This window comes from Nonomuraea sp. NPDC001699 (assembly GCF_053596455.1).
The window spans coordinates 1-55727 of sequence record NZ_JBSFGF010000004.1 but is presented as its reverse complement, the minus strand read 5'-3'; the positions used below and the strand labels follow the sequence as shown (position 1 = coordinate 55727).

55 protein-coding genes (1 of these 55 running past the window's edge) are annotated in these 55727 nt (G+C 69.2%); 29 read left to right on the top strand and 26 right to left on the bottom strand.

Features of this window, described 5'->3' with window-relative positions; genetic code table 11:
* On the top strand, positions 1 to 1520 hold the 3' portion of the coding sequence (locus tag ACWCSU_RS13600) for an N-6 DNA methylase (RefSeq protein ID WP_449935149.1). 121 nt of this gene lie to the left of the window's left edge; only the last 1520 of its 1641 coding nucleotides appear in the window; its start codon lies beyond the left edge, outside the window; it ends in the stop codon at positions 1518 to 1520.
* Positions 1514 to 2149, top strand: a complete 636-nt coding sequence (locus ACWCSU_RS13595) for a restriction endonuclease subunit S (RefSeq protein ID WP_449935148.1) — start codon at positions 1514 to 1516, stop codon at positions 2147 to 2149. The genes ACWCSU_RS13600 and ACWCSU_RS13595 overlap by 7 nt, the downstream gene beginning before the upstream one ends.
* Here ACWCSU_RS13595 and ACWCSU_RS13590 read toward each other — a convergent pair.
* Positions 2142 to 2789, bottom strand: a complete 648-nt coding sequence (locus tag ACWCSU_RS13590) for a GNAT family N-acetyltransferase (RefSeq protein WP_449935146.1) — start codon at positions 2787 to 2789, stop codon at positions 2142 to 2144. The two genes, ACWCSU_RS13595 and ACWCSU_RS13590, sit on opposite strands and share 8 nt — an antisense overlap.
* A gap of 157 nt (positions 2790 to 2946) precedes the next feature.
* Here ACWCSU_RS13590 and ACWCSU_RS13585 point away from each other — a divergent pair, with 157 nt between their 5' ends.
* Positions 2947 to 3855 (top strand): glycerophosphodiester phosphodiesterase family protein, encoded by a 909-nt coding sequence (locus ACWCSU_RS13585; protein WP_449935144.1) that lies wholly within the window; start codon positions 2947 to 2949, stop codon positions 3853 to 3855.
* A gap of 66 nt (positions 3856 to 3921) precedes the next feature.
* Here ACWCSU_RS13585 and corA read toward each other — a convergent pair whose 3' ends face one another.
* Positions 3922 to 4938, bottom strand: coding sequence for a magnesium/cobalt transporter CorA (gene corA / locus ACWCSU_RS13580; RefSeq protein WP_357692817.1), 1017 nt, complete (start codon positions 4936 to 4938; stop codon positions 3922 to 3924).
* Between the two features lie 473 nt (positions 4939 to 5411).
* On the opposite strand from corA, the gene purD reads away from it, so the two are divergent.
* The 4 genes from purD to ACWCSU_RS13560 all read left to right on the top strand — a co-directional run bounded on the left by purD (position 5412) and on the right by ACWCSU_RS13560 (position 10296).
* Positions 5412 to 6629: a phosphoribosylamine--glycine ligase gene (purD, locus tag ACWCSU_RS13575; protein WP_449935142.1), complete on the top strand. Its 1218-nt coding sequence runs from the start codon at positions 5412 to 5414 to the stop codon at positions 6627 to 6629.
* A complete protein-coding gene (locus ACWCSU_RS13570; RefSeq protein WP_357692821.1) occupies positions 6626 to 7462 on the top strand; it encodes a phosphoribosylaminoimidazolesuccinocarboxamide synthase in 837 nt (278 codons plus the stop codon). The genes purD and ACWCSU_RS13570 overlap by 4 nt, the downstream gene beginning before the upstream one ends.
* Positions 7463 to 7539: 77 nt before the next feature.
* A complete protein-coding gene (gene murA / locus ACWCSU_RS13565; protein ID WP_357692823.1) occupies positions 7540 to 8805 on the top strand; it encodes a UDP-N-acetylglucosamine 1-carboxyvinyltransferase in 1266 nt (421 codons plus the stop codon).
* A gap of 201 nt (positions 8806 to 9006) precedes the next feature.
* A complete protein-coding gene (locus tag ACWCSU_RS13560; RefSeq protein ID WP_357692825.1) occupies positions 9007 to 10296 on the top strand; it encodes a GTP cyclohydrolase IIa in 1290 nt (429 codons plus the stop codon).
* A 292-nt stretch (positions 10297 to 10588) separates the two neighbouring features.
* On the opposite strand, the gene ACWCSU_RS13555 is transcribed toward ACWCSU_RS13560, so the two are convergent.
* The gene (locus tag ACWCSU_RS13555; protein WP_357692827.1) at positions 10589 to 11047 is read right to left on the bottom strand and encodes a rhodanese-like domain-containing protein; all 459 of its coding nucleotides are present in this window, start codon (positions 11045 to 11047) and stop codon (positions 10589 to 10591) included.
* A gap of 160 nt (positions 11048 to 11207) precedes the next feature.
* Between ACWCSU_RS13555 and ACWCSU_RS13550 the strand changes: the two genes are divergently transcribed.
* Positions 11208 to 12146, top strand: coding sequence for an EamA family transporter (locus ACWCSU_RS13550; protein ID WP_357692829.1), 939 nt, complete (start codon positions 11208 to 11210; stop codon positions 12144 to 12146).
* Here ACWCSU_RS13550 and hisC read toward each other — a convergent pair.
* The 7 genes from hisC to ACWCSU_RS13515 form a co-directional block, all read right to left on the bottom strand.
* A complete protein-coding gene (hisC, locus tag ACWCSU_RS13545; protein ID WP_449935138.1) occupies positions 12143 to 13201 on the bottom strand; it encodes a histidinol-phosphate transaminase in 1059 nt (352 codons plus the stop codon). The genes ACWCSU_RS13550 and hisC overlap by 4 nt on opposite strands.
* Positions 13202 to 13227: 26 nt before the next feature.
* The gene (locus ACWCSU_RS13540) at positions 13228 to 13743 is read right to left on the bottom strand and encodes a GNAT family N-acetyltransferase (RefSeq protein WP_449935137.1); all 516 of its coding nucleotides are present in this window, start codon (positions 13741 to 13743) and stop codon (positions 13228 to 13230) included.
* The gene (locus ACWCSU_RS13535) at positions 13740 to 14396 is read right to left on the bottom strand and encodes an NUDIX hydrolase (RefSeq protein WP_357692835.1); all 657 of its coding nucleotides are present in this window, start codon (positions 14394 to 14396) and stop codon (positions 13740 to 13742) included. The genes ACWCSU_RS13540 and ACWCSU_RS13535 overlap by 4 nt, the downstream gene beginning before the upstream one ends.
* 31 nt (positions 14397 to 14427) lie before the next feature.
* Positions 14428 to 16224 (bottom strand): DUF4434 domain-containing protein, encoded by a 1797-nt coding sequence (locus tag ACWCSU_RS13530; RefSeq protein WP_449935135.1) that lies wholly within the window; start codon positions 16222 to 16224, stop codon positions 14428 to 14430.
* Between the two features lie 42 nt (positions 16225 to 16266).
* The gene (locus ACWCSU_RS13525; protein WP_357692839.1) at positions 16267 to 17355 is read right to left on the bottom strand and encodes a glycosyltransferase; all 1089 of its coding nucleotides are present in this window, start codon (positions 17353 to 17355) and stop codon (positions 16267 to 16269) included.
* A gap of 19 nt (positions 17356 to 17374) precedes the next feature.
* Complete coding sequence (locus tag ACWCSU_RS13520; RefSeq protein ID WP_449935134.1) at positions 17375 to 18637, bottom strand: nucleotide sugar dehydrogenase; 1263 nt, start codon at positions 18635 to 18637, stop codon at positions 17375 to 17377.
* Positions 18638 to 18752: 115 nt separating this feature from the next.
* Positions 18753 to 20306 carry a glycosyltransferase family 4 protein gene (locus ACWCSU_RS13515; RefSeq protein WP_449935133.1) on the bottom strand — a complete coding sequence of 518 codons (1554 nt, stop codon included), beginning with the start codon at positions 20304 to 20306 and terminating at the stop codon, positions 18753 to 18755.
* A gap of 176 nt (positions 20307 to 20482) precedes the next feature.
* Between ACWCSU_RS13515 and wecB the strand changes: the two genes are divergently transcribed.
* Both wecB and ACWCSU_RS13505 read left to right on the top strand, forming a co-directional pair.
* Positions 20483 to 21613: a non-hydrolyzing UDP-N-acetylglucosamine 2-epimerase gene (gene wecB, locus ACWCSU_RS13510; RefSeq protein ID WP_357692845.1), complete on the top strand. Its 1131-nt coding sequence runs from the start codon at positions 20483 to 20485 to the stop codon at positions 21611 to 21613.
* Between the two features lie 54 nt (positions 21614 to 21667).
* Positions 21668 to 23704, top strand: coding sequence for a glycosyltransferase family protein (locus tag ACWCSU_RS13505; protein ID WP_357692847.1), 2037 nt, complete (start codon positions 21668 to 21670; stop codon positions 23702 to 23704).
* A 3-nt stretch (positions 23705 to 23707) separates the two neighbouring features.
* Here the strand turns inward: ACWCSU_RS13505 and ACWCSU_RS13500 are convergent, their stop codons facing one another.
* The 3 genes from ACWCSU_RS13500 to ACWCSU_RS13490 all read right to left on the bottom strand — a co-directional run bounded on the left by ACWCSU_RS13500 (position 23708) and on the right by ACWCSU_RS13490 (position 26190).
* Positions 23708 to 24355: a hypothetical protein gene (locus ACWCSU_RS13500; protein ID WP_364083054.1), complete on the bottom strand. Its 648-nt coding sequence runs from the start codon at positions 24353 to 24355 to the stop codon at positions 23708 to 23710.
* A gap of 107 nt (positions 24356 to 24462) precedes the next feature.
* The gene (locus ACWCSU_RS13495) at positions 24463 to 25962 is read right to left on the bottom strand and encodes an SPFH domain-containing protein (RefSeq protein WP_357692851.1); all 1500 of its coding nucleotides are present in this window, start codon (positions 25960 to 25962) and stop codon (positions 24463 to 24465) included.
* A gap of 9 nt (positions 25963 to 25971) precedes the next feature.
* On the bottom strand, positions 25972 to 26190 hold the full coding sequence (locus ACWCSU_RS13490) for a hypothetical protein (protein ID WP_357692853.1): 219 nt from the start codon (positions 26188 to 26190) through the stop codon (positions 25972 to 25974).
* Between the two features lie 230 nt (positions 26191 to 26420).
* Here ACWCSU_RS13490 and ACWCSU_RS13485 point away from each other — a divergent pair, with 230 nt between their 5' ends.
* From ACWCSU_RS13485 to ACWCSU_RS13460, 6 genes are all read left to right on the top strand, one after another.
* The gene (locus ACWCSU_RS13485; RefSeq protein ID WP_449935132.1) at positions 26421 to 27764 is read left to right on the top strand and encodes an NAD(P)-binding protein; all 1344 of its coding nucleotides are present in this window, start codon (positions 26421 to 26423) and stop codon (positions 27762 to 27764) included.
* Positions 27761 to 28618, top strand: a complete 858-nt coding sequence (locus ACWCSU_RS13480) for a PrsW family intramembrane metalloprotease (protein ID WP_364083061.1) — start codon at positions 27761 to 27763, stop codon at positions 28616 to 28618. The genes ACWCSU_RS13485 and ACWCSU_RS13480 overlap by 4 nt, the downstream gene beginning before the upstream one ends.
* A 164-nt stretch (positions 28619 to 28782) precedes the next feature.
* Positions 28783 to 30894 (top strand): sensor histidine kinase, encoded by a 2112-nt coding sequence (locus ACWCSU_RS13475; RefSeq protein ID WP_449935131.1) that lies wholly within the window; start codon positions 28783 to 28785, stop codon positions 30892 to 30894.
* Entirely contained in the window at positions 30891 to 31298 is a 408-nt protein-coding gene (locus ACWCSU_RS13470; RefSeq protein WP_357692861.1) for a roadblock/LC7 domain-containing protein, read from the top strand. Before ACWCSU_RS13475 ends, ACWCSU_RS13470 begins: the two co-directional genes overlap by 4 nt.
* Positions 31295 to 31657: a DUF742 domain-containing protein gene (locus tag ACWCSU_RS13465; protein ID WP_449935130.1), complete on the top strand. Its 363-nt coding sequence runs from the start codon at positions 31295 to 31297 to the stop codon at positions 31655 to 31657. The genes ACWCSU_RS13470 and ACWCSU_RS13465 overlap by 4 nt, the downstream gene beginning before the upstream one ends.
* A complete protein-coding gene (locus ACWCSU_RS13460) occupies positions 31638 to 32210 on the top strand; it encodes a GTP-binding protein (protein ID WP_357692865.1) in 573 nt (190 codons plus the stop codon). The genes ACWCSU_RS13465 and ACWCSU_RS13460 overlap by 20 nt, the downstream gene beginning before the upstream one ends.
* A gap of 19 nt (positions 32211 to 32229) precedes the next feature.
* Here ACWCSU_RS13460 and ACWCSU_RS13455 read toward each other — a convergent pair whose 3' ends face one another.
* From ACWCSU_RS13455 to ACWCSU_RS13430, 6 genes are all read right to left on the bottom strand, one after another.
* Positions 32230 to 32604: a DUF742 domain-containing protein gene (locus tag ACWCSU_RS13455; RefSeq protein ID WP_357692867.1), complete on the bottom strand. Its 375-nt coding sequence runs from the start codon at positions 32602 to 32604 to the stop codon at positions 32230 to 32232.
* Positions 32601 to 34820, bottom strand: a complete 2220-nt coding sequence (locus ACWCSU_RS13450; protein WP_449935128.1) for a sensor histidine kinase — start codon at positions 34818 to 34820, stop codon at positions 32601 to 32603. The genes ACWCSU_RS13455 and ACWCSU_RS13450 overlap by 4 nt, the downstream gene beginning before the upstream one ends.
* Before the next feature lie 56 nt (positions 34821 to 34876).
* Positions 34877 to 35560, bottom strand: coding sequence for a DUF998 domain-containing protein (locus tag ACWCSU_RS13445; RefSeq protein WP_449935127.1), 684 nt, complete (start codon positions 35558 to 35560; stop codon positions 34877 to 34879).
* Positions 35561 to 35745: 185 nt separating this feature from the next.
* Entirely contained in the window at positions 35746 to 37164 is a 1419-nt protein-coding gene (locus ACWCSU_RS13440; RefSeq protein ID WP_449935126.1) for a xylulokinase, read from the bottom strand.
* 86 nt (positions 37165 to 37250) lie between these two features.
* Complete coding sequence (locus ACWCSU_RS13435; protein ID WP_357692877.1) at positions 37251 to 37439, bottom strand: hypothetical protein; 189 nt, start codon at positions 37437 to 37439, stop codon at positions 37251 to 37253.
* 70 nt (positions 37440 to 37509) lie between these two features.
* Complete coding sequence (locus tag ACWCSU_RS13430; protein ID WP_357692879.1) at positions 37510 to 37959, bottom strand: MarR family winged helix-turn-helix transcriptional regulator; 450 nt, start codon at positions 37957 to 37959, stop codon at positions 37510 to 37512.
* A gap of 63 nt (positions 37960 to 38022) precedes the next feature.
* On the opposite strand from ACWCSU_RS13430, the gene ACWCSU_RS13425 reads away from it, so the two are divergent.
* Positions 38023 to 38532, top strand: coding sequence for a VOC family protein (locus tag ACWCSU_RS13425; RefSeq protein ID WP_357692881.1), 510 nt, complete (start codon positions 38023 to 38025; stop codon positions 38530 to 38532).
* A gap of 43 nt (positions 38533 to 38575) precedes the next feature.
* Positions 38576 to 38806: a hypothetical protein gene (locus ACWCSU_RS13420; RefSeq protein WP_357692883.1), complete on the top strand. Its 231-nt coding sequence runs from the start codon at positions 38576 to 38578 to the stop codon at positions 38804 to 38806.
* 99 nt (positions 38807 to 38905) lie between these two features.
* Here the strand turns inward: ACWCSU_RS13420 and ACWCSU_RS13415 are convergent, their stop codons facing one another.
* Complete coding sequence (locus tag ACWCSU_RS13415; RefSeq protein ID WP_449935125.1) at positions 38906 to 40186, bottom strand: TIGR04013 family B12-binding domain/radical SAM domain-containing protein; 1281 nt, start codon at positions 40184 to 40186, stop codon at positions 38906 to 38908.
* A 15-nt stretch (positions 40187 to 40201) separates the two neighbouring features.
* Positions 40202 to 40780, bottom strand: a complete 579-nt coding sequence (locus tag ACWCSU_RS13410; RefSeq protein ID WP_364083089.1) for an NADPH-dependent FMN reductase — start codon at positions 40778 to 40780, stop codon at positions 40202 to 40204.
* Positions 40781 to 40859: 79 nt separating this feature from the next.
* Between ACWCSU_RS13410 and ACWCSU_RS13405 the strand changes: the two genes are divergently transcribed.
* Together ACWCSU_RS13405 and ACWCSU_RS13400 are read left to right on the top strand one after the other, a co-directional pair.
* A complete protein-coding gene (locus tag ACWCSU_RS13405) occupies positions 40860 to 41198 on the top strand; it encodes a winged helix-turn-helix transcriptional regulator (protein ID WP_449935124.1) in 339 nt (112 codons plus the stop codon).
* 162 nt (positions 41199 to 41360) lie between these two features.
* Positions 41361 to 42530, top strand: a complete 1170-nt coding sequence (locus ACWCSU_RS13400) for an MFS transporter (protein ID WP_449935123.1) — start codon at positions 41361 to 41363, stop codon at positions 42528 to 42530.
* Here the strand turns inward: ACWCSU_RS13400 and ACWCSU_RS13395 are convergent.
* Positions 42487 to 43017: a hypothetical protein gene (locus tag ACWCSU_RS13395; protein ID WP_449935122.1), complete on the bottom strand. Its 531-nt coding sequence runs from the start codon at positions 43015 to 43017 to the stop codon at positions 42487 to 42489. The two genes, ACWCSU_RS13400 and ACWCSU_RS13395, sit on opposite strands and share 44 nt — an antisense overlap.
* Before the next feature lie 185 nt (positions 43018 to 43202).
* On the opposite strand from ACWCSU_RS13395, the gene ACWCSU_RS13390 reads away from it, so the two are divergent.
* From ACWCSU_RS13390 to ACWCSU_RS13380, 3 genes are all read left to right on the top strand, one after another.
* Complete coding sequence (locus tag ACWCSU_RS13390) at positions 43203 to 44318, top strand: S1 family peptidase (protein WP_449935121.1); 1116 nt, start codon at positions 43203 to 43205, stop codon at positions 44316 to 44318.
* Between the two features lie 161 nt (positions 44319 to 44479).
* A complete protein-coding gene (locus ACWCSU_RS13385; RefSeq protein ID WP_364083101.1) occupies positions 44480 to 44857 on the top strand; it encodes a VOC family protein in 378 nt (125 codons plus the stop codon).
* Positions 44858 to 44859: 2 nt separating this feature from the next.
* Positions 44860 to 45228 carry a VOC family protein gene (locus tag ACWCSU_RS13380; RefSeq protein WP_449935120.1) on the top strand — a complete coding sequence of 123 codons (369 nt, stop codon included), beginning with the start codon at positions 44860 to 44862 and terminating at the stop codon, positions 45226 to 45228.
* Between the two features lie 135 nt (positions 45229 to 45363).
* Here the strand turns inward: ACWCSU_RS13380 and ACWCSU_RS13375 are convergent, their stop codons facing one another.
* Both ACWCSU_RS13375 and ACWCSU_RS13370 read right to left on the bottom strand, forming a co-directional pair.
* Positions 45364 to 45969 carry a hypothetical protein gene (locus ACWCSU_RS13375; protein ID WP_449935119.1) on the bottom strand — a complete coding sequence of 202 codons (606 nt, stop codon included), beginning with the start codon at positions 45967 to 45969 and terminating at the stop codon, positions 45364 to 45366.
* Positions 45970 to 46044: 75 nt separating this feature from the next.
* Entirely contained in the window at positions 46045 to 46560 is a 516-nt protein-coding gene (locus tag ACWCSU_RS13370; RefSeq protein ID WP_449935118.1) for a hypothetical protein, read from the bottom strand.
* Positions 46561 to 47016: 456 nt separating this feature from the next.
* Here ACWCSU_RS13370 and ACWCSU_RS13365 point away from each other — a divergent pair, with 456 nt between their 5' ends.
* The 5 genes from ACWCSU_RS13365 (at position 47017) to ACWCSU_RS13345 (ending at position 51584) form a co-directional block, all read left to right on the top strand.
* Entirely contained in the window at positions 47017 to 47592 is a 576-nt protein-coding gene (locus tag ACWCSU_RS13365; RefSeq protein WP_449935117.1) for a DoxX family protein, read from the top strand.
* Positions 47593 to 47885: 293 nt separating this feature from the next.
* On the top strand, positions 47886 to 49253 hold the full coding sequence (locus ACWCSU_RS13360; RefSeq protein ID WP_449935116.1) for a phenylacetate--CoA ligase family protein: 1368 nt from the start codon (positions 47886 to 47888) through the stop codon (positions 49251 to 49253).
* The gene (locus ACWCSU_RS13355) at positions 49250 to 49843 is read left to right on the top strand and encodes a TetR/AcrR family transcriptional regulator (RefSeq protein ID WP_449935115.1); all 594 of its coding nucleotides are present in this window, start codon (positions 49250 to 49252) and stop codon (positions 49841 to 49843) included. The genes ACWCSU_RS13360 and ACWCSU_RS13355 overlap by 4 nt, the downstream gene beginning before the upstream one ends.
* Before the next feature lie 165 nt (positions 49844 to 50008).
* Positions 50009 to 50521, top strand: a complete 513-nt coding sequence (locus ACWCSU_RS13350; RefSeq protein WP_449935114.1) for a hypothetical protein — start codon at positions 50009 to 50011, stop codon at positions 50519 to 50521.
* A 52-nt stretch (positions 50522 to 50573) separates the two neighbouring features.
* The gene (locus ACWCSU_RS13345) at positions 50574 to 51584 is read left to right on the top strand and encodes a CehA/McbA family metallohydrolase (protein ID WP_449935112.1); all 1011 of its coding nucleotides are present in this window, start codon (positions 50574 to 50576) and stop codon (positions 51582 to 51584) included.
* A gap of 308 nt (positions 51585 to 51892) precedes the next feature.
* Here the strand turns inward: ACWCSU_RS13345 and ACWCSU_RS13340 are convergent, their stop codons facing one another.
* Together ACWCSU_RS13340 and ACWCSU_RS13335 are read right to left on the bottom strand one after the other, a co-directional pair.
* Positions 51893 to 52240, bottom strand: a complete 348-nt coding sequence (locus ACWCSU_RS13340; protein ID WP_449935111.1) for an Imm8 family immunity protein — start codon at positions 52238 to 52240, stop codon at positions 51893 to 51895.
* A gap of 97 nt (positions 52241 to 52337) precedes the next feature.
* Positions 52338 to 53459: a hypothetical protein gene (locus ACWCSU_RS13335; RefSeq protein ID WP_449935110.1), complete on the bottom strand. Its 1122-nt coding sequence runs from the start codon at positions 53457 to 53459 to the stop codon at positions 52338 to 52340.
* Positions 53460 to 53881: 422 nt separating this feature from the next.
* Here ACWCSU_RS13335 and ACWCSU_RS13330 point away from each other — a divergent pair, with 422 nt between their 5' ends.
* Positions 53882 to 55390, top strand: a complete 1509-nt coding sequence (locus ACWCSU_RS13330) for an ApeA N-terminal domain 1-containing protein (protein ID WP_449935109.1) — start codon at positions 53882 to 53884, stop codon at positions 55388 to 55390.
* Positions 55391 to 55727 lie beyond the last annotated feature (337 nt).

The following is a 55727-nucleotide window of genomic DNA, read 5'->3' as shown; positions in this document are numbered from 1 at the left end:
TCGGCGGCGAGGACTACTTCCCTGTCGACTCGATCGCGTCCTGGCTCGACCACCGGCCGATCGCGGTCAATCGACTGCTGCCTGACGAACAGTTGGGAACCACCTTCGGCCAGCGCTTCCGGAGAAACCTTGCGGCGCCGAAGCCGGGTGGCACCGTGGATGCCCCACCCGCGCTGTCGGCCGCCGCTTCTCCGGTGACCCCCGAGGAGGACTTGTGGAGGGACCTGGAGCGCTTGCGCGGCGTCCGAGACGTGGGCTCTTACCGCAATCTGGTACTTGGCCTGATTTACGCGCGGGAACGCGACGGGGCCGGCTGGACAGCTGCATCTGGTGACAGAGGACGCGAGTCGGCGTGGGCCACCGACGCCCTGCGAAAGCTGGCATGGGAGATGGACGGCATGCTGCCCGACATCAAGCGCGGGCACAGGATGCTCGCCGAAGTCGCCGGCATCGTTGACAGGGCGGTCCGTACGATAGGCGCCGCCGAGGCCTTTCGCGTCTTCATGGATCGCTTCGCACTATGGGAAGGCAAGCGTAGCGGCGAATTTCACACACCACACTCTGTGGCGCGTGTCTTGGTCGACGTCACCGCAGCCGAGGCGCCGGCACAGGTCTATGACCCGAGCTGTGGATCCGGAGAGCTGCTTCTCGCGGCCGTCGAGCGCGCGCAGGAGACGGATCCCGAACAACAATTGACGATCCGTGGCGACACGCTCCAGCGGGACAGCCTGCCCCTGGCCCGGATGAACATGGAACTGCACGGCGTCGACGCCCGACTCGGCATCCAGACCCTGGAGGCGCTGTGCGACCCGGGGCCTCCTCATGAGCGCTTTTCCCACATCATCACAAACCCTCCCTTCAACGTCAGAAACTGGTGCGAAGACGATCCGGCGTACCGGCGGCCATGGCGCTACGGCCCCCCTCCACGCGGAAACGCGAATTTCGCCTGGTTGCAGTATGTGCTGGAACGCCTGTCGCCCGGCGGGAGAGCCGCGGTTCTCATGGTGCCCGGCACCGCCTTCTCCGAGAACCCACGCGAGCGCGCGATTCGCAAGGCTCTCGTGAACGACGGCATGGTGGAAGCACTCATCGCCCTGCCTCCACGCCTCTTCCCCACAACGGGCATCGGCGCCACCATCTGGGTGCTGGGCCGGGAGGAAAGGCCGCGACGGGAGGTTCTGTTCGTGGACGCGACGGCGATGGGGCGGCTCTCCCGCCGCAACCAACGTGAGCTGTCGAACGAGGATCACGAAGCGATCGCCGGCGTCCTCGCCGACTGGCGCGCGGAGAGGGCGCCGCGGCGCGAGGTGCCGCCCTCTTCGGCAGAGACCATCGAGGAGCTGGGGCGACAGAACTACAACCTCAATCCCAGCAGGTACGTCAGACCAGAGCTTCCAAGCCGTTCGGAGCACGGAGGGCAGGACGTCGAGACACTGCTCCGAGAACTGGACCAGTTGCATGTGGCAGCGGCGAAGGCGGACGCCGAAGCCGACCAGGCGTTGAAGAGACTCACATGGTGAGCGCGTTGATCGGTGAGTTGCCCGCCGGCTGGACCGAGACCAATCTCGCCGAGATCTGCGAACTCACGGCCGGTGCCGCGCTGCAGGAGAGCCCTGACGGGCGCACTACCGTGATCAAACCCAAGAATCTCGTCGGCGGTCGCATCACTGGAACCTTCGATCACGTGAGCGACGAGGAAAGCGGAAGGCTGGCCCGCTACCAGCTCAAGCCCGGAGACATCGCCTGTGTGCGAACCGGCGCGATCGGCCGGCACGCGTCGGCGACCTCGGAGCATGAGGGCTGGGTGTTCGGCACCGGCATCATCAGGATCCGTCCCGGTGGCGACGTGGACGCGCGCTACCTCGACTCCTACCTGAGCCATCCGGCTGTGCTGGACTGGTTGGAACGCAACGCGGTACGCAGCCCCATTCCCAATGTCAGCACCGGCGTCCTCGGCACCCTGCCTGTCGCGCTCGCCCCCTTCGAGGTCCAAAGCTCGATCGGCCGCACCCTCCACGTCCTGAACGAGAAGGTGGCGGCCCACGAACGGATCGCCAGGACCACCGCAGCTCTTCGGGACGCGACGATTCCGCTGTTGTTCTCCGGAACGGTCACGATCGCGGCCGAAGAGGAAAGTCCTCTCAGGTGAGGACGGCGGCGGTCATCGGGGTGTGCAGGGTCCAGCCGAGGGTTTCGTAAAGGGCCTGGCCCGCGGCGGTGGCGACCAGGATGCCGGTGCGGGCGCCACGGGACACGGCGGCGGCGGCGACCGCGTTCATGACGACCGTGCCGAGGCCGCGGCGCCGGTGCTCGGCGGCCGTCTCCACCTGGTCGACCACGGCGGCGCGGCCCGCGACGGCGAACTGGCCGCGCGCCGCCACCTCGCCCGCCGCCGTGAGCAGCCGGGCCACGGTCACCCCGGCCCTGGTGGTGACGGCCAGGGTGTAGCCCGCGGGGGCCTTCGGGGTGATGCGGGGCAGGGAAGCGGTGGTCATCATGTACTCCTGCTCCTGCACGGACCACTCCGGGGGCAGCGAGGGAGTGACCGACTCGGCCGGGGCGCAGAGCTTGAGCCAGGTGCCGGGGACGGTGAGCGTGCCGGTCAGGTGGGCCAGGATCTCCGGGGTCGGGGTGGCGACGATGTGCCGCGCCACGTGGCCGGGGAGGCCGACGTCCACTCTGAGGCCCCACGGTTCGGGGACGGGCCGCGGTGCGCTGCGGGAGATCGCCCAGCCGTCCACCCATGCCCGGACTGTTGCGGAATGGGCGTGTTTGAGAACCTCCGTCATGGGTTCCAGCTTATTGCAAGGTAGTTGCATTTATCGTGTAATAAGCGGCCGGAGGGTCCGCTTGGCGGCCTTCAGCCTTCGACCAGGGCGTAGCAGGATAAAAAGGACACGGCGTGGCACTGCCTCAGCTGGGCTCGCGCCGGGTAGTGTCCCCGGTGTGCGCGTTGAGATTCATGGTCACCGGGGAGCGCGGGGCCTGTGGCCGGAGAACACCCTGCCAGGGCTGAGCCGCACGATGGAGCTCGGCGTCCATGCGCTTGAGCTCGACGTCGCCCTCACCGCCGATCGCCGCCTCGTGCTCACGCACGACCTCACCGTGTCGGCCGTCACCAGTGCCGACCGCCGGCCGCTGCGGCAGGGCGATCCGCTCTTCCCGTACGTGGGCAAGCCGATCAACGCGCTCAGCCTCGCCCAGCTGCGTACGCTCGACGTGGGCGTACGCCTGCCGCGCCACCTCGACGACCCGTTCGCGCTCACCCAGGTCGCCATGCCGGAGACCAGGATGCCCACGCTCGGCGCGGTGCTCGGGCTGGTCAACGCCTACGAGGCCGAGCACGTACGGCTGCACGTCGAGCTCAAGTCCGACCCCACCAGGCCGGAGCTGACGGCCGACCCCGAGATGTTCACCGAGCTGGTGGTGGAGGAGCTCGACCGGCACGGCAGGCTGGGCAACGCCGCCGTCCTCAGCTTCGACTGGCGCGTCATCGGGCACGCGGCCCGGCTCGCCCCGGCGACCAGGCGGTTCGCGCTGATCGAGCTCGACACGCTCCACTGGCACGAGGGCGGGTTGGGCGACGACATCCCCGCCGCCGCCCGCGAGGCCGGCGCCACCACGCTCTCGCCCGAGCACGTGATGGTCGACGAGAAGCTGATGGCCCAGGCGGCCGCGGCGGACCTCGACGTGGCGGTCTGGACGGTCAACGACCAGGCCCTGGCCGGGCGGATGATCGACCTCGGCGTGGCCGGGATCGTGACCGACTATCCCGACCGCATGCGGGAGCTGTGGCGCGAGCGTGGCCTTGAGCTGCCGGAGGGGGTTCGGCCGCTCAAGCCCGTGAGCGTCTGAGCGCGGCTCGGAGCCGACCGTCGCGGCGGAAGCCGCGCGGAGTCGACCGTCGCGGCGAAAGCCGCTTCAGAGCCAGCCGTTGCGGCGGAAGCCGCGGTGCAGCAGCACGCAGGCCGTGATCATGACGGCCAGCACCGCCGGATAGCCCCAGACCTGCTTGGTCTCGGGCATGAAGTCGAAGTTCATGCCGTAGATGCCGGCGATCATCGTCGGTACGGCCAGGATGGCGACCCACGAAGAGATCTTGCGCATGTCCTCGTTGGCCAGGGCGTTCGAGCGGGCCAGCGCGGCCTGAAGGATCGAGCTGCACAGTTCGTTGGAGGCCTCGACCTGCTCGCAGACGCGTGACAGGTGGTCGCCGACGTCACGGAAGTACTCGCGCATCTCCGAGGGGATGACGCGGCGCTGCGGCAGCGCCGACAGCGGCGACTGCAACGGGGTGACGGCCCGCTTCATCTCCAGCATCTCCCGCTTGAGCTGGTAGATCCGGTTGATGTCGCGGGAGCTGACGTCGGCGAAGACGGTCGCCTCGACCTCTTCGAGCTCCAGCTGCATCAGGTCGGCCACCTGGAGGTACTGGTCGACGACGTGGTCGGCGATGGCGTGCAGCACGCCGGCCGGGCCGCGGTTCATCAGCTTGGGCTTGTCCTCAAGGCGCTCGCGGACCAGGGTGAGCGGGCAGTGCTCGCCGTGGCGCACGGTCACCACGAAGTCGACCCCGAGGAACACCATGATCTCGCCGGTCGCGATGATCTCGCTGTTGGCGGTCAGCTCGTCGTGGTCGAGGTAGGCGACCGTCTTCAGGACCATGAACAGCGACTCGCCGTAGCGCTCGACCTTGGGACGCTGGTGGGCCTTGACCGCGTCCTCGACGGCCAGGGGGTGCAGGCCGAAGACCTCCGACAGCCACTCCACCTCGGGCGCCTCGGGCTCGTGCAGGCCGACCCAGACGAACGCGTTCGCGCCGTCGGCCTTGTTGTTGTGCTCGCGTACGAGTTCGAGGGACTCGACGATGCCCGGGGCACAGACCTTCTTGCCCTGGATGTAGGCGCCGAATTCGACGATGGAGTCGACAGGGGGCACGCAGACCTCACGCGCCGGCTTGGCCGACGGACGTGCGACGTGCGGCTGAACAGGGTGACGGTTGATGCGACGGAAAAGCGTGGACGAGCGCATGGCAGTCCCTTTCCGCCCGACCTGGCACGCTCCACGCGCGATGAAAAGTCACCTCAATCGACACAAATGCGTGGAGGCACGATCAGGCTGCCGGATTGGAGTGGTCGGGGGTAACTGGGGCGTACGTGGGAGAGCACGTACTGCTGGGATCACCAGGATTCATCCCGGACCACCTCCAATCACAAGAGACGCCGCAAAGCCGCCTTAACCTACCACAGGCGGGTGAACCCAAACGACGATACTCGCCGGAGGGCTCTGGGATCAGGTAGAACCACACAAAGATGCGGACTTGTTCCGGCATCAGCGGTGCCCGCGAAGTCCCCGGGACGTGCCCGAGACCCGCGCCGGGCGGGGCGGCGGGGCCTGCGACAATGGGGCACGTGCGCGTTCTAGTCATTGGTTCCGGAGGGCGTGAGCACGCCCTGTGCCGTTCGCTCAAACTCGATCCCCAGGTCAGCGAGCTCCACTGTGCTCCCGGTAACGCGGGCATCGAAGGCGTCGCGACCGTTCATCCCGTCGATCCCGTCGATCCCGCGCAGGTGGCCGGGCTGGCCGCGCGGCTGGGGGCCGACCTCGTCGTGGTCGGGCCGGAGGCGCCGCTCGTCGCGGGCGTGGCCGACGCCGTGCGCGAGGCCGGCATCGCCTGTTTCGGGCCGACCCGCGAGGCGGCCATGCTCGAAGGCTCCAAGGCGTTCGCCAAGGAGATCATGAAGGCCGCCGACGTGCCGACCGCCCGGGCGCGCACGTGCGAGACCGAGGCCGAGGCCGCCGCGGCGCTCGACGAGTTCGGCGCCCCCTACGTCGTCAAGGACGACGGTCTGGCGGCGGGCAAGGGCGTGGTCGTCACGCGCGACCGCGACCAGGCGCTGGAGCACGCGCGGGCCTGCGAGCGGGTGGTGATCGAGGAGTTCCTCGACGGGCCCGAGGTGTCGCTGTTCGCGCTCTGCGACGGCAGCACGGCGGTGCCGCTCCAGCTCGCCCAGGACTTCAAGCGGGCCTACGACGGCGACGAGGGGCCCAACACCGGCGGCATGGGCGCGTACACGCCGCTTCCCTGGGCTCCGGAAGGGCTCACCGAGCAGGTCATGCGCGAGGTCGTGCATCCGACGATCGCCGAGCTGGGGCGGCGCGGGCTGCCGTACCAGGGGGTGCTCTACGTGGGGCTGGCCCTGACCTCGAAGGGGCCGAAGGTGGTCGAGTTCAACGCCCGCTTCGGCGACCCCGAGACGCAGGTGCTGCTCGACCGGCTGGAGACGCCGCTCGGCGGGCTGCTGATGGCGTGCGCGACCGGCGAGCTCGGCCTCGACCCGGTGTTCAAGGACGGCTCGGCGGTGACCGTGGTGATCGCGGCGGAGAACTACCCCGACGCGCCGGTGAAGGGCGACGTGATCACCGGCCTGGCCGAGACCGAGCACGCGTACGTCATCCACGCCGGCACCACGCGCGGCCCCGGCGGCGAGGTCGTCTCCAACGGCGGCCGCGTGCTGACCGTCGTCGGCAGCGGCCCCGACCAGGAGAGCGCCCGCCGCAACGCCTACGACCTCGTTGATCGCGTCAAGCTGCGCGGCTCGCACCACAGGACGGACATCGCCCGATGAAGCACCTGCACTCCGGCAAGGTACGCGACCTCTACGAGACCGACGAGGGCCTGCTGCTGATGGTCGCCTCCGACCGGATCTCGGCCTTCGACTACGTGCTGGAGCCGGACATCCCCGACAAGGGCGCCATCCTCACGCAGATGTCGCTGTGGTGGTTCGACCAGCTCAAGGACGTCGTGCCCAACCACATCGTGTCCGGGGGCGAGGAGGCGCGCAGCGTGGTGTGCAAGCCGCTGCGCATGGTCCAGGTGGAGTGCGTGGCCCGGGGCTACCTGACCGGCGGCGGCCTGTCGGAGTACCGCGCGACCGGCACGGTGTCCGGGGTGCCGCTGCCCGCCGGGCTGGAGGACGGTTCCCGGCTGCCGGAGCCGATCTTCACTCCCTCGTCCAAGGCCCCGCAGGGGGAGCACGACGAGCCGATCTCCTTCGAGCAGGTGGTCGCCGAGGTCGGCGCGGAGACCGCCGAGGAGCTGCGGCGCATCACCATCGACGTCTACACGCGCGGCGCGGAGATCGCCCGCGAGCGCGGCATCATCCTGGCCGACACCAAGATCGAGCTGGGCTGGGACGCCGACGGCGTGCTGACGCTGGGCGACGAGGTGCTGACCCCGGACTCGTCACGGTTCTGGCCGGCCGACGAGTGGAAGCCGGGCCGGGCGCAACCTTCTTTCGATAAGCAATATGTACGCGATTGGCTGCTCTCGCCCGAATCTGGATGGGACAAATCCTCCGGAAACCCCCCGCCTCGACTTCCCGACCATGTTGTCGAGCGCACGAGGCAGCGATACCTGGAAGCGTATGAGCGCATCACGGGGGCTTCCTTTAGCGGATGATTCGGCTGGGCCACCTGGTGTTAGCGACTACTGTTGGCCCGATCGAGCCTCACCGTTGATTTCAAGGAGCCGCACGAATGGTCCGTTACCGCGTGCGCGGTGGCAACGCACTGCGTGGAACCGCGTTCATCCAGGGCGCGAAGAACGCCGTGCTTCCCATGATCGGCGCGGCTCTGCTGGCCGCCAAGGGCCGTACGGTGCTGCGGAACGTGCCGATCATCGAGGACGTCCGGCGTGCCATCGAGCTGGCCGAGGCGATCGGCGCGTACGTGGAGCTGCACGAGTCCGAGCGCACGCTGGTCATCGACGCCTCCAGGCTGAGCAGCCCGGTGCTGCCCGCCGAGATCGCGCGCCGGTTCCGCGGCTCCGTGCTGTTCACCCCGGCGCTGCTCCACCGGCTGGGCGAGGCGATCGTCGAGGGCGTCGGCGGCTGCAACCTCGGCAGCCGCAACCTCGACTTCCACTACCTGGGCTACAAGCGGCTCGGCGCGGTCGTCGACGAGGGCGAGACCGTCATCCACGTCAAGGCCAGCGGCCTGACCGGCGCGACGCTCTACCTCGACACCCCCTCCCACACCGGCACCGAGAACCTGATCATGGCCGCCGCCCTGGCCAAGGGCACGACGGTGATCGAGAACGCGGCCCTTGAGCCCGAAGTGCTCGACGTCATCGACATGCTCACCAAGATGGGCGCGCGCATCAGCGGCGGCGGCACCGGGTTCATCACCGTCGAGGGCGTGGAGGAGCTGCACGCCGTCGAGCACACCGTGATGCCCGACCGGCTCGACGCGGGCGTGTTCGCGATGGCCGCGGCGATCACCGGCGGCGAGCTGAGCCTCGTGGGCACCGGCCTCGACCTGGGCGTCGTCCGCTACAAGCTGGAGCAGATGGGCGTCGACTTCGCCCGGCAGGGCGCGGTGCTGCACGTGCGGTGCGACCGCCCGCTGCGGCCCATCAACATCATCACCGACACCTACCCGGGGTTCGCGACCGACCTGCAGTCGCCGATGATGACCGTGGCCGCCCTGGCCGACGGCACCAGCTACATCCACGAGCGCATCTTCGACGGCCGCTTCGCCCTGGCCGGCGAGCTCAACAAGATGGGCGCCGACGTCGAGGTCGACGGCAGCCGGGCCGTCGTACGCGGCCGCACGCCGCTCACCGGCGCGCAAGTCACGGCGCACGATCTGCGCTCCGGTATCGCGCTCGTGCTCGCCGGTCTGGCGGCCGAAGGAGAGACCGTCATCGAGTCGGGATACCTCATCGATCGCGGCCACGCACATCTCGCGTCGCGAATGCGCGCGCTCGGCGCGGACATTACACGAGAGATTTCTGAGCGCTAAAAAAGATGAGAAAAACCGCGTTGAGCTGCTGAGACTTCTTGTCGGGCGGTCAACCAGAACGACTTTCCGGAAAAGTCGGGCGTGACATTACGGCCCCCGCGAGCGATCGTTCCAAAAGAGAGCACTGCAACGGACGGCAGGATGGGACGAACATTGGTCGAGAGGGCCGAAGAAACTCCCCGAGTGTCACGCCCGGGCGCCATGACACCGGACCTCACCATCGGCGTGGTCGGACCCCACGACCTGGTCGAGCGAGTCATGCTGATGGGTCACGCCGCGGCACCGCTGCCGTGTCGCCTGGTCGCGGCCGCGTACCGCGACGAACAGGAGGCGCCCGACAAGGTGACGCGGCTCGGTCCCGGTGTCGACGCATGTCTGTTCGCCAGCCCGGTCCCTTATGACCTGGCCAGGCGATCAGGCGTGCTGACGATGCCCGCGACCTACGTGCAACTTGGTGGAGCGGCATTGGTGGCGGCGCTGGCCAAGGCGGCGCTGGACACCCGGATGGACCCGCAACGGGTCAGCGTGGACGTGGTCAGCAGGGCGGACGTCGAGGAGGCGTACACCGACCTCGGCATACCGGCCACGGACGTGCACAGCCGCGACGAGCCCGGCGCCACGGGCACGATCGCGGCCTACCACGAACGGCTGGCCCGCCAGGGCGCCACCTCGGGAGCACTGACGTGCCTGCCCGCGGTGGCCGAACGCCTGCATGCCGCGGGCGTACCGGTCATCAGGATCAGGCCGACCTCGGCGGCGGTCCGGACGGCGCTGCACACCGCGGCGCTGCTCGGGGCGCATCACCGGCTGGAGGAGTCACAGCTCACCGTGGTGCTGGTGGAGGTGCCGACGCTGCGCGAGCCCGTGCGGCGCGCGGCGCCACGCTACTGGCGCGACGAGCTGCGGCTGTCGCTGCACCGGCTGCTGGTCCAGGAGGCGAACCGGATCAACGCGACCGTCTGGCCGATCGACGATCACAGTTACCTGGTCACCGCGACCAGGGGCTCGATCGCCGCGGCCACCGACGGGTTCAGGGTGTTGCCCTTCGCGGCCAGGATCCGGGACGAGCTGGGGCTGGCGGTCGAGGTGGGCGTCGGGATGGGGCGTACGACACACGACGCGGAGTCGCACGCGCGGGCCGCACTGGCCCGCACCCAGGCGGGCAAGCAGGCCCAGGGGTTCGCGGTGGACCGCGAGGGCCGGGCCCTCATCCCGGCCCCTCGGATGCCACCCACCGGGTCGAACGCGCTCAAACCGAAGGGCGTGGAGGTACTGGCCAGGCTGGCGGCCAAGCTCGAAGGCGGCGACACGGTGGTCGACGCCGAGGGCGCGGGCAAGATGCTCGGGGTGACGCCACGCACGGCTCGGCGGTTGCTGCGCACGCTGGTTGACGAGGGACTCGCGTGGCCGCTACCGCCGAACCGCACCCCGCAGCCGGGGCGTCCGCGTCAGCTCTACCGGCTCATCGTGGAGAAGCTCGGACCGCGGTGACCGTACGGGGCCCGTCGCCCCCTTTCCGGGGCGACGGGTGCCGAATTCTTGACCTCGGGAGTCAAAGGTACAGACAATCCTGTTGACTCTTGGGGACTTATTGGTTGACCCGAGTAGATCCGGGTATGTTCACAACGCCCCCGATCGACGGGATTCGGACGGGGGCGCCAAACTTTCCCCTCCCCTTCACGCGGAATACGTCTGCAAGGGGCTGTGGGCCACCTGACGGGGCTGATCAGCCGACCGACATGTCTGGATATAGCCGGTCGTTTCGGCTGGACTGGGGGCGCTTTCAGCAGGCGCACGCGATCCCGGACACCGGCGCCGTCAGCGCGTCGATCGGCCGCCGCGTGACGCCGGACGCGGTCTCGACCGGAAAACCCTCTCTTGCCCAGTACTCGAAGCCGCCGAGCATCTCCTTGACCGCGTACCCGAGCCTGGCGAACTCCAGGGCGGCCCGTGTGGCGCCGTTGCAGCCGGGGCCCCAGCAGTAGGTGACGACGGTGACACCCGCGGGGATCAGGCCGGCGGCCCCCGTGGCGATCTCCGCCGTGGGCAGGTGCACCGCCCCCTGGACGTGCCCCTGGTCCCAGCTCTCCCGGCTGCGGGAGTCGACGACCACCACGCCCGGCGCGCCGGCGGCCAGGTCGGCGGCCACGTCCGAGACGTCGGTCTCGAAGGACAGGCGGGCGGCGAAGTGGGCGAGGGCGGCGGCGTTGGGGGCGGCCGGGGTGGAGGTGACGGCTGACATCTACGACATATCCCTTCATTGCTGGACAGTCGCGATCGTCTCAGCCGGCCCGCCCTCCGCAACAGTGGCGCGAAAGCCGCCTATCGCTAATATCCCGCCAGGGTCCGAAGTCTGATACTCGCCGGTGTTATGTCCGAGTGGCCCGGTAAGGTCATGACCCATGAGTGCGAACACCACTGACAGCCGGGCTACCCTCCTGGTCTGGAGCGCCCTGGCGATCGTGTACGTGGTGTGGGGCTCGACCTACCTCGGCATCAGGATCGCCATCGAGACCATGCCCCCGATGCTGAGCGGCGCGCTGCGGTTCGTGACGGCCGCGCTGCTGCTGGGCGGCTTCCTGATGATCAGGAAGGGCCTTGAGCCGTTCCGGGTGTCGTGGCGGCAGTTCTGCGGGGCGGGGCTCGTCGGCCTGCTCCTGCTGACCAGCGGGAACGGCATGGTCGCCGTGGCCGAACAGCACATCTCCAGCGGCCTGGCCGCGCTGCTCGTGGCCTCCGTGCCGCTCTGGCTGGTCGTGTTCCGGATCATGGTCAGGGACCGGCCGGCCGTGCTGACGCTGGCGGGCGTGCTCGTCGGGTTCGGCGGCGTCGCCGCGCTGTCGGTGACCGGCGGCCAGTCGGTCGACACCACCGGGATCGTGGTGATCCTGGTCGCCTCGTTCTCGTGGTCGATCGGCTCGTTCCTGTCGGCGCGCATCCCCATGCCCGCCAACCCCTTCGCAGCGAGCACGATCGAGATGCTGGTCGGCGGCGCCGGCCTGGCCGTGACCGGCACCGCGCTCGGCGAACGGCTCGACCTGACGGCGATCTCCGGACGCTCCTGGATGGCGCTGGCCTACCTGGTGCTGGTCGGGTCGCTGGTCGGCTTCACCGCCTATACCTGGCTGCTGGGGAACGCGCCGATCTCGCTGGTGTCCACGTACGCGTACGTCAACCCGGTCGTCGCCGTGCTCCTCGGCGTGCTGATCGTGAACGAGCACGTCACCCCGCAGATCATCGCCGGGGGCGCGGTGATCCTGGTCGGCGTCGCCCTGGTGGTCTCCACCGAGCGACGCGCCAGGACCAGAGCCGCGGCCCTCGCCCAAGAGGTCAGCGCCTAACCGCGGAACTCCTTGGCCGCGGTGAGGAAGGCGTCGTTGGCCTCGGGGTCGCCGATGGAGACCCGGGCGCCCTCCCCCGCGAACGGCCGCACGGCCACGCCCTCCACCGCGCAGGCGGCGGCGAAGTCGAGGGTGCGCTCGCCGAGCCGCAGCCAGACGAAGTTCGCCTCGGTCGGCGGCACCGTCCAGCCCTGCTCGATCAGCGACTCGCGGACGCGGCTGCGCTCCTTGACCACCCGCTCGACCCGCTCCAGCAGCTCGTCCTCGGCCTTGAGGGAGGCGACGGCGGCGATCTGCGCGAGGTGGTTGACGGCGAACGGGATGATCGTCTTGCGGACGGCCGCCGCCACCGGCTCGGGCCCGATCAGGTAGCCGACCCGCAGGCCCGCCAGCCCGTACGCCTTGGAGAACGTGCGCAGGACGCAGACGTTCGGGCGGTCGCGGTAGAGCGTCAGGCCGTCGGGGACGTCCTCGTCGCGGACGTACTCGCGGTAGGCCTCGTCCAGCACCACGAGCACGTTCTCCGGCACGCGGTCGAGGAAGGACAGCAGCGCGTCGCGGCGGATCGCGGTGCCAGTGGGGTTGTTGGGGTTGCACACGAAGACCATGCGGGTACGGTCGTTGATCGCCTCCGCCATGGCGTCCAGGTCGTGGTCCTCGCCCGCGAGCGGCACCTGGACGGACGTCACCCCGGACAGGTCCGCCAGCAGCGGGTACGCCTCGAACGACCGCCACGCGTAGACGACCTCGACGCCGGGCTCGCCGACCGACTCGAACAACTGCTGGGCGACGGTGACCGAGCCCGCGCCGAGCGCGATGTGCTCGAACGGCACGTCGTACCGCTCGGCGATGGCCTCGGTCAGCTTGACCGCGCCGGGGTCGGGATAGCGGTTGATCTGACGGGCACCCTCGGCGACTGCCTCCACCACGGAGGGCAGCGGGTCGTAGGGGGATTCGTTCGAGGACAGCTTGTACGACCGGCCGTCGGCGGAGACCACGGCCTTGCCCGGCTTGTAGGGGGGCATGGTGTCCAGGATGTGGCGGAAACGAGGCATACAACTACCTTAGGCCAGGCGCTTCATCAGCACCGGGACGGGAGCGGGTGGCGGCGTTCCCAGCGGGTCTCGCCGTCGTGGACGAGGTCGGTGGCGTGCAGACCGGCGCGAGCGGCGACGGCGGCGGAGGCTGCGTGGTCGGGGTGGACGTGGGCGACGACCGTGCCGATGCCCTGGGCGTCGCACCAGGCGACCAGGGCGCGGGCGGCCTCGGCGGCCAGACCCCGGCACTGCCACGGCACCCCGATCACCCAGGCGATCTCGGCCGTCCCTTCGTCGACGGTCGCCTGCACGTAGCCGGTCAGGCGGCCGTCGGCGCGCAGGCGCAGCACCCAGTTGTGCCAGCCGGACGGGCCCGCGACCAGGCGTTCGTAGCGGGCGCGCAACTCCTGCTCAGTGGCGGGGACGCCGCCGATGAACTCGTGCAGGCGCTGGTCGGCGAGCACGGCCGCCATCTCCGCGGCGTGCTCCACCCGCAGGGGCACGAGGGTCAGGCGAGGGGTCTCGATGACGTCCGCGGGGCGGTCCGGGTGGGAGGTCATTCCTGCAGCATAGGGGGGTGGAGGAGTTCGGCCGGGCCGCGGCGGTAGAGCTTGGCGGGGCGGCCGCCGTCTCTGGTGGTGGTGGCGCCCGTCTCCACCAGGAAGCCCTCGGCCTTGGTGACCTTCCGGTGGAAGTTGCGGGGATCGAGGGGGCGGCCCCAGACGATCTCGTACACCCGGCGCAGGTCCGCGACGGTGAACTCCGGCGGGCAGAAGGCCGCGCCCAGGGACGTGTACTCCAGCTTGGCCCGGGCCCGCTCGACCCCGTCGAGCATGATGCGGCGGTGGTCGAAGGCCATGACGTTCAGCGCCTCGACCGGCTGCCAGCTCATGTGCGCCTTCTCCGAGGCCGGCAGGTCGGGGGCCAGACCCAGGTAGGCGACGCTCAGGACGCGCTGACGCGGGTCGCGGTCGGGGTATCCGTACGTCTGGAGCTGCTCCAGGTGCACCGGGGCGCCCGGGAGGCCGGCGCGCTCGGCGAGGACGCGGTGGGCGGCGGCCGGCAGGTCCTCGTCGAGCTGGATGAAGCCGCCGGGCAGCGACCAGCGGCGCAGGAACGGCGGGTTGTCGCGCCGCCACACCAGAGCGCTGAGAGCATGGTTGCGTACGGTGAGCACGACCAGGTCGACGCTGACCGGGATGCTCGGGACCATGGACGGCACGTTACACGGAGTCCCGTCTGCCCTATGCGGATATGCGTACGTGGAGCGGCGTCGTGGCCTGCTTACCCGACGCCCCCTTGATCCCTATCTTGACCCATTCCCCGGGCGGCACCTGGGTCCAGTCGAACGGCACCCAGGCCGTCGCCATCCGGGCCGGGTGCTCGTCCAGCGGGTCCTTGTCCAGCCAGCCGACGGCCGAGACCACCAGCTCCTTGGTGCCGCCGGACCATTCGAGCAGGACTGTGCTGCCGTCGAGGTTGTAGCCGCGCACCTCGACGCCGTCCTGGGGGTCGCGGGGCCGCCTGATGGCGTCCACGGCGATCGGGCGCTGCCAGTCGGAGGCGATCTCGTCCTGGAGCGAGGGGTCGCCGCAGGTCATGAAGTCGCTCCACATGTAGGAGACGATCTTCTGGACGTACCGGCCGGCCATCGTGACGGCCTGGTCGAGGCGCTTCTTGTCGGTCTGGCCGCGGGTGCCCTGCGGGGCGCACGGCTGCTTGCCGGACGGCTCGAACGCCTCCACGTTCGCCCACAGCTCCACCTCGTGACCGGCCTGGAGCATCTCGTCGCGCGCCTTGGCCATCTCCCGGTAGTAGTCGCGGGTCGAGCCGTGGTACGCGGTGCCGTACGCGGCCTCGCCCACCACCGGACGCAGCCGGTCGTCCACCTCGGTGTCGCGCTCGTCCGGCCAGAACAGGCCGACCTTGCCCGTCCCGCGGCTGTCCTGCGGGGCGATGATGCCGACACCGGTCCTTGCCAGCGCCTTGAACGCCTCGGCCACCTGCGCCGGCGTCTGACCGAAGCCGACCCGCTTGCGGGCGTCGAGGTACGGGCTGATCAGAATCGGTTTGCCCAGTTCCTGCTCCACGATCCGGTGCTGGTCGGCGTACACCTCAAGGGTGGGATTGGTGGCCAGCGTGGCGCCCATCTGCACCTCGAACGGCTGGTAGACGCCGCCCAGCGCCTGCCGGTCGGCGAAGCGCACGCCGTAGTCCTGGAGGATGCGCCGGGTCAGCGTGGTGAGGGTGCCGATGTGCCGCTTGTTCGCCCTGGTCGGCGTCGCGGGGTCGCGCGGGGCGAGCGGCAGCGCGGGGAACACCCGCATGCCGAACTGGTCGGCCAGGTCGAGCAGCTCCTTCAGGCTGTCCTTGGCCGAGCCGGCCACCAGGATCATGTCGTAGGAGGTGGCCTTCTTGCTGAAGTCGCAGGTGGAGTCGTCGGAGCCGTCGGGCGGGGTGACCATGCGGTAGTAGATCCGGTCGCCGACCTTGACCCGGTGTTCCATCTTGGGGCAGCGGAACAGGTCGTCGCCGAACGCCTCGTCGGTGCGGTAGACGTACGTGCGCCCGACCCGGTTGCCGGGGTTGGCCTTCCTCAGGTCCTGCTCAAGCACGTCGCGGCAGCTCAGGCCGTCTTCCTCGCACGCCTTGTACAGCGGGTCGAGCGAGCCGTCCTTCGCCAGCACCTCGCCGGTGTCGGAGACGCCGCGGAACTGCAGGCCGTACCCGATCCTGATGATCGTGTCGCCGCCGGCGCGGTGGATCTCCTGGAGCTGGTGACGCCAGGTGCAGGGGTTCGACTTCGGCGTGATCCAGTAGCCGGTGACGGCGTAGAAGTTCTTGGTGGTGGTGTCGAACGTTCCACAGGGGTCGGTGAACTCCTTGACCTTCGGCGGCGGCGGCTTCGACACCGTCCTGGACGGCTTCGGCGTGCTCGACGAGGACGCAACCGGCCGCTCGGACGACGACGGGAAAAGGATGATCACCACCGCGACCACGGCCAGGACGGCTGCGCCCACGAGCAGGAAGAGCCATCGCACGTTCAGGAACCTACCGCTTTCGTGATCTGCCGGAGATAACCGCTATCGCGTGATACCGGCCCATGCCTCAAGCTGGGACACGAACCGCTTGGCAGAGTTCGGCCAGTGGTGGTTCGCGCGGGCCGCCGCGTAACCGCGAGCGCCCTGCGCCCGCCGTTCGCGCACGTCGTCCCGCAGCGTCAGCACCGCCTGCGCGACGGCCTTGGGGTCCTCCCAGGGCACCACGACCCCGCTGTCGTACCGCTCCACCAGCTCGACCGCGCGCGGCGACGGCGTCGTGATGACCGGGATGCCGTGCGCCATGTACTCAATGATCTTGGTGGGCATCGAGTGCCGGTAGTTGGGCTCGTCGTGCAGCAGCGACAGCCCGGCCAGCGCACCGTCGAGCCGCTTGAGCGCCTCGTCGTTGGGCATGAAGTCGCGCCACTCCAGCAGGCCGTCGGCGACGGCCTGGTTGAGCATGGGACGGCTCTGCGGATCGGCGTACCCGATCAGCTCCACCGCCACCCGGTACGGCTGGAGCAGCTTGGCCACCTCGACGGCCTCGAACACGCCGCGCGCCCGCGACAGCCACCCGAGGTAGACCACCCGGTCGTCGCCCGGAGGCGTCACCGAGTCCGGCACCCACGTCTCGTTCGGCACGATCAGATGGGCGTGCTTGAACCGGCCCGCGTAGGCGGTCTCGGCCAGCAGCAGGTTCATGTGCCGCTCGGCCGTGCCCTCCAGCATGCGGGCGAAGAAGCGCACCGGCGGGCGCAGGAACGAGGGCAGCCACGGCTTGAGCGAGAGCGTCGCCGGGGTGTCCTCGTGCACGTCCCACACCACCGGCGGCCGGTTGCGCACGCCCCAGACCGCGAACAGCAGCTCGGGGTCGTGGATCAGGACCAGGTCGACCTTGTTCCGCATGCGCTTGAACAGCCGCCGGGCAGCCCAGACGGCCGCCATGCGTTTGCGCTGGGCGGCCCTGGGCAGATCGACCCCGTTGACCCATGGACGCGGTACGACCCCGTGCGCCGTGAAAGAGGCGGCATACGTGACCTCATGACCGGCATCCACGAGGGCACGGATCTGCCGATGCAGAATTCTCGCGTCCTCGGGGTTATGCACCACCGTCATGACGAGCACGTGCACTGCGCGCAGCCCTCCGTCGCTACAGCCGCTCGACGCGTTCACCCTCGGTGAGCACACCGCGGGTGTCCAGCACGAGCTTGGCCTTAGCCTCGACCATGGCCAGATCGAACGCGGCGTGCTGCTGCAACAGCAGCGACACGTCGGCGTTGACCACGGCCTCGGTCAGGTTCTCTTCCCGTGGCACCGGAGTACCGTCGACCGACCACTCCTTGACGTACGGATCGGCGAACGAGAGCTCGGCCCCCAGCTCCAGCAGCGCACGCGCCACAGGCAGAGCCGGAGTTTCCCGTTCGTCGGCGATATCCGGTTTGTACGTGACGCCGAGCATAACCACTCGGGCGCCGTTCACGGGCTTCTTATGTCTGTTCAGCAGTCGCTGGACGCGGGCCACCACGTAGGACGGCATGCGCTCGTTGATCTCCTGGGCCAGCTCCACGAACCTGAACGGGTACCCGAGCTTGCGCACGGTGTACGACAGGTACGAGGGGTCCACGGGGATGCAGTGACCGCCGACGCCCGGCCCCGGCAGGAACTTCTGGAAGCCGAACGGCTTGGTGGCCGCGGCCTCGATCGACTCCCACAGGTTGATGCCGAGCTCGTCGCAGAAGATCGCCATCTCGTTGACGAGGGCGATGTTGACGTGCCGGTAGGTGTTCTCCAGCAGCTTGGCCATCTCGGCCTCGCGGGTGCCGCTGACCGGCACCACCTGCTCGATGAACTGCTTGTAGAACTCCGTCGCCCGGTCGCGGCAGACCGGCGTGTAGCCGCCCACGACCTTCGGGGTGTTCTTGAGCCCGAACTTCGGGTTGCCCGGGTCGATGCGCTCGGGCGAGAAGGCCAGGTGGAAGTCCACGCCGGCGGCCAGGCCCGACTGCTCCAGCAGCGGGCGGGCCACCTCGTCGGTGGTGCCGGGCCAGGTGGTCGACTCAAGGACGACGAGCGTGCCCTTGCTGAGGTTGCGGGCGACGGTCTGGGTCGCGCCCTCGACCGCGGACAGGTCGGGACGGTGGTCCTCGTCCAGCGGGGTGGGAACGCAGATGACGATCGTGTTGCTTCTGGCCAGCACGGACTCGTCCAGCGTCGCGCTGAATCCGTTCGCCAGCATGTGATCGAGGTCAGCGTCGGTCAGGTCATCGATGTAGGACTGCCCGGCGTTGAGCGCGTCGACCTTCCGGGGGTCCACGTCCACGCCGACGACCCGGAGCCCGGCGGCGACCGCTTCCTTCGCGAGCGGCATGCCGACGTAGCCCAGGCCGATGACAGCCAAGTCGATTTCTGTCACAGCAGTGCCTTCGAGAGCCGGAAACAACACTTCATGGTCGCAAAGGTTATCTCAAGTCCACCTAGCTCACGCCTAATGCGACCGAACCCGTCACAACGTACAGGCAACGTGGAGGTCATCTTTCGGCAAGCGATCGGTATAGAGCTTGATAAGTCTCGGCAACGCGACTCCACGTCCGCTTCGCCGCGACTTCGGCCCGTCCGGCCTCGCCCATCTCCGAGCGCCTGGCCGGGTCCTCGCGGAGGCCGGCGATCGCCTTGGCCAGCTCGGCCGGGTCGCCCGCCGGGACCAGCAGGCCGGCCCCGTCGGAGCCGACCAGCTCCGACAGCGCGGGCAGGTCGCTGAGCACCACCGGCTTGCCGAGCGCCATCGCCTCGACGGGCTTCAGGGGCGTGACGAGCCGGCAGACCCGCAGGTCCTCGCGCGGGCAGGCGAAGATGTCGATGGCGTCCTGGGCCTGCAGCGCCTCGTCGGGGCCGACCCGTCCGGGCAGGACGGCGTCGCGCAGCCCGAGATCCTCGACCAGGGCGAGCAGGTTCTCCCGCTCGGCGCCGTCGCCCACGATGAGCACCCGCACCGGCGTGCGCTCGTCGCGCAGCAGCGCGGCGGCGCGCAGCAGGGTCGCGAAGCCCTCGTAGGCCACAATGCTGGACACCGAGCCGACCACGATCTCGCCGGGGGCGATGCCGTACGCGTCGCGGAAGGACGCGCCGTCGTAGTGGGCCGACAGCAGGGTGTCGTCGACGGCGTTGGGCGCCAGGTGGATGCGCTCCCTGGGCACGCCCCGCTCGACGATCTCCGTGGCCATCGTCTCGGCCAGCGTGACGACCGCGTCGGCCTCGCGCATGAGGAACGCCTCGCGCTCGCGCTGGAGCACGTGCCGCTGGCTGCCGACCCGGATCGGGTCGCGCGAGGCCCACGTCTCCTCCAGGAAGCCGCGTACCTCGTAGACGAAGGGGGTGCCGGTCCGGTCGCGGACGGCGTGGGCGACCGAGCCGTTGCGGTGGTCGGTGGCGGCGTGCAGGACCTGCGGCCGCAGCTGCTCGACCAGGCGGGTGACGCCCTCGGCGCCCTTGACCATGCGGCCGCGCATCTCGAACGGCACCTCGCCGTGCCCGTCGGGCAGCAGGCGGTAGTACGGGATGCCGTCGATCTCCTCGTGCGGGGGCGCGTCGGCGTGGCCCTGGAGCATCGGCCAGCCCCAGCTCGTCACCACGTGCGGGTCGAGCCCGGCCGCCTTCTGGGAGGAGACGATCCGGTGGGTGCGCACGGTGTAACCGGCCTGCGTGTACGGCAGCGCGTTGGTGACCAGGTGCAGCACGCGACCCGCGACGCGCTCACCGATGGCGATCTTCGGCGCGGGCGGGATCGGGTCGGGGCTGATGGCGGCCAGCTCGCCGCGGTAGTAGGCGGCCCTGCGCTTGACGAAGGGGTACTTCGTGTACGCGTCGAGCACGTCGGCGGCCTCGGAGACCCGGCCGGCGTCCCAGTGGGCCTTGGCCTCGTTCCACGGCGCCTTGATCATGCGCATGCCGAGCTTGCGGACCATGCGCCGGGCGCCACGGGCGGCGGGCCAGGCCACGCTGCCGACGATCGGGCGGAGCTTGGGCGGGAGCGCGTCGGCGGCTGCCTGCGCCACGCGGACGGGGTCGGACTTGACCTTCGTCACGACGACGCGGGAAACGATGACGGGGTGCTGGACGAAGCCTTTGAGAAGTCCCCCGACGCCGGCCCGGGCGGACTTCGCGGAAACCTTGGAGGAGTCTTGACGACTGGCGTCGGATGCCACGCTGGGACCGTACCATAGGCAGCGTTTTTTCCCTTCCGCTATGAAAGGCGAGGTCAATGAGGGAGAACCCCCTGGTCCTGCACGTTTTGGGTGCTCGTCCCAATTTCGTGAAAGCGGCCCCGGTGGTGCGTGCACTCGGTGAACTCGGCGTACGGCAGGGCATCATCCACACCGGGCAGCACTACGACGCGCTGATGTCGGACGTCTTCTTCGCCGACCTCGGGCTGCCCGAGCCGGTGGCCAACCTGGCGGTGGGCTCCGGCACGCACGCCAGGCAGACCGCGGCCCTGCTCGTGGGCCTGGAGGACGTATTCGTCGCCCAGGAGCCCGACCTCGTCGTGGTCTACGGCGACGTGAACTCGACGCTGGCCGCGATCCTGGTCGCCGCCAAGCTCGGCATCAGGACCGCGCACGTCGAGGCCGGGCTGCGCTCGTTCGACCGGGGCATGCCCGAGGAGGTCAACCGGGTCGTCACCGACGCGCTGGCCGACCTGCTGTTCGTCACCTCGCCCGAGGCCCTGGCCTACCTGGCGTCGGAGGGCGTTCCGCCCGCGAAGGTGCATCTGGTGGGCAACCCGATGATCGACAGCCTGTTCGCCGCGCTGCCCTCGCTGGACCCGGCGCCCGTGGTGGCGCGGCTGGGCCTGCCGGCCCGGTACGCCGTGGCGACCCTGCACCGCCCGGCCAATGTGGACACGGCCGAGGCCGCCAGGGAGCTGGTCGAGGCCGTGCTGGAGGTGTCGCGGCGGACGCCGGTCGTGGTGCCGGTGCACCCGCGCGGCAAGGCGCGGCTGGCCGAGGCGGGCCTGGTGGACGGTGACACGATCAAGGTCATCGAGCCGCTGGGTTATGTGGACTTCCTCTCACTCGTCCGGGGCGCGGCGCTGGTCGTCACCGACTCCGGCGGCGTGCAGGAGGAGACGACCATGCTGGGCGTCCCCTGCCTGACGCTGCGGCCCAACACCGAGCGGCCGATCACGATCACGCACGGCACGAACCGCCTGGTCACGCCCGCGCTGCTGCCCGCCGCGGCGGAGAAGGCGCTCGCCGACGGGGCCGCCACACCGGCCGGCGAGCTGCCGGTGATGTGGGACGGCAAGGCCGGTCCGCGCATCGCGACGGTGATCGCGGCGTGGCTGAAGGGCGACAACCTGGCCCCTGCTTCCCAGGCCAAACGCCCCGAATAGCGGCTGAATCCGCCGTACTATGACATACCTCCGCTGAGCGATAGGCGTATCACCATGGCCGAAAACCCTGAGCCCCCCGCATTCCAGCGACTGGGTCCCGTCAACTGGCTGCCCGAGGAGCGCAAGCTCGTCGAGCGGTACGAGACCGAGGTCAGGGAGCTGCGGCGGCGGCTGGAGATCGCCGAGGCCAAGGCCGCGTACGCCGGCTGGAAGCTGGAGGCCACCCAGGCCAAGCGCACGTTCAAGCTGGGCGAGGCCCTGGGCTCGAAGAGCCCGGGGAAGATCGTCGAGGCGGTCAGGTCGAAGGACAGGGCGCCCAAACCGCCTATGCCGGTCACCGAGGCCGTCGAACTGGCCAACCACCGGCCCCCGCTGGTCGAGGTGCCCACGGCGAAGTGGCCGCTCGGCCCGGTCAACCGCCCCGACCTCAAGGTCGCGGTGATCCTGGACGACTTCTCCAGGATGGCCTTCAGGTACGAGTGGGACCAGATCGAGTTCGGCCTCAAGGACTGGCCGGAGATCTTCGCCGAGAAGCGCCCCGACCTGCTGTTCTGCGAGTCGGCCTGGCACGGCAACCAGGGCCGCTGGCGCTACCAGATGACCGGCACGAACGCCCCCAAGGACCCGCTGCGCGACCTGGTCGCCTGGTGCCGCTCCGAGGGCATCCCGACGGTCTTCTGGAACAAGGAGGACCCGCCGAACTTCGACTTCTTCATCGACACGGCCAAGCTGTTCGACTACGTGTTCACCTGCGACGGCGACATGGTGCCGAAGTACCGCGAGGTGCTGGGCCACGACCGGGTCGACGTGCTGCAGTTCGCCGCCCAGCCGCGGGTGCACAACCCGATCCAGCAGAAGCAGGGCCGCCTGCACGACGTCGTCTTCGCCGGCATGTACTTCCGCGACAAGCACCCCGAGCGCCGCGAGCAGATGGAGACCGTGCTCGACCCGGTGCGCGAGCTGGGCCTGCACATCTTCGCCCGCAACGGCGAGGTGGACGAGAAGTACGCCTGGCCGGAGAAGTACCGGCCGCACATCGTGGGCGAGCTGCCCTACGACCAGATGCTGGCCGCGTACCGGATGTACAAGGTCTTCCTCAACGTCAACTCGGTGCTCGACTCGCCGACCATGTGCGCCCGCCGCGTCTTCGAGCTGTCGGCGTGCGCGACCCCGGTGGTGACGGGGTGGTCGCGGGCGATCGAGGAGACGTTCGGCGGGCTGATCCCGATCGCGCGGGAGCCGGTCGAGTCGTACAACCAGGTGCTGCACCTGATCAACAGCCCCGAGCTGCGGGCCAGGATGGGCCACCTGGCCATGCGGGAGGTCTTCGACAAGCACCTGTTCTCGCACCGGGTGGACCAGATCCTGCAGAACCTCGGCCACGCCACCGCGCCCCGGTCGCGTTCGATCTCGGTCGTGCTGCCGACCAACCGGGCCGCGCAGATCGAGCACGCGATCTCGTCCGTGGCCCGGCAGCTGCACCGGCCGCTACAGCTGATCATGGTCCTGCACGGGCTGGACATCGACCCGGTGGTCGTGGCCGACAAGGCGCGCATGGCCGGCATCACGGACGTCGTGGTCCTGCCCGCCGCCCCGGAGCTCTCACTCGGCGCCTGCATGAACCTGGGCATCGCCGCCGCCGAGGGCGACCTGATCGCCAAGATGGACGACGACAACCTCTACGGCGAGCACTACCTGTCGGACCTCGTGCGCGCGTTCGACTACTCCGACGCCGAGCTGGTCGGCAAGGGGGCGCACTACGCGTACTTCGAGGGGAGCAACACCACCATGCTCCGCCTGCCCGGCCTGGAGCACCGGTACTCCTTCCTCGTCCAGGGCGGCACGTTCCTCGGCAAGGCGGACATGTTCCGCTCGTACGGCTTCGCGGACATCACGCGGGGGGAGGACACGCACCTGGTACGCCGGCTGAAGGAGGACTCCGTCAAGATCTACTCGGCGGACCGCTTCAACTTCGTCTACTGGCGCAGCGCCGACGCCTCCATGCACACCTGGCAGGCCGACCACATCAAGCTGACCCGCAACGCGCAGTTCTCCTTCGTCGGCCGCCCGGACGACCACGTGCTCATCTGAGACTCAGCGGGTGACGCGGGCCAGGTTCTGGTCGGCGAGGCGGGCGAGCTCGTACAGGCCGGCGGCCTTCACCTTCTGGCCGACGACGAGCATGCTCATGATCAGGTGGGCCCGCCTGATCACGACCGACCCGATCTGGGCGCGCTTGTCGCCGCCGGAGGCCGTCGTCAGGTACGCCCGCGACTCGTCGCCCTTGGCCGGCATGGCCAGCTTCTCGGTGCGGTAGGTCACGTCCGCGCCCTCGACGGTCGCCTTGTACAGGGCGCACTGCGGCGGCAGCGGCGCGGGCATCGACGCCTCCGGCATCGACACGACGGCCTGCGTGATCGAGCCGCGCGCGGCGGAGAAGGCGATCACGGCGGCGGGCGCGCGGGCGACCTCCGGCTTGGCCGCGTCGAGCTGGGCGGCCCCGGCGCACTCCGGACGTTCCAGCTTGGCCTGCTGGATGGCGGCCAGCCCCTCCTGGGTGGACTTGAGCGAGCCGAACGCCCCCATCTCCGGCCCGTACGCGATGCGCATGCCCTTGGGCACGGGCAGCAGGGCGGATCGCAACCTGGCGGCCTCCACCGCCGAGGAGGACGCGGAGGGCTGTGCCGACCCGGCGGCCTGGTCACCGGCCTCGCCGGAGGAACATCCGGCGAGGACCATCATGCTCAGACATACCCCCGAAATAGCCTTAAGCACGAATTCTCCCCTTGCTCTAGCGGCTTTTTGGAAAACGCTAGAGGAGGCGGCGAGTAAGGAGCCGAGTAACGTCGCTATTCGCGGGATTCAGCGGGTTCGCGAGGGATTTCGGGTTCGCTGCCGTTCCCGCTTCGTCCGTGAGGTTCGGCGCCGTTCCGAGGTTCGGCGCCGTTCCGGCCTCCGCCGTCGAGCAGCGCCCTGGCCAGGCCGAGCCCGGTGCCGCCGAGCGTGAGCGCCTTGGCCAGAAGCTCCTCCACGCCCTGGGCGCCGTTCAGCACGACCATGTGGTCCACGTTCCCGAACGCCTTCGCGCCCGCCTCGACGACCTCCGGCCAGCGTTCGGCGAGCTGCTGGGCGATGACCGCCTCCTGGTTCTCCTTCAGCGCCTCGGCCCGCGCCCTGATCGCCTCTGCCTCCGCCAGGCCCAGCGCCCTGGCCGCCTGCGCCTCGGCCAGCCCGCGCGCCTGGGCGGCCTGGGCCTCCGCCTCACCGGCGATCTTGGTGGCCGCGCCGGCCGCCTCGCCGCGCAGCCGTACGGACTCGGCCTCGGCCGCGGCGGCCAGCTTGACCTGGCTCGCCTGGGCGCCGGCGCGCAGCTCGGTCTCCTGGGCCTCGGCCTGGGCCTGGGCGATCCGGGCGTCCCGGTCGGCCTGCGCCAGCGTGACGGTCTCGTACGCCTTGGCGTCGGCGGGCTTGCGCACCTGCGACTGGAGCCGCTGCTCGGCGAGCTGGGCCTCCAGCTCGGCGGCCCTGGTCTCCTGGACGACGACCTCCTGCCGGGCACTGGCCTCCGACAGCGGCCCCGACTGCCGGGCCGTGGCCTGGGCCCGGTCGATCTCGGCCTGGTAGGCGGCCCGCTTGATCTGCGCGTCACGCTGGGCCGCGGCCTTGTTCGCCTCGGCGATCTGCTCGGCCTCCGTGGCCTCCTGGTCGCGCTGGGCCTGGGCGATGCGGGCGACGGCGGCGACCCTGGCGGCGTGCGGCTTGCCGAGGTTGGCGATGTAGCCGGTCTCGTCGTCGATCTCCTGGATCTGCAGCGAGTCGACGATCAGCCCGAGCTTGCTCATCTCGTCGGCGGCCGAGGCCCTGGTCTCGCTGGTCAGGCGTTCGCGGTTGAGTATCAGGTCCTCGATGGTGAGGTTGCCGATGATCGAGCGCAGGTGCCCGGTGAACAGCTCGTGGATCGCGCTGGTCATGAAGTCCTGCTGGTCGAGGAAGCGGCGGGCGGCGTTGGCGATCGAGGACAGGTCGTCGCCGACCTTGTAGATGACCACGCCGCGGATGTGCACGGGGATGCCCTGCTGGGTGACGCAGGAGACCTGGAGGTTGGCGGCCCTGGTGTCCAGGCGCAGCCGCCGGGCGGCCTGGAAGCCGGGGAGCACGGCCGCGCCCTTCCCTGTGATGATCTTGAAGCCGAGGCTGTCGACGCCCTCGCCGCGCCGACGCGCCCCGAGGCCGGAGATGATCAGCGCCTCGTTGGGCTCGGCGACCCGCCAGACGGCTTTGAACAGCAGGATCACGATGACGACCGCGACGACCACGGCTGCGGCGACGATGAAGACCTCGGGGGACATCGGCCCTCCCTAGACGAGTGCTCTGGCCACGTAAACCGTCCGCGGGGGGAAGTACTCCACCACGACGACGATGGTTCCGAGGCCGAACTCCTCGTCGGGCACGCTGGGGTGGGCGTAGAAGGCCTCCACCCCGCCCCTGACCGGGACCATGACCTCGCCGACGAGCCCAGGGCCGATCTTTCCGGTGACCCTGCCCTGCTTGCCGACCACCGCGCTCCCCCCGCTCACTTCTCTTCCGGACGCTACTCCAAATGGGCATTCGCGGTAATAGGCCACGCAAAATGTTTCTCGAACCGCTGCGCGCCCCTGTGGGGCTTTTGGCCGAAGTGCCGATGATCGCCCTCATGAGCATGAATCCGCGCGACCTCGGGATGGATGTGCCCATTTCCCGCCGGGACTTGTTCGACGGGATAACGGTGAGCGCTCTGGGATGCTCGGCGGCGAAAGCCGTTGTCAATGTGACGGAGCCGGCCGGCGGGCTGCGCGGGGACACCGCTCAGGCGGTCGCCGTGCCGCACGCCCTGCGCGACGGCCGTTTCTGGCAGCACGCGGGCCCGCCCGAGCCCACCGGCGAGAGCTACGACCTCGTGGTGGTGGGCGGTGGTCGCAGCGGCCTCAGCGCGGCCGAGGAGTGGCTGCGCGGGCGTCCGGGGGCCCGCGTGCTCGTGCTGGACAATCGCGACCCCGGTGAGCACGGCGGCCCGGCGGGGTTCGACGCGCGCCCGGCCGTACGCGTGATGTGCGACAGGGAGAGCTTCGGGGCCGACACCCTGGTCCCGGCCGGCCGGCTGGAGGACCTGCCGCTGCCCGCGCGGGCCGTCGCCGACCTGCGCAGGTTGCGCGACGACCCGCCCGACTGGTTCCCCGGCCTGTCGCAGGAGGACAAGCAGGAGCGCCTGGCCGGGCTGACCTACTCCCGGTTCCTGCTGGAGGTCTGCGGCGCGCACCCCGACGCGGAACGCTTCTGCCGGACGCTGCCGTGCGCCGAGCGGGCCTACGACGGCCGGGCGCTCGGCGCGGTGGACGCCTGGGCCGCCGGATATCCGGGGTTCGGCGGCCTCGGGCTCGACAAGCCCTCGCGGTACGCCTCGGCCGCCGGGCCCCTGACCGGGAGCCTCAGGGCCGGGCGGGCGTCGCTGCGGCCGTCCAGCCCGGTGGTGTCGGTGCGGCACGGGGACGCGTCCGTGGTCGTCGCCTACTTCGACGGGCATCGGCTCAGGACCGTCGGCGCCGAGTCGGTGATCATGGCCTGCTGGAGCGCGGTCGTGCCGCACCTCGTGCCCGACCTGCCCGAGCAGCAGCGGCGGGCGTTGGGCCAGGCGGCCCGGCTGCCGGTCCTGGAGGCGACCGTACGGCTGCGCGGCGGACGGGCGCGGACCGGCCGCACCCGGTGGACGGGCGCGTTCTGGTGCCTGAGCGAGCCCGCTCCCGAAGGGCTGCGCCTGCTGGCCACGCCCTGCCGGTCGGAGCTGGGACCCGTCGCGGGGGCGGCTGCGGGCAGGCGGGAGATGATGGCGACGCCGTACGACCGGCTGGCGGACGGCGTGCGCGACCAGGTGACGCGGCTGCTGGGGCCCCGGACGGGCATCGAGGCGATCACCGTCCACCGCTGGGGGCACGGGCGGCCGGTGGCGTACTGCCGGCCCTGGCACCCCTTCCACCCCGACGGCCCCTACCCCGCCGACGTCGCCCGCAGGCGGTTCGGCCGGATCGCCATCGCCGGGTCGGACACCGAACCGGCGGCCGGCGCCGACGCGGCGGTGGTGGCCGCGCGCAGGGCCGTGCGGGAACTCACCGCGTGAGGCCCTGGCTGCGGGTCTTCCTGGGCGGCCTGGTCCTGTGGGCGGCCACGGTCGCCGTCACGGCCTGGACGGCCAACTCCAACCTCGTGCCGACCGTCGTGCTGTTCGGCAGCTTCCTGATCCCGGTGACGTTCGTGGTGTGGGCGCACGGGCGCGACCGCTCGCCGGTGGTCACGGTCGAGCTGCAGTTCAGGGCGTTCGTGGTCGGCGGCGTGCTCGGGGTGCTCGGCGCGTCGCTGCTGGAGAGCTGGCTGATCAGGCCCTCGCTCCTCATGTACGCACTGGTCGGCCTCATCGAGGAGGGCGTGAAGCTGGCCGCGCTGATGTACGTCACCCGGCACGCGGTCCGGCGCTCGGCCAAGGACGGCGTGGTGCTCGGCGCGACGGTCGGCTTCGGCTTCGCCGCCTTCGAGAGCTCCGGCTACGCCTTCAACGCCCTGTTCACCGCCGACGGCCTGTCGCTGGCGCAGCTCGTCGAGACCGAGATCCTGAGGGGCATCCTGGCCCCCGTGGGCCACGGCCTGTGGACCGCGATACTCGGCGGCGTGCTGTTCGCCGCCCACGGACGCCTCACCGGGCACGTCGTGTGGTGCTACCTCGGCGTCTCGCTGCTGCACGCGCTCTGGGACTCGATGAGCGCCATCGCCATCGCGATCACGCTGGTCCTGACCGGGCGGGCCTGGCAGTTCGAGCTGCTGCGGATCGGCCGGGTCCCGCACGTGAGCGAGTGGCAGGTGCACGTGTACACGCTGGTGAACTGGGCCGGGCTCATCGTGATCTCGCTGGTCGCGCTGGTCTGGCTCTGGCGGGTGCTGCACGCGGCCCGCCGGGAGACCGAGATCAGGCCCCAATAATCACGGTAATCATCCTGTTCCTCCCACTGCGCCGGAACCATAAACGGTGCTAGTCTCCTGTGCGATCTTCCGGAGGTGTATTTACACAAGGTGTGGAAATGCCCCCGACTCGAGGTTGGGACATGGGCTCGCGAAACCGGTCAATTCGGTTCAAGATCTTTTTATTGCTGCTGCTACCCCTCCTGTCTCTCAGTGCGCTGTGGGGTTTCGTCCTCAACCTGACCATGGGCGACGCACAGTCACTCCTCCGGGCCGACACGCTCTACGAGACGCTCGGCGTCACCTCCACCGACCTGGGCGTACAGCTCCAGGCCGAACGGGTGCGCTCCGCGGAGGCGCTCACTACCCGTGAACTCACCGAGGACCTGGGCGCGCAGCGGGCCCGCACCGACAGCGCGGCGGCCGACTTCGAGGAGGCCGTCACCGAGGCGGGCGACGCGATCGGCGACGACCTCCGGATACCGCTCGAAACCCTGACCTCCCACCTCGACCGGCTCAGCTCCATCCGCGCCGACATCGACGGCGGCCTCAGCTCCCGCCTGGCCGGCCTGGACGCCTACAACCAGGTGCTCGACACCGTCTTCTCGCTCTACGACCACCTGATCTCCGTCTCCGACCTCAGCGTCTTCCAGCAGGCCTCCTCGTTGCAGGCCATGGGCGGCGCCAGGGAGTACATCGCCAGGGAGCACGCCCTCATCGTCGGCGCCCTGGTGGACAGGCGGCTGACCGAGCCCGAGCGGTCGGCCTTCACCGAGTACGCCGCCTCCAGGAAGTTCCTGCACGCCCGCGGCCTGGCCGGGCTCGACGTGCCGCTGCGCAGGCCGTACGAGCAGGTGTTCGCGTCCCAGCCGTTCCTCACGTTCGCCTCGATGGAGGCCAGGGTCGTCAAGACCGGGACGCCGCCCGCCGACGCCGAGGCGTGGAAGAGCGCGGTGGACCGGCTCACGACCGAATTGGACCGCGACAGCGCGGCCGCCGCCAAGGCGCTGGCCGCCCGGACCGCGAAGGGCGCGACCGGCACGATCGTCAAGATCGCCGTCGCGGGCGGCCTCGGGTTGATGGCGGTGCTCGCGTCGATCATCATCTCTGTACGCTTCGGTCGGCGCCTGGCGGGCGAGCTCTACGGGCTGCGCACCGCCGCGATCGAGCTGGCGGAGGTGCGCCTGCCCGACGTCGTGGACAGGCTGCGCAAGGGCGAGGACGTTGACGTGCGGAAGGAGGCCAGGGCCATCAGGGTGAGCGGATCGGCGGAGATCACCGACGTGGGCAGGGCCTTCGCCTCCGTGCAGCGCACGGCGGTGACGGCGGCCGTCGGGCAGGCCGCGCTGCGCCGCGGGGTCGGCCAGGTCTTCCTCAACCTCGCCAGGCGCAAGCAGGGCCTGCTGCACCGGCAGCTCGGGCTGCTCGACGGCATGCAGCGCCGCACGCACGACCCCGACCGGCTGGAGGAGCTCTTCCGCCTCGACCACCTGACCACCCGCATGCGTCGGCACGCCGAGAGCCTGATGATCCTGTCCGGGTCGGCCCCCGCGCGGGCCTGGCGCAGGCCGGTGCCCGTGATCGACATCGTCCGGGCCGCGGTCGCCGAGGTCGAGGACTACACGAGGGTCAACGTCGAGGCCATGCCGGACGGCGCGGTCGACGGCGGGTCCGCGGCCGACCTCACGCACCTCGTGGCCGAACTGGTCGAGAACGCCACCATCTACTCACCGCCGGACACCGTGGTCCAGATCCGCGGCGACCTGGTCAGCAACGGCTATGCCATCGAGATCGAGGACAAGGGGCTCGGGCTGTCGGCGGTCGAGTACGCCGCGACCAACAAGCTGCTGGCCGCGCCGCCCGAGTTCGACCTGGCCGACAGCGACCGGCTCGGCCTGTTCGTGGTGGCCAGGCTGGCCGAACGCCACGGCGTCAAGGTCCAGCTCCGCCGCTCGCCCTACGGCGGCACCGCGGCCATCGTGCTCGTCCCCCGCTCGCTGGTGACCGAGCCGGCCGCGCTGACCGCAGGCGGCGGCGACGACCGGCCGCAGGAGCTGCCGAGCCGTACGAAGAAGGCGCTCGCGGTGGTCACCTCGGGCACCCACGCCGGACTGCCCAGGCGCGTGCGCCAGGCGAACCTGGCGCCGCAGCTCAAGGACGAACCGCCGGAGCCGGAGCCGCAGACCGAACGCTCTCCCGACGAGGTACGCGACCTGTTCTCCGCGTTCCAACGGGGAACCCAACGTGCCCGAGAAGAAGCCTCTGAGGAGGAGCCCATGAGCAAGGGGGACGCATGACTGCGCAAACCACCAACACCGGTGAGCTGAACTGGCTGCTCGACGACCTGGCAACCAGGGTCGCCGCCGTCCGCCAGGCGGTCATCCTTTCCACCGACGGCCTGGCCGTCGGGTACTCCAAGGGATTGACCCGCGAGGACGCCGAGCACCTGTCGGCCGTGGCTGCGGGCTTCCAGAGCCTGGCCCGGGGCACCGGACGCCATTTCGGCGGCGGCGACGTGCGCCAGACCATCGTGGAGATGGAGAGCGCGTTCCTGTTCGTCACCGCGGCCGGACAGGGCACCTGCCTGGCCGTGATCGCGGAGGCGAACGTCGACGTCGGGCACATCGCGTACGAGATGGCGATGCTGGTCAAGCGGGTGGGCCAGCACATCACCACCAACCCGCGCGCGGGAACGGCATGACCGACGCCCCCCGCTGGTACGACGAGGAGGCCGGGCCCGTCGTCCGGCCCTTCGCCCTCATCCGGGGCCGGACGCGTTCGTCGGGCGACGCCTTCGACCTCGTCGCGATCGTGCGCGCGCTCGCCGACCAGGCGGACGACCTCGGTCCGGAACAGCAGCTCATCCTGCGGGCGGCGCGGAGCCCGATCTCCGTGGCCGACCTGGCCGTCGAGCTCGACCTGCCCGTAGGCGTCGTCCGGGTGCTGCTCGGCGACATGCGTGACCACGGCCTCATCTCGGTGACGTCGCCCTCGGCAACGGGGTCGCGTTCCAATGAGCGCATTCTCAAGGAAGTGATCAATGGACTCCGTGCTCTCTGAGGACCCCGTCGCGCTGAAGATCCTCATCGCGGGCGGGTTCGGCGTCGGCAAGACCACCCTGGTCGGGTCGATCAGCGAGATCAAGCCGCTGCGCACGGAAGAGGTGCTCTCCGACCGCGGGATCGGGGTCGACGACCTCGACGGCGTGGAGGGCAAGACGACCACCACCGTGGCGATGGACTTCGGCCGCATCACGATCCGCGACGGACTCGTCGTCTACCTGTTCGGCACGCCCGGCCAGGAACGGTTCTGGTTCATGTGGGACGAGCTGTCCTACGGCGCGCTCGGCGCGGTCGTGATCGCCGACACCCGGCGGCTGACCGACTGCTTCCCGTCGGTGGACTACTTCGAGCAGCGCGGCACGCCGTTCGTCGTCGCCGTCAACTGCTTCGAGGGCACCGCCCAGCACAGCGTGGACGACGTGCGCATCGCGCTGGACCTCGACGACGACGTCCCCGTGATGCTGTGCGACGTGCGGCGCAGGGCCTCGGCCAAGGAAGTGATGATCACTCTGGTCGAGCACTCCCTGCGGACGCTCACCGCCGCGAACTAGCGCGCGGCCCGTCGCCGGGCTACAGCGCGCGCAGCCCGTTGATCACCTCGCGGAGCAGGCTCTCCGTCGGGGTGGCGGTCTTGTCGCGCGGCGGGCGCACGTCGATCAGGTCGTACTCCAGCAGGTCGCCGAGCAGCACGCGGATCACGCCCACGGGCAGCCCGAGCTCCGAGGCGACCTCGGCGACCGGCCTGGACCGGCCGGACAGGCAGCCCATCAGCCGCCGGTGCTGGCCGCTCAGCTCGGCCTTGGCCGGCGCGGGCCGTCCCGTCGAGACGACGGTCGCCAGCAGATCGAGGGCCGGGGACGAGGGCCTGGTGCGCCCCCGCGCCACGGCGTACGGCCGGACGACGGGCCCGGCCTCCTCGTCAACCCACTCGTGCTCGCGGCTCACGGTCGGGAACCCCCATCCTGGTCGCTGTCCTGCCGCCCCCGCTGCCATCCGGACTGGAGTGAGGAGAGCAGCGCCCTGGCCTCCTCAGGGGAACGCTCCTCCGCCACGGGAACCGGGGACGCCGGCACGGGAGAGGGCGCCTGCCTGAGCCGCTGCCGCTGCGGCAGGTTCGTCTGCCGTTCGCGGCGTGGCAGCTCGGGATCCTCGACCGCGGCGGGTCCCGCGCGCTTGCTGGTACGGACCCGGCGCGGCAGCTCGCCCGGCCCGGTCATCTCCCCCGCGTCCATCGGCCGGTCGGCCCGGAGGACGGAGACGGGCTCGAACTCCAGCGGGCGCGCCGGGGTCGTCATGGGCTCGACCAGCGATCCCGGCACGAGCACGATGGCGGTCGTGCCGCCGTACGGGGACAGCTTGAGCGTCACCTTGATGCCGTGCCTGGCGGCCAGCATGCCGACCACCGCGAACCCCAGCCGCTCGGTCTGCGCGGGGTCGAACTCGGGCGGGCTGGCCAGCCGGTCGTTGATGACCCTGCGGGTCTCCTCGTCCATGCCGAGGCCGCGGTCCTCGATCTCGACCGCGAAGCCCCTGCCGACCATCTCACCGCGCACCGAGACCTCGTTGGCGGGCGAGGAGAACGACGTCGCGTTCTCGATCAGCTCGGCGAACAGGTGCATGAGGTCGGCCACGGCCGAGCCGGACACGCCGCACTCGGGCATCGGGTAGACGCGGACCCGGGTGTACTCCTCGACCTGGGCGGCGGCGCCGCTCAGCACGTCCTCGACCGGGATGACGCCGCGCCACCTGCGGCCCGCCGTGCCGCCCGAGAGCAGCACCAGGCCCTCGGCGTGGCGGCGCATGCGGGTGGTCAGGTGGTCGAGCCGGAACAGGCGCTCCAGGGCCTCGGGCTCCTCGGTCTGGCGCTGCATCTCGTCCAGCATCCGGAGCTGGCGCTGGAGCAGCGACTGGCTGCGCCTGGCCAGGTTCCGCAGCGCCTCGGCCACGCCCTCGCGCAGCCTGGCCTGCTCGACGGCGGCGTCCACGGCGGTGCTCTGCACGCTGTCGAAGGCCGCGGCGAGGTCGGCGACCTCGCTGGTGGCGTCGCCGCCGACCTTGATGGGCGGCGCCTCGGACTCGATGTCCACCCGCTCGCCGGTACGCAGCTTCGCCACCACGTCGGGGAGCCTGACCTCGGCCAGGTCCAGCGCCGTACGGCGGAGCGTGGCCAGCTCCCTGGTGATCCTGCGGCCCACCCGGACGGAGATGAAGATCGAGAAGGCCACCGCGATGAGCCCCAGCGCGCCCGCGATCGCGGCCCTGACCACGATGACCACGCCGGCCGGCTGCATCCGGTTCAGCAGCTTCTCACCGGTGCCCCAGACGGCCTCGCTGTAGTCCTTGAGCACCTGGTCGGCGATGCCGCGCCACAGGTCCATGTCCGCCGGCTGGCCCGCGACGAAGCTCCGCAGCAGGCTCTCCATGGTGATGTACCTGGAGGAGTAGAACAGCTTCTCGAACGGCGCCCGCAGCTCGGTGTCGAGGTTGGCCAGCGCCTTGGGGAACAGGAACGTGCGGGTGCCGTCGATGCCGGCCAGCAGGTGCACGTCGTGCATCGAGGGACGGCCGTTGGAGCCGACGAGCAGGGCGTTCTCGCGGCTGAGCAGCTCGCGCACCTCGTCTGCCGCGATCAGGCCGTGGGCCTGGAGGGAGAGTTCGAGATCGGTGCTGACGGTCAGCCTGGAGTACAGCAGGTGGACCTCGTCGGAGACCTTGGCGTACTCGGTGACCAGGTTGCCGGGGGTGAGCCGGCGCTCGTCGACCTTGCGTCTGACCTCGGGGAGCCGGTCCACGGTCTCCAGCACGACCTGGAACTGCTTCTTCATGTCCTCGGTCATGGCCGACTGGACGTCCTCCGCCAGGCCCTGCTCGCGCAGGGTCTTCCTGCTGGCGTCCACCTTGGCGCGGGCCTTGGACAGGGCCGCCTGTTCGATCGCCGTGCCCGCGACGCGTTCGGCGGAGGCCAGGCGTTCGGTCTGGAGGCTGGAGACCAGGTCGTCGGCGTTGTTGATCACACTCCCCCAGATCGCATCGATCTTGAAGAGGTTCAGCGCCTCACCCGTGGTCGTGCTCGCGGCGAAGCCCCAGAGCGCGACCAGGGAGATCAAGGGGATGACGAGCAGCGTCGAGATCTTGAATCGGATGGATCTGCCCGATGCCATGACACCTGCTCCCGCATAGAAGATCGCGGGAGAGAATAGCATCGAAACAGACGGGATTAAGATCGACTAGCGATAAATCTGTGATATGTCGGGAAATTTGCGTCTACAGGGTGCTTCGGGGCGCGGGGCGGGGCCCACGTGAGCCACAGCGCCCACGCCGCCAGCAGGCCGAGCAACGACACCTCAGCGCCCAGCAGCAGCCGCTCGACCAGCCCGATCATGACCCGCTCCCCCGGCAGGGCCACGTACGTGATCGCCAGCAGCCCGAACCCGCCCGCCAGGGCCACCCACTCCACGGCCCGCGCGACGGGCTTCCAGTGGACGTCCGCGGTCAGCCTGGGCACCAGCAGGGCCCCGGCGGCCGGGAGGCTCACGAACGCGGCGATCGACACGTACCGGTGAACCTGGGCCGCGAGGTCGAGATCGAGGCCGAGGGGGACGGTCGGGATGACCGCCACCACGACCAGCGCCGCCGACCACACGATGAGCAACTTCTCCGGCAACCCCCGGATCGGCGCCCCCATCCTCCTCAGCGCGGCCAGCAGCGCGAGCGACCCGATCCCGAGCACCGCCATCGCGACCTCCGTGACGCCCCCGCGGTCGGTCACGGCGTACTCGCTGATGGTCACGTTCATGGGGTCGAGGTAGGGGTCGGGCCCGAAGTGACCGACCAGGATCGCGACCACCGAGAACACGATCGATGCACAGGCGATCAGGGGGTAGAGCCTCGCCGGGGTCATGAGGGCCCTCAGGCTCACGCTCCAGGGCGCTCTCGCGACTCTCACTCTGCTGTTCGGCACTGCGGTCATGTGCCCAACTCTCCCGCGCCCAGGCGTGGCGGCACATCAGGCGCCGCCCCCGACCCGTCCCTGACTCCGACCCTGAGTCCCTCCCGGCCTCCCCCCGGGGTCGTCCGGCGTCGCCGCTAGTCGAGCACGTGGGACGTGGCCCTGGCGTAGCGGGCGCGGATCTCCGGGACGGCCGGGGCGTCGTAGGTCGCGGTGTCCTCGGTCCGCCAGTCGGGGGTCGTGAGGAGGGCGGCGGCCTGGCGGGCGGCGCCGTCGGCGACGTACTCGCCGGGCGGCGGCACCGCGATCGGCACGCCGAAGACGGTCGGCGCGACGCGGCGTACGGCCTCGGAACGGGCCGCGCCGCCGATCAGCAGCACCCGCTCCGGTCGTGTGCCGAGCGCGTCGAGGGCGTCGGCGAGGCCGCACAACATGCCCTCGACGGCCGCGCGGGACAGGTGGGCCGGGGTCGAGGTGGCCAGCGTGAGCCCCAGGACCGAGCCCGTGGCGGTGGGCCGGTTGGGGGTGCGCTCCCCCTCCAGGTAGGGCACCAGCGTCAGCCCGCCGGCCCCCGGCGGGGCCTGGAGCGCGAGGTCGCTCAGCTCGTCGAGGCCGACCCCGGCCAGCCCGGCGGCGGCGTCGAGGACCCGCGCGGCGTTGAGCGTGCACACCAGCGGCAGGAAGCGCCCGGTGGCGTCGGCGAACCCGGCGACCGCGCCGGTGGGGTCGGCGCTCGGCGTCTCCGCGACCGCGAACACCGTGCCGGATGTGCCGAGCGAGACCACCACGTCACCCGGCCCGGCCCCGACGCCCAGCGCGGCCGCCATGTTGTCGCCGGTGCCCGGCGCGAGCAGCGGCCCGGCGGAGGCCGGGTCGCCCGCCCGGTCGGCGGGCCCCAGCACGCGGGGCAGCAGCGGGACCGCGCCGAAGGCGGCCTTGAGCAGGTCGGTGCGGTAGGCGCCGGTCGCCGGGGACCAGTAGCCGGTGCCCGAGGCGTCGCCGCGGTCGGTGGCGAGCAGGTCGAGCGGCGGCGGGGGCGCGTCGTGCCAGGCCGCGAGGTCGCCGCCCAGGGCGAACGCGCCCGCCAGCCGCCAGGTCAGCCAGTCGTGCGGCAGGCAGACCGCCGCCGTGCGGCGGGCGTTGCCGGGCTCGTGTTCAGCCAGCCATCGCAGCTTGGTCACGGTGAACGAGGCGACGGGCACCGAGCCGACCGCCTCGGCCCAGGCCCCCGGCCCGCCCAGCTCCGCCACCAGGTCGGCGGCGGACCGGGCGGATCGGGTGTCGTTCCAGAGCAGGGCGTCGCGCACGACGTCTCCCGCCTCGTCGAGGCAGACCATGCCGTGCTGCTGCCCGGCCACGCTGACGGCCGCGACGTCGGCGAGCCCGCCGGCCTCCTCGACGGCCCGCAGCAGCGCGGCCCACCAGTGGGAGGGGTGGATCTCGGTGCCGGCCGGATGGGCGGCGCGGCCCTGCCTGACCAGCGCGCCCGTCTCGGCGTCACGAATGACGACCTTGCAGCTCTGCGTGGAGGAATCAACCCCAGCGACCAGCGTCACCCGAACTCCTTATGCCTGCTCCAGGGCGAGATGGTTGAGATGGTATCCGCGTCCGGGAGTGACATTAAGGAGCAATTTGGGGCGATTCACAGCCCCGAGGGGTCGCGGCCGACGCTGATCTCCTCGGCGATCTTGCGGATCTCCGCCACCTCGAGACCTGGAGCCTTGGGCAGGTGGCGCAGCAACGCCTCCATGACGACGGGCACGGGCTGACCCGCCATCAGCCCGGCGATGCCGTGGACCGTCCGGAACAGCGCCTCTTCGGTGTCGTGCATCGGCAATCCCCTCGTTCGGGCCTCGTCGGCTACCGGGAGAGGCTACGGCCTGGCCACGACAGTTCGCTCGCTACCGCTCCAGCGTGTCCCGTACGGCCGAGCAGATCGCGCCGAGTTCCCGCACCTGCTCGGGGCTGAGGACGTCGAACAGGCTCCGGCGCACCTCCTCGACGTGGCCGGGCGCGGCGGCGGCCAGCGTGGCGAATCCCTCGTCCGTCAGGACGGCGACGTTGCCCCTGCCGTCGGCCGGGCAGCGCTCACGACGCACCCACCCGCGCTCCTCCAGGCGGGCCACGGCGTGCGAGAGGCGGCTCTGGGAGCTCTGGGCCCTGGCGGCCAGCTCACTCATGCGCATCGCCCGCTTCGGCGCCTCCGACAGCGCGACCAGGATCATGTAGTAAGTGTGCGGCATGCCCGCCTCGCGCTGGAGCTGCCGGTCCAGCGCCTCGTTGATGAGCTGGCCGGCGGCCAGGAAGTGGCGCCAGGTCTGCTGCTCGTCCGGATCCAGCCATCGGGTCACCCTCTCATTTTAGTTGAACTCTCATATACTCTGACCGGGAGAAACAGGTGAAAGGGGACGACCATGCCGGTCCACAGGCTCAACCACGCGGTCCTCTACGTCCGTGACGTGGAGCGCAGCGTGGCCTTCTACCGGGAGGCGCTCGGGTTCGAGGTGGTCATGGGCATGCGCGGCGCCGCGTTCCTCCAGGCCCCCGGCTCCAGCAACGATCACGACCTCGGGCTCTTCGAGATCGGCGAGGCGGCCGGCCCCTCGACCGCCGGCCGCACCGCCGTCGGGCTCTACCACCTGGCGTGGGAGGTCGACACGCTCGACGAGCTGGAGCGCATCGCGGTCACGCTGAGCGAGCTGAACTCCCTCGTCGGCGCCTCCGACCACGGGACCACCAAGGCGCTGTACGCCAAGGACCCCGACGGGCTGGAGTTCGAGGTCTCCTGGCTGGTGCCCGCCTCGCTCATCACGGACGAGACGCTGGCCGCCCGGTCCGCCATCCGCCCGCTCGACCTGGCCGCCGACAAGGAGCGGTACGGCGCTCAGACCCGAGGCGGGGTAGGGGTGTCGATCCCGGCCTGACGTACCGTGGCAGGTATCCGATCGATTTGTTCCGGAGAGGGTCATGCCAAACGATCCGGATCACGTCCTCGACGCCATCGACGGCGTCGTGGACGAATGGGAGACGCTGAGCGCGGACGCCATGCGCTGGGCGCCGCCCGAGCACAAGTCGCCCGACCTGCTCGGCGAGGTGACGGAGATCCTGACCCCGCTCGCCGAGGCGCTCTCCGAGGTGCTGCGGCCGCTCGGCGACTCCATCAACCGCGCCCTCGACCGGCTCGGCGACGACGACTGACCGGGCCCGCCGGCACGGCCGGGCCGGGTGAGCCGTCCTGTGGCCGGGGCCGGGCTGTCACGGGCCGGTGGAGCCGTCCTGTGGCCTGGGCGCCGGTCGTCAGTCTGTTCTGCGGCGGCGGGTGCGGCGCGGGTAGGCCTTGGCCGTCTCGGCCAGCCGGGCCGAGTGCTCGGCCTGGCGCCGCCAGTGGCCGTACGCGTCGCCGCGCTGGGCCAGCCTGTCGAGCTCGCGCACGGTCGTGAGCGGGATGAACGCCGGCTCGGCGTCCCGCCACGGCGTGCCGGGCAGCGGCATGAACGTGTGCGTGTGGATGCGGGCGCCCAGCTCGGCCAGATCTCCGGCCAGCACGAGCGACTGGCGCTGGTCCTCCTCCGACTCCCCCGGCATGCCGAAGATGAAGTCGACGTTCGGCCTGAAGCCGTGCTCGACGGCGATCCTGACGGCGTCGCGCACGGGCGAGGTGTCGTGCCCCCGGCCCGAGGCGGCCAGCACCCGGTCGGACCCCGACTGGGCGCCGATGATCAGGTTGTCGTTGGCCACGTACCGCTTGAGCAGCCGCATGGCCTCGGGCGTGACGTGCTCGGGCCGCACCTCGGACGGGAAGCTGCCGAAGAACACCCGGCCGTGCGGCGGCAGCTCCTCCCTGACCCCCGCCAGCAGCTCCTCCACCGCGCCGAGATCCGGGTCGGGGCCCCGCGAGCCGTAGGAGAGCGAGGTCGGCGTGATGAACCGCACGTCACGCAGCCCCTGCTCCACCATGCCCTTGACGTGCGCGCGCACGCTCGCCACCGACCTGTGGCGGAACTGGCCGCCGAACATGAACGGCGTCTGGCAGAACCGGCACGTGTACCGGCACCCCCGCGTGATCTCGATCGGCCCCTTGCGCCCCAGGAACGACGGGAACGCGTCGAGCGGCAGTTGCGGGGCCGGACGCGTCCTGAGGGCGACGCCGTCGCCGTCCTTGACCGCGAGGCCGGGCACGGTCGTCAGCGGCTCGTCCCGCCGCAGCGCCTCGACCAGGGCGATGATCGTGGACTCGCCCTCGCCGATCGCGGCCAGGTCCCAGCCGGCGTCGATGACCTGCTGCGGCTCGGCGGTGGCGTGCACCCCGCCGGCGATGTGCAGCCCCCGGCTGTCGCTGAGCGACCGGACGGTGGCCAGCTCGGCGGCCATGGCCTCGGCGTCGGGCGAGTAGAACGACCAGAGCACGAGCACCCGGTCGGCCCGGCTCGCCGCGATGTGGGCCGCCGTCTCCTCCGGGGTGACGCCCAGCAGTTGCCGGTGCTGCACGCCCGAGTCCTCCAGGGCGGCGAGCACCGCGTGCACGCCGTACGTCACCGCCTTGCGGTAACGGACCACCACATCGACTGCCAGCGCCACGACCGGCAGCGTAGCTCAGGCGGAGGCCAGCCGCATGGGACGCAGCGCGCCGGTGAGCTTGGCCAGCTCGGCCAGCATGGCGTCGGCGGCGGCGGTCATCACGTCGTTGGGCGCCACGGTGCCGTCCTCGGCGATGAACTGCTGGTAGAAGGGGATGTTGACGGCCTCGACCACGGGGATCATCTTCAGCGTGCTGACGACCTGGCGCAGGCCGTTCACCGCCCGGGTGCCGCCGGAGATCCCGCCGTAGCTGACGAACCCCGCCGCCTTGTGCTGCCACTCGTGGTGCAGGTAGTCCAGGGCGTTCTTCAGCACGGCCGTGAAGCTGTGGTTGTACTCGGGGGTCACGAACACGAAGGCGTCGCCCCGGTCCACGGTGGCGCTCCACTCCTTGGTGTGGGCGTTCACGTACTGCTTGAGCTTGGGGTGGTTCGGCTCGTCGAGGAACGGCAGGCCCACCTCGGCCAGGTCGACCAGCTCGACGTCGAAGTGGCCGGAGGCGACGGCACGGCTCCTGAACCACTCGGCGACCTCGCGTCCGGCGCGGCCGGGACGGGTGCTGGCGACGATGATCTGCAGGACTGGCTTGTCCATGGGGTCCTCCCTCAGGTGGTTGATACCTCAACATTATTGAGTAGCTAAACATTTCTTAGCAAATGCTAGGATCGTCCCCGTGAGCCCCCATTCCGTCTGCGTCCGGTTCCACGTCGCACTCGAACTGATCGGCGCCCGCTGGTCGGGAGCCGTGATCCACATGATCTTCAAGGGCGCCCACCGCTACGCCGACCTCAAGGCGGCCATCCCCGGCATCAACGACACGATGCTGGCCCGCCGGCTGCGCGAGCTGGAGTCCGCCGGGCTCGTCGAGCGGCGCGTGCTGCCCACGTCGCCGGTGCGGGTCGAGTACCACCTCACGGAGATGGGCCAGGAGCTGCGCCCGGTGCTCGACGAGCTGGTCACCTGGGCACACAGGTGGATCCCGCTGCCCGAGGAGCCGGCCAGGTCCGCCTAGCGAATACGGGCGAGCGCCGGAGGCGGGCCGGGGGTTAGACTCCCGGGCATGCGCTGGCGACATTGATGAACCACCAGCGGCCGACGCGGCAGAAGCGCGCGCGGGCCTCCGAGGTGCCGAGCACCAGACGGAGTCCCTGTCCGCCTCTTCCGAGAGGGTCGCATGTTCGTCCCCAAGCTTTACGTCTACACGTTCCTCGGCGAGTTCGTCCTGCTCTACCCGGTGTACACGCTGTTGTTCACCGATTCCGGGCTCTCGGTGGCCGAGACGTCCTCGCTGTTCGTCATCTGGTCCGTGACCGGCATGGTGCTGGAGATCCCCTCCGGCGCCTGGGCCGACACGATGTCCCGCCGCCTGCTGCTGTTCCTGGGCCCGCTGCTGGCCGGCGCCGGCTTCGCGTTGTGGGTGCTCTTCCCGTCCTACTGGGCCTTCGCGCTGGGCTTCGTGCTGTGGGGGGCCGAGGGCGCGCTCGTCTCGGGCGCCTTCGAGGCGCTCGCGTACGAGGAGCTCGAACGCCGGGGCCTCCAGGCGCGGTACGCCGCGATCATGGGCAGGGCCCATTCGCTCGGCATCGTCGCCGCGGCGTCGGCGATCGCCCTTGCCACGCCCGTCTTCGCGGTCGGCGGCTATCCGGCGGTGGGGGTGGCCAGTGTGGTGGCCTGTCTCTTGTGTGCCGGTACGGCGTTGACGCTGCCTGAACGTCGTCGGGCGGCAACGGGTTCGTCCGGTCTGTCCGGGGATTCGGGTGGGCGGTATCTCGCGGTTCTGCGGGCCGGTGTCGCGGAGGCCCGTACCGATCGGAACGTGCTCGAAGCGATCGTCCTGATCTCCGTCGTCACGGCGATCTGGGGTGCGCTGGAGGAGTACGTCCCCTTCCTGGCCGCCGAGACCGGCGCGCCCAGGACGGCCGTGCCCCTGCTCGTCCTGGCCGTCTGGGTCGGGGCCGCGGCGGGCGGCCTGCTGGCGGGGCCCGCCCAGCGCCTGACCGGGCGGCAGTTCGCGCTGGTCCTGGCGCTGGCGGCCGCGGCCATGGCGGTGGGCGCGCTGATCCCGCATCCGGCCGGGTTCGCGCTGGTCGCCGTCTCCTTCGGGGCGTTCCAGATGGCCGGCGTGGTGGCCGACGCACGACTGCAGGAACGCGTCTCGGGCGACCAGCGGGCCACCGTGACGTCGGTGGCCGGGCTCGGCACGAACGTGGTCACCCTGGCCGTCTACACCGCCTACGGCGCGGGCTCGCCGTTCCTCTCCCACGGGACCACGTTCGCCCTCCTGGTCCTGCCGTACGTGGTCATCGCCCTGTGGCTGGCCCGGGAGCGGGTCGCGCCGATGTGATCCTCTTCGACGCGAACGGGACGCGCTTGGGCAGCGGCGGCGGCTCCTCCCCCTCCTTCTCGGGAGCCCCCGCCCCGCCCCGGCGCGCCCGCCAGCGGGACGGGAACACGGAGGCGGCCAGCAGAATGCCGCCGATCACCAAAGACCAGGTATTCAGCAATGCCGCGTACGCGTCCAGATAATCGGCGGGCACCAGATCGAATCCCATTCTGCGGTCGCCTCCCGTGGCGGCCCGTACGAGCGACGCCACGGCCAGGGCCGTGAAAGCCAGACCGGGCAGCAGTGAGGCGACCGGAGAAATCCGGGAACCGGCCAGGACGCCGATGAGGAGCGCGGTTCCGGCCAACGCCGCGGCCGCCGTCCACTCGACCGTCCAGTCGAAGCCGGACGTGGTCGCGCGGGGTCCGTACAGAAGACCGGCCGTGATCAACGGGATCGCGGCCACTCCGACCGCGGCCCCGGCGAAATGACGAACACCATTACCCATAGGGAACACCTCCAGGCCCAATACGATACCGACATACCACCGGTTACAACTTTAGGATGAAAAATCTCCATTTGTGGCCGCTGGCCGGAAGGTCGGGCATATCGCCTTAATAGGAAACATTTGGTATCTCCTCATTTGTCTGTCAGCGGTTACCGTGACAGAACCCCCCATCGAGGAGCGGCGGCATGTTTCGCTGTGCAGTGGCGGGCGCCACCATCGTGGCCGCCTGCCTGGCCAACCCCGGCCCTCCGACGCCCGGCCCCGTGATCGAGGCGCTCTCGCGCGACCTCGGCCTCTCGGAGTCCCAGGTGGTCGCCCGGCTGGCGAGCGAACGACATGCCGCCGCCCTGGAGGCCGAACTGACCGCCTCGCTGGGCGACTCCTACGCAGGGTCATGGCTGACCGAGGACGCCTCCGCCCTCGTCGTCGCCACCACCGACCCCGCCCGGACCGCCGCGATCTCGGCCCGGGGGGCGCGCCCTGTCGTCGTGCGGCACTCGCTGTCGGAGCTGGACGCCGTCGTCCAACGCCTGGACCAGGCCGCCCGCCGCCTCCAGGCCGGCCCCGCCCTCTGGTACGCCGACGTCCGCGCCAACCGCGTCGTCCTCCAGGTTCCACGGCCGGAACCCTCGCCCACCGAGGCGTCGTCGGCCGCCGGGGGCCAGGTCGCGGCGGCCCTGGTGGCGGCGGCCCGCAGCACGGCCGTCGCGGTGTCGCCGGCCGCCGAGCTCCCCCGCACGTACGGCGACATCATCGGCGGCGACCCCTTCTACGTCGGCTCGACGCGCTGCACGATCGGCTTCTCGGTCACCAAGGGCAGCGTCCCCGGCTTCGTCACCGCGGGCCACTGCGGCCACACCGGCGACCTGGTGACGTCCCCGCCCGGCACCTTCCAGGGCTCGTCCTTCCCGGTCAACGACTACGCGTGGGTCGCCACCCCCGGGCACACCGCGCAGCCGTACGTCCGCGGTCCCGGCGGCTCGCTGGTGACCGTACGCGGCTCGCTCCCGGCGACGGTGGGCGCGTCCGTGTGCCGTGCCGGCCCGACCACCGGCTGGCACTGCGGCACCGTCCAGCAGCACAACGCCACCATCACGTACGCCCAGGGCACCGTCTACGGCCTGACCCGCACCAACGTGTGCGCCGAACCGGGCGACTCAGGCGGACCGTTCATCTCGGGCGGCCAGGCCCAGGGCGTGACGTCGGGCGGCTCCGGCAACTGCAGCACCGGCGGCACGACGTACTTCCAGCCCGTCAACGAGATCCTCAGCGCGTACGGCCTGACCCTCCGCACCGCCTGACCTCCCCCCGCGCCCGCGCACACGCGGCACTCGTGCGACCCCGAACGCACGGCACCTCCCGCGAAGCCGAGCGCCCGGCACCGATGAGTTTTCCTCCCCGGTCGAGTCTGCCCTCCCGGAAGCGGATCCCTTCCGCCGTACCCGACCGCAAGGAGGCAGCGATGACGCGCCCCAACCTGAACAGCCTGCTCCTGGCCAGCACCGACCCGGCCCGACTACGCGCCTGGTACACCACGGCCCTCGACCCCGAGTCCGACACCGACGTCACCCATTACGGCGTGCTGAAGTTCGGCGACTTCCACCTCATCATCGACACCCGGGCCGACGTGGCGGACAAGAATCCCGAGCCCGGACGGGTGATACTCAACTTCGACGTCCCCGACGCGCGCGCGATCGCCGCCCGGATGGAGGAGGCGGGCGTGTCATGGCTGGCCGAGCTCGAAGACCGCGACGGCAGCCTGTTCGCCACGGCGATCGACCCCGACGGCAACTACGTCCAGATCATCCAGCTCAGCGAAGACCACCGGAAGGCGATGTGACGATGTTCGGCAAGACGAAGGCGTTCAGCGGATTCTCCGTCAACGACCTGGCCGCCGCGAAGGCGTTCTACGGCGACACCCTGGGGCTGGAGGTCTCGGAGTCGAACGGCCTGCTCACCCTGCACATCACCGGCGGCACCGACATCCTGATCTACCCCAAACCCGACCACGTCCCGGCGACCTTCACCATTCTCAACTTCCCCGTCGAGAACATCGAACGGGCCGTCGACGACCTCACGTCCCGAGGCGTGCGGTTCCAGCGCTACGACCACCTGAAGACCGACGAGAAGGGCATCTTCCGCGGCGGCGGCCCCCTGATCGCCTGGTTCACCGACCCCTCGGGCAACATCCTGTCCGTCCTCCAGGACTGACACCCGCACCAGCGGCCTCGGGCTGGGGTCGACTCACAAGCTCCTCCCCAGCCAGGCCAGAACATTCCGATCAGGTCTGCCACGTAAGAACCTGCGCGAAAGCCACGGCGGCGTGCCACGAGCGTCCGCTGCCGCTCAGAGCAACTGCATGGGTCGCCTCAAGGGATCCCAGTCGATGGTGACGAGAGCGCCATAACGCCTGGCCAGCCTGCGGCGTAAATCCTGGCTGAACGTGTTCGTCTCGACGACGATCCGATTGAGCTCTGGTTCGATGAACATCGCCAAGACCTCGGGTTCGTCGATCGGCCGGCCTTGTTCCCCGTCCTCCGTCAGGGCGGTCAGCGCCGCTCTACTGTTCCTCACCGGCCGAACCTGCGGCACGATCCGGTACGGGTCCGGTCTCCCGTATGACCGGTCCACTCCTGAGATGGGCAAGGAAGCCAGCTCCTGCCCTCGGGGCGTGACGTAGGGGGCGACGAGCCGATACGGCGCGTACAGGAGGTAGGGCGGGGCCAGATCGTGCGGATGGGTCTCGGCCCGCCGCTCAGCGATTTGGATGGCCTGACTGAACGGCCCGAGGCTCACGTACCACCGGGGCATTGACGACCTGAGTTTGTAGTACACCTCCGCAGCGTCACCTGCCGCCGGTTGCACGATCACTCGCCATTCGCCCGGCATGCTCACGGGCACCGCCGTCACAGCGTAGACAGCGAACAGCGTCAAGATCACCTTCAGCCGCATGCGGCGAGAGTGTACCCACCCGTGATCATTTGCGAGCCTTCCGCAAGACGAAGCACAACCGCTCCCTGGGGCAGGTCACGAGCACATCCAGCAGTAAAGCGCCTGACCGTTCTCTCTCGCTCGACGTGCCAGACCGACAAGTTCCTCGGTGAGCGACAACATGTACCCGTCGTTCTCATCGGTGAAGGCGGAGAACTCCTCGATGGCTGCCCATTGCTTGGCCAACCCCGGCAGGCGGGCGTCATCCACACCGGCGAGCGTGTCCCGAGCCTCCGCCGACAGTTCCACGATGCCGGGCCCCTCCAGGTACGGGGAGTCTTCCGGCAAGGCAGCCCACTCGTCATCACTTCGAGGCGCATCCTCCGGAGGAGGATACAAATTCACCGTTTCGACCAGCCCCAGGGAATAGACAACCTGCCCGGCGAATGCGACGAGTTGCCCCAGGACCACCTCGGGATCCACCCATTTGGTCACCACCACGTCCCACTCCGGAAGTCCGCGCGAGGCGTCGGCGATCTCGCGGGATTCCTCAGGCCGGACAGTCGCCTCGACACGGTCCGCAGCGCGGTAGTACTCGTAAGAGACACCCACGTACGCACTCCTGTCCGAGGTCGGTCGCCTTCTTGCAGGTGGACACGCTAGGACACGCGACCGACAGAAACGCGTGATCGCACGCCTTCGAAGTCGGAGACGAGCATCGGCCGAGCCGGTGCTGCGTCGTGCCCCCAGAGGAAGTGCGGAGGTCTGACCTCCGGGCAACGCAGGGGCCCTCCGTACCGTCCAGAAAATCCCTCGGCCGAATCCGACTGACCGCTGCCGGGCGGTACGCCCGCACAGGAACCGTCCCACTCCGCGGTCGCGGTGAAACTCGCGTTTCCGCAGGTAGCCCGCGTCTCACGTGTCCCACCCTGTCCCACGGACGATGCGCGCGACCTCGCTCCCGTGCTCGGATGAGCCCGTCACCACGTACCGATGCCACGTGCTGACGAAGGCACGAAGAGCCGGCGAGTTCCCCGTGAATGCGATCAGGAAAGGCAGTGACAGGACATGAGCCACCACGTCAGCGAGAACGTCCTCAGCGTCAAGGACATCGAGCAGCAGCCCAAGGCGCGCGGAACGAGATTCACCCTCAACGGCGCACTCTGGGCACTCCAAGCGTTGTGGGGCTTCTTCTTCGCCGGCAGCGGCTTCGGCAAGGTGCTGATGTACGACGACGTCCTGTTCGCAGCAGCCCCCCGGGCCGTGGCCTGGTACGCGGCGGTGCCTCAGTCCCTGATCGTCTTCATCGGGATCGTCGAGGTGCTCGGCGGCGTCGGCCTGATCCTGCCGGCGATGACGAAGGTCAAGCCAATGCTGACGCCTCTCGCCGCCGCCGGCCTGACGCTGACGATGATCCTCGCGGCCGGTTTCCACATCATCCGCGGCGAATACGAACTGGTGCCCGCCAATCTCCTGCTGGGCGGCGTCGCGGCGTTCATCACGGCCGGACGATGGAAGCTGCGGCCCGTCTCCCCCGCCGCCCTCACCACCCCACGCGTGCTCACCGCGATCGCGGTCCTGGTCGCACTCGCCCTGCTGACGTTCGCCCCGACGTGGTACACGATGACCAACGCCCAGTTCTGATCACCGACGGATCGAGGGCTTCGCTGACGTAGCCATTGCAACCCGGACGCCGGAAACTCGAAAGGCCCTCCGCCGGACGCGGCGAGAGGGCCTTTCACCTGCGGAGGATCTGAACCCCGGCTGGTTGCCGCCAAGCCGCCCTTCGCAACGCGGGGCACCACCGCTCAGGACACGGTCTTCCTGGAACGGGTCTGCCCCCTTCAACAGTGCCACCGGGCTCGAAGCACAGTCTCCCGCGCCATCAAATCTGTCATTCGACTAACATTTGACATCCATGTGACACAATACTCGGCATGAAGGACACCATTCCACGGCTGCTGCGAGACGCACACCGCGCCAGAAGGCGCCACGAGTGGGCAGCAGTCCAGCGACGGCGGCTCGCCGAGATCGTCGAATACGCCCGCACCAACTCGCCCTACTACCGCGATCTCTACAGCGGCCTGCCTCCCGACATCGACGACTCCGCATCGCTGCCCGTCACCGACAAGAAGGCGTTGATGGCGCACTACGACGATTGGGCCACCGACCGCGAGGTGACGCTGGCACGGGCGCGCGCCTTCGCCGCAGATCCGCAACTGGTCGGTGGACGGTTCCTCGACCGATACCTGCTGGTCACCACCTCGGGCACCACAGGAAACCCCGCGATCTTCGTCAAGGACGACCGCGACATCGCCGTCAACTACGCCCTCAGCATTCGGATGATGGGGTCCTGGCTCACCCTCGCCGACCTCACCCAGATCGTGGCCGGCGGCGGACGGATGGCCATCGTGGCCGCGACGAACGGCCATTTCCTGGTCTCGGCCGGCGCCGCCCGCATGCGCGCACATCGGTTACAGCGCAAGGCCGTCCGTCTCTTCTCCGTGCACACCCCTCTCGGTGAACTGGTCGAGGCGCTCGACCGGTTCCGCCCCGCCCTGCTGCTCGGCTACGGCAGCGTCCTCAACCTGCTCGCCGCCGAGCAGGAGTCGGGACGGCTGCACATCGCGCCGGTGGTGGTCGAACCCGCCGGCGAGACGCTGACCAGCGGTGACTACGCGCGGATGGCCCGCGCCTTCGAAGCCAAGGTCCGCGACACCTACGGCGCCAGCGAGTGTCCCTTCCTCACCGAGGGCTGCGCGTACGGTTGGTATCACGTCAACAGCGACTGGGCCCTGGTCGAACCGGTCGAAGCCGACCACTCCCCGACCCCGCCGGGCAGGCCGTCCCACACCGTTCTGGTGACTAATCTGGCCAACCGCGTACAGCCGATCCTGCGCTACGACCTCGGCGACAGCGTCCTGCAACGGCCTGACCCGTGTCCGTGCGGCAACCCCCTGCCGGCCATACGGGTACAGGGACGCGTGGCCAACCTGCTCACGTTCACCACCGGACGGGGCGAGGTCGTCATCGCGCCGCTGATGCTCAACACCCTGGTGGACCGCACGCCTGGAGTCCAGCTCTACCAGATCGTCCAAACCAGCCCGGCGAACCTGCGCATACGGATGCCGCCCTCGCCCGGGGCGGATCCGGAAACGGTGTGGAGGGCGGTGCTCGACGCGATCGGCGGCCTGCTCACCGACCACAAGCTGGACCATGTCATCCTGGAACGCGCTGAGGAGCCGCCGCAGCAATCCCCCGGCGGAAAGTATCGGACGGTCGTCCCGCTGAAGGATTTCGCATGATGTCAGATTCCCAGCAGCCCGGACTGCGGGAGCGCAAGAAGGCCGGCACTCGCGCCGCCATCCAGCGACATGCGCTGCGCCTGTTCCGCGAGCAGGGTTACGACGCCACCAGCGTCGAGCAGATCGCCCAAGCGGCCGACGTCTCGCACCGGACGGTGTTCCGCTACTTCCCGACCAAGGAAGCGTTGGTCACCCTCGATGACTACGACACCCTCATCGCCGAGGCGTGCGAGGCCCAGCCGCCGGAACTCGGTCCGGTGCCGGCGCTGCGCAACGCCTTCCGGGCCGTGTTCACCGACCTGACCGACGTAGAGGTCGCCGCGAAGCAGGAGCGCCAGGCGCTGGTGCTCAGCGTCCCCTCGCTGTGGGCGGCCAGTCTCGCCAACATCACCCAGACCAAGCAGACGCTCACCGAACTGGTCGCAGCCAGGCTGGGCCGTCCGCAACGCGACGACCGAGTGCGGGCCGTCGCAGGCGCGGTGTTCGGCATCCTGCTGTCGGTCTGGCTGGACTGGGCCAAGGACCCGGAGTTGGACGCCCCGGCGCTGTTGGACAACGCGCTCGCCCATCTCGAAAGCTCCGTTAGCTAGAGCTGTGGCGCCAAGCCGGGGATGGTTCCAGCACGGGTTGCTGGCCGCAGGGTATGGCGGTGAGGTCGTGAGTGACCGTGGTTGACCGCTCGTCACCTTGGTTGATGGCCCGCTGATCAGCGCTGATCCGGAGCCGGAGGGACTTCCTCGGCGATGATGTCTACTGTGCCTGACCTGTTGTGGGATGACGTGAAGGGCCTCTTCGACCCCGACATCAACGGAACGTTGCCCGACGTGGTCGTAGAAGGAACGACTGTCGAGGACTGGCAGGTGCTGCTTGAGCTCGTTCGGTCGCAGGATTGGCAGTACGCCTACTCGCTGACTGGCGAGCCGACGGAGCTCACGTCGGCTGCCGACATGGTCGCCGCTGCATCCGCCGGCGCCACGCCTGAGGTGAGAGTCTGGCCGATCCCCGAGGTCCTGATGATCTTCCGGCTGTATCAGGCCGAGTCGATCGACTTCGACGTCAACCTTAGAGAATTGCAGGGGCAGGAGCGGTTGGATGTCCTGGTGGCTGTCCTCCGCCTGATCGGACAGCGTCTCGGGAAGTCTGTGCTGATGACTGCGGAAGGTTCTCCCGGTCATCCGGATCTCGGCTTCGATGTCGAGGCCGGCCGGGTGGTGCTGATGGTCGGACCGACTGGTCCGGGTCACGAATTCGCTCCAGGCGGCCGTTGAACCACCACCTGGAGCTTGGGGATGTCTCCTGTGGAGTGAGTACGCTGCCGGGATGGTCTCGGACTATGGGATGTCGGGGTCGCAGTTCCCGCCGAGGCGGGTAGCCGGTCGGGGGCGTGGCTGGTATCGAGGTGACTGCCATGTGCACTCGGTTCTCTCGAATGGCGGAGAGCTGACGCCGGAGCAGCTTGCGGCCGGTGCTCGTGCGGCGGGGCTGGACTTCATCGCGACCACCGAGCACAACACCGCAACTGCGCATGGCGCCTGGGGCTCGCTCGTCGGCGACGACCTACTGGTGATCATCGGCCAGGAAGCCACCAGCCGAACCGGGCACTGGCTGGCGCTCGGCATCGATCCGGGGCAGGTGGTCGACTGGCGGTACGGCGTCCGCGACGACGTGATCGGCAAGCAGCTGGATCAGGTACATGAGACCGGTGGGCTGTGCGTGGCGGCCCACCCGCACGCGCCGTACCCCTCTGGTGTCTTCATGTACCCGTTCGAGGGGTTCGACGTGGTGGAGGTGTGGAACGGGCTGTGGAGCTCCGATGAGCCGTGGCAGGCGGACAATGCGGCAGCACTGGCCGAATGGGGTCGCGGCCTGGCCGTCGACATCCGCCGTGGACGGTGGCGACCGGCGATGGGCAACAGCGATGCCCATCTGGAGGGCCAGATCGGCAGACCGCACACCATCGTGCTGGCCGAGGAATTGAGTGCTGACGCAGTCCTCGCCGGCATCCGTGCCGGCCGGAGCTGGATCGCCGAATCGGCCACGGTTGAGCTGTCGCTCCAGGTCTCTGCTGGTGATGGCAGTGCCGGCATCGGGGAGCGGCTGGATACCCACGGCGGACCTGCTGTGGTCCGGGTGGACGTCCGTGGTGTGCCGTCCGGCACCGTCAGCTTTCACACCGATCGAGGGACGGTGCACCGCGCAGCATTGCCGGGCAATGGATCAGGCGTCCTGGAGTGGCAGACCAACGCGGAGGAATCAGCCTTCGTCCGCATAGAGGTGCGTCATCCCGACGAACACATGGCGGCGCTCACCAACCCCATCATCCTGAGCTGAAAGACCGAAAGGTCGGCGCGGCGCCCGGGGTCGCAGCGGACGGTTGAAGGTGCCCGTTGCAACCAGAACTGCAACCAAGACACCCGGAAAGTTCGAAAGGCCCTTCCCCGAAGATCGGGGAAGGGCCTTTCAGCTGCGGAGGATCGGGGATTTGAACCCCGGATGGTGTTGCCACCAAACCGCATTAGCAGCTCGGAGCTCGACCGTTCCGATCGGCTCCATCTGGACCAACGCGCTTGATCGGACCATCTGGAACGGCATGGGACAGCGGTGAACCGCAACCCGAACTGCAACCCGCCTCAAGGGCGTCAACCGTCGTAGTCTTCGAACTCCCACTCTCCGACCCGGCCAATCTTCTCGGCGAGTTCAGTCGACGTCGGAACCTCCTGTACTGCTATCCGGTCGCTCAGCCACTTGGCCACCTCGGGGGACGCAGCTCGGGTACGAAGAGCCAATGGCGGCCGATGGAAAGGGGTGCTGTCGCAGTTGAGCGGCAAGAGCCGATGGGCTGAGACGGTGAGCTGGAACCGTTCCTCGCCCGGCTCTTCCTGCGGGCCGACGTACATCTCCAGCAGCTCACAGGCATAGGCAGGGTAGTCGATGCATCGTCCGAGTTCGAGGTCTGGCCATCGGAAGGCCGGCACTTGTGCTCTCATCGCCCGATGATCGCCGATCTAACGGGCACGGCTCCCTACGTAGCAGGGCGGCAGCGTCCTCTGGCCACACCGATAGCAATGCCACACAGCAGGAGTATTACGTGGAGCCTCCTGGTCTGGCCCACTCGTCCATGGCCTCCGAGGTGCTTGCCAGTGCCTGTTCGACGAGCTCGTTCAGATCGGCGAGGTCGTTGCAGGAGGGAAAGTAGACTGGCGCAAGGCCAAACACCGGGTCATTGAGGTCGACCTTCGATAGGTCGATGCGCGAGTCAAGGTTGTAATGCATCAGGGTGTTACGGAAAGGCTTGGCGCTTCGATTCATGATCGCCTGCGTGACAGGTGTGTCGAGAATTTCCTGCAGGACCTGGGACGACCGAGGCGTAAGCGAGTACCTCTCGTCGAGGCGCAGGATTTGCAGACTCCCAAGAACCTGATAAAGGGTCAGGAATCTGATTTTAAACTCCGTATAATCAAATGTTCCATTAGCGTCAGGCAATGAGATGACTGCGCTTACGAAGTTAACCATGCAGCGAAACACCGTTAGAAGGGCATTGAGATCCTGACCACTGGGGCCATCGAAACCTCGGCTGTAATAGTCGGCGGAACGCACGTCGTCGCCAATCTTACCCATTTTCCGTGGGTCGATTTGACTAAAGAATGTACCCCCGCCCTCGGCAGGAATCTGGGCGCCCAGCCATCCAAAGTAACGGCCGTATTGCTGGGAAAATGCCCTGATCTCTTGACCCGTCATTGCTAGCGTGTCACGTGGCGACAGGCCGAGATGGAAGTTTGCGGCGTGAGTCGTCGAGATGAGTCGCGAAGCGTAGGAAAACAGGCCAAGATCGGTCTCAAGGAATCGGAACAGCTGTGGCGCATTACCAGTGAAATACTCAGTATGCGTCGCAAGAATCTCGTCGCGGAAGTAGTCGAGTTGCCCATCAATGCCACGCTTGGTGTCCTCGAAAAGCTTCAGACTGTGGCGGGAACGCGCCACGATCTCCTTGAAGTCAGCTGACACATGCGCCGCAATCACCGGGTCAGCCTTGGCTAGCTTCGCATACGACTCGTGAACAAAAAGTGCGATGTACGGCATCACGCAGAGGGAGAATAGTCCGACGCATTCAACGCGACTAGGGTGACGGAAGTCAGCAGCTAGTCGACCAACCCAAGCCGTGTCGTTCGCTATGCCCTGCTGGATGACCTTCTGCCGAATATCCATGGACTCCAGTGTAGGCCTTGGGGTTGTCCCGCTTGCCAACTTCAAATCGCTCGCGATAGCAATCAGTACCAATGCCCTTGCCAGCTCAGCTACCGGCCCCATGTGCCCAGCTGCCAGCGGGCGACGGACCGCGAGGCGGCGCGGAGCACCGCCCTCAGGTGACGCCGCCACAGCCAGCTAGAGATCAATCTCAGTACCAACACCGCACCCTGAACGGCGTAGCCAGCCGCCCATAGAGTTGCCGGGAGGTCGCCTTACTGCTCCTGCGTCGCCCATGAACGTCCGCCGAGTTCTGCCGGGGCTCGCCATCTCTGCTAGAGCCATAGCTGTACAGCGGTGATCGGCGCTAGCTGGCTCCGGCGATCCGGTCCACCCTGTACCGCTAGCTGCGCCGAGCGTCGTAGAGTGTCGCTCTCGGAGCAGTGTGTGCTTGCAAGACACAAATTGGAGCACCACCTCGTCCTTACTACGCAGACGACTTGGAGCGAGCTGTGCCCCAACTCAAGCCTGGCGATCGTCGCCCTGCGGAGTGGTGGCTGCCTGAGATGGCGGACACCCACGAAGTTCCAGGGCTATATGAAATTCTCGACACTGGAGCAGCTCGTGCCACCTTGTTCAAAAGCTTACGCAAGGACGCCAGGCCACTTTTGGACGACGACAGGACCCACGAACTGCTATATGGCAGAGCATACAACTGCAGTAAGATCACTCTGTATAACAGTCGACGCTCAGGGGGGCAGACCGGAATAGGCCCGCTAGCAATTATCAATTACTCGCCTTGGCTAGCCATTGAGGGTGCGTGGCTGTCGCGCGAACAACTAGCGATTAGTAATGCACGAATCGAATTTCATGGACAACAGGATTGGTCTAAGTGGGTCAGCTTTGCACCGATTCTGTGCCAGCAGAGCCCTCCTGTCGGTGGCTACATTCATACGCCAAGCGAGCCAGTCTCAGCTGCAGTGCCTGGAGGCACGGTCAGCATCAGAGATTTATCTGGTATATCGGATAATGCCGGATCTGAGATAACCCTTCACTCCGGATGTCAGTTTGAAATCATCCTTGATGCGTCTGTCCCTATTGAAGACTTCATGAAGGACTGGATATTGCCGTTAGAAGTGCTGATCACGATGGCTACCGGCAGGCCAGGAGGAGTGAAGTCCCTATCAATCACCAACCGCGAGTGGGACCTTGACAACATCAGGCATCCGAGTGAACTCTGGCTGAAGGTTCGATCACGCTCCGCAGCAGGCTCTGGGGCCCCAAGACCGGTTTACGGGCACGAAGTGTTGTTCACACTCCAGGAGATGGATTGGGAGAGGCAATGCCCACTAATCTATGAGACAGTCGCCAAATGGGAATACGTCGTGGAGCTTTGGGCGACACTTCTACACCCTGACAACAAGTGGCCTCTCGCTCGTTTCATGAGTGCGGTTCAAGCCGTGGAAGCCCTTGATCGCCTACTGTCTCCTGATGTGTACGACGGAGGCAAGTTAGGAGTCGCTTTTGCAGACAAAGTCCTTAGGGCGTTGAGTCAAGCGGGATTTAGCAACAAGGAGCGCAAAAAGGTAAACACTCGACTGCAAAGGTTAACAGATCCCTCGCTCGAAGCACGACTGCGACGCCTAGCTAAGCTTTTTGCGCCATCTCTAGACATCTTGTGCTCGGAGACTGATTGGCCCCATCGAGTAGCTCGGCTACGCAATATCATTGCTCACGGCTTGCCAGAAGCTCGTGACTATGTCTTCGATTCCAGGGCGCTTCGGGTAGGCACGGAGCTTGCCCTACACATGCTGGAATCAGCCTGGCTGCATAATGCGGGTTTCGATGCGCAAGATGCGGCGGTTATCCTCTCTCGGCGAGGTAACTTCGCATCTCGTCGAACCTTAGTTGCTGAAAACTTTCACTGCCTACCAAAGGCGCCGAACGGATAGTTCAATGACCGGGACGCGGCCCCAGGGCCACGCCGATGCACCCGCAACTCAGAGGCCATCAGTCATGGTGCCCGATGGGGCAGGGCTGAGGTACGAAGCCCTGGACCTCCGATCGCCCCCGACCATGTGCGGCGACATAGCCATGCAGTGGCGATCGTAGGGCTGCATCTGTGCGGCGCCGCGGCAACCCCGGTCGGTGCGTTCGGTTGGTACGGCGGGGCTGGCGTGCGGTGCCCGGCCCGGTGTCCCGCCGCCGTCCGGGACCGGCCCCCAGGCCGCACGCCCGGACGGCGGGCGGGCGGAGGGCCGGGGGTACGGCGGCGCGCCAGATCGGAAG

What these genes read in the sequence shown, in the direction of transcription:
- ACWCSU_RS13595 (WP_449935148.1), top strand. Translation starts at nt 1,514, where the DNA reads ATGGTGAGCGCGTTGATCGGTGAGTTGCCCGCCGGCTGGACCGAGACC.
- ACWCSU_RS13590 (WP_449935146.1), bottom strand. Translation starts at nt 2,789, where the DNA reads ATGACGGAGGTTCTCAAACACGCCCATTCCGCAACAGTCCGGGCATGG.
- ACWCSU_RS13570 (WP_357692821.1), top strand. Translation starts at nt 6,626, where the DNA reads ATGAAGCACCTGCACTCCGGCAAGGTACGCGACCTCTACGAGACCGAC.
- murA (WP_357692823.1), top strand. Translation starts at nt 7,540, where the DNA reads ATGGTCCGTTACCGCGTGCGCGGTGGCAACGCACTGCGTGGAACCGCG.
- ACWCSU_RS13560 (WP_357692825.1), top strand. Translation starts at nt 9,007, where the DNA reads ATGACACCGGACCTCACCATCGGCGTGGTCGGACCCCACGACCTGGTC.
- ACWCSU_RS13555 (WP_357692827.1), bottom strand. Translation starts at nt 11,047, where the DNA reads ATGTCAGCCGTCACCTCCACCCCGGCCGCCCCCAACGCCGCCGCCCTC.
- ACWCSU_RS13550 (WP_357692829.1), top strand. Translation starts at nt 11,208, where the DNA reads ATGAGTGCGAACACCACTGACAGCCGGGCTACCCTCCTGGTCTGGAGC.
- hisC (WP_449935138.1), bottom strand. Translation starts at nt 13,201, where the DNA reads ATGCCTCGTTTCCGCCACATCCTGGACACCATGCCCCCCTACAAGCCG.
- ACWCSU_RS13540 (WP_449935137.1), bottom strand. Translation starts at nt 13,743, where the DNA reads ATGACCTCCCACCCGGACCGCCCCGCGGACGTCATCGAGACCCCTCGC.
- ACWCSU_RS13535 (WP_357692835.1), bottom strand. Translation starts at nt 14,396, where the DNA reads ATGGTCCCGAGCATCCCGGTCAGCGTCGACCTGGTCGTGCTCACCGTA.
- wecB (WP_357692845.1), top strand. Translation starts at nt 20,483, where the DNA reads ATGAGGGAGAACCCCCTGGTCCTGCACGTTTTGGGTGCTCGTCCCAAT.
- ACWCSU_RS13505 (WP_357692847.1), top strand. Translation starts at nt 21,668, where the DNA reads ATGGCCGAAAACCCTGAGCCCCCCGCATTCCAGCGACTGGGTCCCGTC.
- ACWCSU_RS13500 (WP_364083054.1), bottom strand. Translation starts at nt 24,355, where the DNA reads ATGATGGTCCTCGCCGGATGTTCCTCCGGCGAGGCCGGTGACCAGGCC.
- ACWCSU_RS13495 (WP_357692851.1), bottom strand. Translation starts at nt 25,962, where the DNA reads ATGTCCCCCGAGGTCTTCATCGTCGCCGCAGCCGTGGTCGTCGCGGTC.
- ACWCSU_RS13470 (WP_357692861.1), top strand. Translation starts at nt 30,891, where the DNA reads ATGACTGCGCAAACCACCAACACCGGTGAGCTGAACTGGCTGCTCGAC.
- ACWCSU_RS13465 (WP_449935130.1), top strand. Translation starts at nt 31,295, where the DNA reads ATGACCGACGCCCCCCGCTGGTACGACGAGGAGGCCGGGCCCGTCGTC.
- ACWCSU_RS13460 (WP_357692865.1), top strand. Translation starts at nt 31,638, where the DNA reads ATGGACTCCGTGCTCTCTGAGGACCCCGTCGCGCTGAAGATCCTCATC.
- ACWCSU_RS13450 (WP_449935128.1), bottom strand. Translation starts at nt 34,820, where the DNA reads ATGGCATCGGGCAGATCCATCCGATTCAAGATCTCGACGCTGCTCGTC.
- ACWCSU_RS13445 (WP_449935127.1), bottom strand. Translation starts at nt 35,560, where the DNA reads ATGACCCCGGCGAGGCTCTACCCCCTGATCGCCTGTGCATCGATCGTG.
- ACWCSU_RS13435 (WP_357692877.1), bottom strand. Translation starts at nt 37,439, where the DNA reads ATGCACGACACCGAAGAGGCGCTGTTCCGGACGGTCCACGGCATCGCC.
- ACWCSU_RS13425 (WP_357692881.1), top strand. Translation starts at nt 38,023, where the DNA reads ATGCCGGTCCACAGGCTCAACCACGCGGTCCTCTACGTCCGTGACGTG.
- ACWCSU_RS13420 (WP_357692883.1), top strand. Translation starts at nt 38,576, where the DNA reads ATGCCAAACGATCCGGATCACGTCCTCGACGCCATCGACGGCGTCGTG.
- ACWCSU_RS13410 (WP_364083089.1), bottom strand. Translation starts at nt 40,780, where the DNA reads ATGGACAAGCCAGTCCTGCAGATCATCGTCGCCAGCACCCGTCCCGGC.
- ACWCSU_RS13400 (WP_449935123.1), top strand. Translation starts at nt 41,361, where the DNA reads ATGTTCGTCCCCAAGCTTTACGTCTACACGTTCCTCGGCGAGTTCGTC.
- ACWCSU_RS13395 (WP_449935122.1), bottom strand. Translation starts at nt 43,017, where the DNA reads ATGGGTAATGGTGTTCGTCATTTCGCCGGGGCCGCGGTCGGAGTGGCC.
- ACWCSU_RS13390 (WP_449935121.1), top strand. Translation starts at nt 43,203, where the DNA reads ATGTTTCGCTGTGCAGTGGCGGGCGCCACCATCGTGGCCGCCTGCCTG.
- ACWCSU_RS13385 (WP_364083101.1), top strand. Translation starts at nt 44,480, where the DNA reads ATGACGCGCCCCAACCTGAACAGCCTGCTCCTGGCCAGCACCGACCCG.
- ACWCSU_RS13380 (WP_449935120.1), top strand. Translation starts at nt 44,860, where the DNA reads ATGTTCGGCAAGACGAAGGCGTTCAGCGGATTCTCCGTCAACGACCTG.
- ACWCSU_RS13375 (WP_449935119.1), bottom strand. Translation starts at nt 45,969, where the DNA reads ATGCGGCTGAAGGTGATCTTGACGCTGTTCGCTGTCTACGCTGTGACG.
- ACWCSU_RS13365 (WP_449935117.1), top strand. Translation starts at nt 47,017, where the DNA reads ATGAGCCACCACGTCAGCGAGAACGTCCTCAGCGTCAAGGACATCGAG.
- ACWCSU_RS13360 (WP_449935116.1), top strand. Translation starts at nt 47,886, where the DNA reads ATGAAGGACACCATTCCACGGCTGCTGCGAGACGCACACCGCGCCAGA.
- ACWCSU_RS13355 (WP_449935115.1), top strand. Translation starts at nt 49,250, where the DNA reads ATGATGTCAGATTCCCAGCAGCCCGGACTGCGGGAGCGCAAGAAGGCC.
- ACWCSU_RS13345 (WP_449935112.1), top strand. Translation starts at nt 50,574, where the DNA reads ATGGTCTCGGACTATGGGATGTCGGGGTCGCAGTTCCCGCCGAGGCGG.
- ACWCSU_RS13340 (WP_449935111.1), bottom strand. Translation starts at nt 52,240, where the DNA reads ATGAGAGCACAAGTGCCGGCCTTCCGATGGCCAGACCTCGAACTCGGA.
- ACWCSU_RS13335 (WP_449935110.1), bottom strand. Translation starts at nt 53,459, where the DNA reads ATGGATATTCGGCAGAAGGTCATCCAGCAGGGCATAGCGAACGACACG.